This window comes from Myxococcus qinghaiensis, assembly GCF_024198215.1.
GTDB classification, from domain to species: Bacteria; Myxococcota; Myxococcia; order Myxococcales; family Myxococcaceae; genus Myxococcus; species Myxococcus qinghaiensis.
In genome coordinates this window covers 230,219-287,889 of record NZ_JAKCFA010000013.1, presented here as the reverse complement: position 1 = coordinate 287,889, position 57,671 = coordinate 230,219, and the positions used below count along the sequence as shown (strand labels likewise).

The 57,671-nt window shown below is 69.2% G+C and carries 42 protein-coding genes (2 of these 42 running past the window's edge); 26 read left to right on the top strand and 16 right to left on the bottom strand.

The annotated features are described in order from the left end of the window. Positions 1–371 carry the 5' portion of a TetR/AcrR family transcriptional regulator gene (locus LZ199_RS25250; protein WP_407667246.1) on the bottom strand. 262 nt of this gene lie to the left of the window's left edge, so the window shows 371 of its 633 coding nt (coding positions 1–371); its start codon is at positions 369–371; its stop codon lies beyond the left edge, outside the window. A 100-nt stretch (positions 372–471) separates the two neighbouring features. Between LZ199_RS25250 and LZ199_RS25245 the strand changes: the two genes are divergently transcribed. Genes LZ199_RS25245 through LZ199_RS25235 form a run of 3 tightly spaced genes read left to right on the top strand, consistent with a single transcriptional unit; the run spans position 472 to position 5,826 of the window. After that, positions 472–2,181 carry an acyclic terpene utilization AtuA family protein gene (locus LZ199_RS25245; RefSeq protein WP_253996301.1) on the top strand — a complete coding sequence of 570 codons (1,710 nt, stop codon included), beginning with the start codon at positions 472–474 and terminating at the stop codon, positions 2,179–2,181. A 4-nt stretch (positions 2,182–2,185) separates the two neighbouring features. After that, the gene (locus tag LZ199_RS25240; RefSeq protein WP_253996300.1) at positions 2,186–3,802 is read left to right on the top strand and encodes an acyl-CoA carboxylase subunit beta; all 1,617 of its coding nucleotides are present in this window, start codon (positions 2,186–2,188) and stop codon (positions 3,800–3,802) included. 14 nt (positions 3,803–3,816) lie between these two features. Next, a complete protein-coding gene (locus LZ199_RS25235) occupies positions 3,817–5,826 on the top strand; it encodes an acetyl-CoA carboxylase biotin carboxylase subunit (RefSeq protein WP_253996299.1) in 2,010 nt (669 codons plus the stop codon). Between the two features lie 40 nt (positions 5,827–5,866). On the opposite strand, the gene LZ199_RS25230 is transcribed toward LZ199_RS25235, so the two are convergent. Next, the gene (locus LZ199_RS25230; protein WP_253996298.1) at positions 5,867–7,027 is read right to left on the bottom strand and encodes an MFS transporter; all 1,161 of its coding nucleotides are present in this window, start codon (positions 7,025–7,027) and stop codon (positions 5,867–5,869) included. A 278-nt stretch (positions 7,028–7,305) separates the two neighbouring features. On the opposite strand from LZ199_RS25230, the gene LZ199_RS25225 reads away from it, so the two are divergent. Continuing rightward, entirely contained in the window at positions 7,306–8,328 is a 1,023-nt protein-coding gene (locus LZ199_RS25225; RefSeq protein ID WP_253996297.1) for an isopenicillin N synthase family dioxygenase, read from the top strand. 79 nt (positions 8,329–8,407) lie between these two features. Here the strand turns inward: LZ199_RS25225 and LZ199_RS25220 are convergent, their stop codons facing one another. The 6 genes from LZ199_RS25220 to LZ199_RS25195 all read right to left on the bottom strand — a co-directional run bounded on the left by LZ199_RS25220 (position 8,408) and on the right by LZ199_RS25195 (position 15,838). Next, positions 8,408–8,785: a metal-sulfur cluster assembly factor gene (locus tag LZ199_RS25220; RefSeq protein WP_253996296.1), complete on the bottom strand. Its 378-nt coding sequence runs from the start codon at positions 8,783–8,785 to the stop codon at positions 8,408–8,410. Then, on the bottom strand, positions 8,782–9,897 hold the full coding sequence (locus LZ199_RS25215; protein WP_253996295.1) for an amidohydrolase family protein: 1,116 nt from the start codon (positions 9,895–9,897) through the stop codon (positions 8,782–8,784). Before LZ199_RS25215 ends, LZ199_RS25220 begins: the two co-directional genes overlap by 4 nt. Positions 9,898–9,934: 37 nt before the next feature. After that, positions 9,935–12,256 (bottom strand): PAS domain S-box protein, encoded by a 2,322-nt coding sequence (locus LZ199_RS25210; protein ID WP_253996294.1) that lies wholly within the window; start codon positions 12,254–12,256, stop codon positions 9,935–9,937. 450 nt (positions 12,257–12,706) lie between these two features. Then, the gene (locus LZ199_RS25205) at positions 12,707–13,942 is read right to left on the bottom strand and encodes a type II toxin-antitoxin system HipA family toxin (RefSeq protein ID WP_253996293.1); all 1,236 of its coding nucleotides are present in this window, start codon (positions 13,940–13,942) and stop codon (positions 12,707–12,709) included. 1 nt (position 13,943) lies between these two features. Beyond that, positions 13,944–15,632, bottom strand: a complete 1,689-nt coding sequence (locus LZ199_RS25200; RefSeq protein ID WP_253996292.1) for a DUF262 domain-containing protein — start codon at positions 15,630–15,632, stop codon at positions 13,944–13,946. A 65-nt stretch (positions 15,633–15,697) separates the two neighbouring features. After that, on the bottom strand, positions 15,698–15,838 hold the full coding sequence (locus tag LZ199_RS25195; RefSeq protein ID WP_253996291.1) for a hypothetical protein: 141 nt from the start codon (positions 15,836–15,838) through the stop codon (positions 15,698–15,700). A gap of 269 nt (positions 15,839–16,107) precedes the next feature. Here LZ199_RS25195 and LZ199_RS25190 point away from each other — a divergent pair, with 269 nt between their 5' ends. The 4 genes from LZ199_RS25190 to LZ199_RS25175 all read left to right on the top strand — a co-directional run bounded on the left by LZ199_RS25190 (position 16,108) and on the right by LZ199_RS25175 (position 21,046). Next, positions 16,108–17,598 carry a M20/M25/M40 family metallo-hydrolase gene (locus LZ199_RS25190; protein ID WP_253996290.1) on the top strand — a complete coding sequence of 497 codons (1,491 nt, stop codon included), beginning with the start codon at positions 16,108–16,110 and terminating at the stop codon, positions 17,596–17,598. 174 nt (positions 17,599–17,772) lie between these two features. Next, positions 17,773–18,885, top strand: a complete 1,113-nt coding sequence (locus LZ199_RS25185; RefSeq protein WP_253996289.1) for a hypothetical protein — start codon at positions 17,773–17,775, stop codon at positions 18,883–18,885. A 9-nt stretch (positions 18,886–18,894) separates the two neighbouring features. Continuing rightward, positions 18,895–19,680 carry a hypothetical protein gene (locus tag LZ199_RS25180; RefSeq protein ID WP_253996288.1) on the top strand — a complete coding sequence of 262 codons (786 nt, stop codon included), beginning with the start codon at positions 18,895–18,897 and terminating at the stop codon, positions 19,678–19,680. Between the two features lie 196 nt (positions 19,681–19,876). Then, on the top strand, positions 19,877–21,046 hold the full coding sequence (locus LZ199_RS25175; RefSeq protein WP_253996287.1) for an adenylate/guanylate cyclase domain-containing protein: 1,170 nt from the start codon (positions 19,877–19,879) through the stop codon (positions 21,044–21,046). Positions 21,047–21,056: 10 nt separating this feature from the next. Here LZ199_RS25175 and LZ199_RS25170 read toward each other — a convergent pair whose 3' ends face one another. Further along, positions 21,057–22,802: an MDR family MFS transporter gene (locus tag LZ199_RS25170; protein ID WP_253996286.1), complete on the bottom strand. Its 1,746-nt coding sequence runs from the start codon at positions 22,800–22,802 to the stop codon at positions 21,057–21,059. A 333-nt stretch (positions 22,803–23,135) separates the two neighbouring features. Between LZ199_RS25170 and LZ199_RS25165 the strand changes: the two genes are divergently transcribed. The 5 genes from LZ199_RS25165 (at position 23,136) to LZ199_RS25145 (ending at position 30,966) form a co-directional block, all read left to right on the top strand. After that, a complete protein-coding gene (locus LZ199_RS25165; RefSeq protein WP_267145162.1) occupies positions 23,136–25,187 on the top strand; it encodes a lysyl oxidase family protein in 2,052 nt (683 codons plus the stop codon). Between the two features lie 102 nt (positions 25,188–25,289). Next, on the top strand, positions 25,290–27,242 hold the full coding sequence (locus LZ199_RS25160) for an FG-GAP-like repeat-containing protein (protein ID WP_253996285.1): 1,953 nt from the start codon (positions 25,290–25,292) through the stop codon (positions 27,240–27,242). A gap of 12 nt (positions 27,243–27,254) precedes the next feature. Next, complete coding sequence (locus LZ199_RS25155; protein ID WP_253996284.1) at positions 27,255–28,406, top strand: cysteine desulfurase family protein; 1,152 nt, start codon at positions 27,255–27,257, stop codon at positions 28,404–28,406. A 97-nt stretch (positions 28,407–28,503) separates the two neighbouring features. Further along, positions 28,504–29,730: an ABC transporter permease gene (locus tag LZ199_RS25150; RefSeq protein WP_253996283.1), complete on the top strand. Its 1,227-nt coding sequence runs from the start codon at positions 28,504–28,506 to the stop codon at positions 29,728–29,730. Positions 29,731–29,742: 12 nt separating this feature from the next. Then, positions 29,743–30,966: an ABC transporter permease gene (locus LZ199_RS25145; RefSeq protein WP_253996282.1), complete on the top strand. Its 1,224-nt coding sequence runs from the start codon at positions 29,743–29,745 to the stop codon at positions 30,964–30,966. Between the two features lie 430 nt (positions 30,967–31,396). Here LZ199_RS25145 and LZ199_RS25140 read toward each other — a convergent pair whose 3' ends face one another. Continuing rightward, on the bottom strand, positions 31,397–32,269 hold the full coding sequence (locus LZ199_RS25140; RefSeq protein WP_253996281.1) for a hypothetical protein: 873 nt from the start codon (positions 32,267–32,269) through the stop codon (positions 31,397–31,399). A 326-nt stretch (positions 32,270–32,595) separates the two neighbouring features. Here LZ199_RS25140 and LZ199_RS25135 point away from each other — a divergent pair, with 326 nt between their 5' ends. The 4 genes from LZ199_RS25135 (at position 32,596) to LZ199_RS25120 (ending at position 37,501) form a co-directional block, all read left to right on the top strand. Next, positions 32,596–33,843: a phospholipase D-like domain-containing protein gene (locus tag LZ199_RS25135; protein ID WP_253996280.1), complete on the top strand. Its 1,248-nt coding sequence runs from the start codon at positions 32,596–32,598 to the stop codon at positions 33,841–33,843. Between the two features lie 298 nt (positions 33,844–34,141). Beyond that, complete coding sequence (locus tag LZ199_RS25130) at positions 34,142–34,678, top strand: GNAT family N-acetyltransferase (RefSeq protein ID WP_253996279.1); 537 nt, start codon at positions 34,142–34,144, stop codon at positions 34,676–34,678. 349 nt (positions 34,679–35,027) lie between these two features. Next, positions 35,028–36,230 carry a glycoside hydrolase 64/thaumatin family protein gene (locus LZ199_RS25125; protein WP_253996278.1) on the top strand — a complete coding sequence of 401 codons (1,203 nt, stop codon included), beginning with the start codon at positions 35,028–35,030 and terminating at the stop codon, positions 36,228–36,230. A gap of 38 nt (positions 36,231–36,268) precedes the next feature. After that, complete coding sequence (locus LZ199_RS25120) at positions 36,269–37,501, top strand: hypothetical protein (RefSeq protein ID WP_253996277.1); 1,233 nt, start codon at positions 36,269–36,271, stop codon at positions 37,499–37,501. A gap of 24 nt (positions 37,502–37,525) precedes the next feature. On the opposite strand, the gene LZ199_RS25115 is transcribed toward LZ199_RS25120, so the two are convergent. The 5 genes from LZ199_RS25115 to LZ199_RS25095 all read right to left on the bottom strand — a co-directional run bounded on the left by LZ199_RS25115 (position 37,526) and on the right by LZ199_RS25095 (position 47,205). After that, positions 37,526–38,449, bottom strand: coding sequence for a hypothetical protein (locus LZ199_RS25115; protein WP_253996276.1), 924 nt, complete (start codon positions 38,447–38,449; stop codon positions 37,526–37,528). A gap of 62 nt (positions 38,450–38,511) precedes the next feature. Next, positions 38,512–39,822 (bottom strand): sigma 54-interacting transcriptional regulator, encoded by a 1,311-nt coding sequence (locus LZ199_RS25110; protein WP_253996337.1) that lies wholly within the window; start codon positions 39,820–39,822, stop codon positions 38,512–38,514. A gap of 79 nt (positions 39,823–39,901) precedes the next feature. After that, positions 39,902–42,697, bottom strand: a complete 2,796-nt coding sequence (locus LZ199_RS25105; protein ID WP_253996275.1) for a protein kinase domain-containing protein — start codon at positions 42,695–42,697, stop codon at positions 39,902–39,904. Positions 42,698–42,897: 200 nt separating this feature from the next. After that, positions 42,898–45,291, bottom strand: coding sequence for a tandem-95 repeat protein (locus LZ199_RS25100; protein WP_253996274.1), 2,394 nt, complete (start codon positions 45,289–45,291; stop codon positions 42,898–42,900). Between the two features lie 264 nt (positions 45,292–45,555). Then, positions 45,556–47,205, bottom strand: coding sequence for a type VI secretion system contractile sheath domain-containing protein (locus LZ199_RS25095; protein WP_253996273.1), 1,650 nt, complete (start codon positions 47,203–47,205; stop codon positions 45,556–45,558). A 186-nt stretch (positions 47,206–47,391) separates the two neighbouring features. Here LZ199_RS25095 and LZ199_RS25090 point away from each other — a divergent pair, with 186 nt between their 5' ends. From LZ199_RS25090 to LZ199_RS25045, 9 genes are all read left to right on the top strand, one after another. Next, positions 47,392–47,802 (top strand): hypothetical protein, encoded by a 411-nt coding sequence (locus LZ199_RS25090; RefSeq protein WP_253996272.1) that lies wholly within the window; start codon positions 47,392–47,394, stop codon positions 47,800–47,802. 250 nt (positions 47,803–48,052) lie between these two features. Then, entirely contained in the window at positions 48,053–49,537 is a 1,485-nt protein-coding gene (gene mmsA, locus LZ199_RS25085) for a CoA-acylating methylmalonate-semialdehyde dehydrogenase (protein ID WP_253996271.1), read from the top strand. A gap of 63 nt (positions 49,538–49,600) precedes the next feature. Continuing rightward, positions 49,601–50,848 (top strand): GTP cyclohydrolase II, encoded by a 1,248-nt coding sequence (locus LZ199_RS25080; protein WP_253996270.1) that lies wholly within the window; start codon positions 49,601–49,603, stop codon positions 50,846–50,848. After that, positions 50,841–52,052 carry a URC4/urg3 family protein gene (locus LZ199_RS25075; RefSeq protein WP_253996336.1) on the top strand — a complete coding sequence of 404 codons (1,212 nt, stop codon included), beginning with the start codon at positions 50,841–50,843 and terminating at the stop codon, positions 52,050–52,052. Before LZ199_RS25080 ends, LZ199_RS25075 begins: the two co-directional genes overlap by 8 nt. Before the next feature lie 28 nt (positions 52,053–52,080). Next, positions 52,081–52,716 (top strand): uracil phosphoribosyltransferase, encoded by a 636-nt coding sequence (gene upp, locus LZ199_RS25070; protein ID WP_253996269.1) that lies wholly within the window; start codon positions 52,081–52,083, stop codon positions 52,714–52,716. A gap of 108 nt (positions 52,717–52,824) precedes the next feature. Then, positions 52,825–53,361, top strand: coding sequence for an MXAN_0125 family MYXO-CTERM protein (locus LZ199_RS25065; RefSeq protein ID WP_253996268.1), 537 nt, complete (start codon positions 52,825–52,827; stop codon positions 53,359–53,361). Between the two features lie 141 nt (positions 53,362–53,502). Then, on the top strand, positions 53,503–53,808 hold the full coding sequence (locus tag LZ199_RS46750; protein WP_323389814.1) for a hypothetical protein: 306 nt from the start codon (positions 53,503–53,505) through the stop codon (positions 53,806–53,808). 483 nt (positions 53,809–54,291) lie between these two features. Next, positions 54,292–55,587 carry a DUF4215 domain-containing protein gene (locus tag LZ199_RS46995; protein ID WP_407667245.1) on the top strand — a complete coding sequence of 432 codons (1,296 nt, stop codon included), beginning with the start codon at positions 54,292–54,294 and terminating at the stop codon, positions 55,585–55,587. A 389-nt stretch (positions 55,588–55,976) separates the two neighbouring features. Then, a complete protein-coding gene (locus LZ199_RS25045; RefSeq protein WP_253996267.1) occupies positions 55,977–57,425 on the top strand; it encodes an EGF domain-containing protein in 1,449 nt (482 codons plus the stop codon). Positions 57,426–57,481: 56 nt separating this feature from the next. Here the strand turns inward: LZ199_RS25045 and LZ199_RS25040 are convergent, their stop codons facing one another. Continuing rightward, positions 57,482–57,671 carry the 3' end of a type II toxin-antitoxin system HipA family toxin gene (locus LZ199_RS25040; RefSeq protein ID WP_253996266.1) on the bottom strand. It continues 368 nt past the right edge of the window, so 190 of the gene's 558 nt are visible here — the last part of the coding sequence; its start codon lies off the right edge, out of view — the gene reads right to left on this strand; its stop codon occupies positions 57,482–57,484.

The window sequence follows — 57,671 nt, the reverse complement described above, 5'->3', positions numbered from 1 at the left end:
GCGTCCGCGCTCGCCGCCACCCAGAGCTGCGCCACCGCCGCGAAGAGGGGCTGGGTGTAGAAGCCCGCCAGCATGTGCAGGATGCTCTCCGTCCGCCGTGCCTCCGCTGGCTGCCGGGCCGCTCTCCGACTGAGCTCCTCCACCTGCTGGTGCCCCACGTACTCCACCGCCGCCGCGACCAGGTCGCCTCGCGTGGGGAAGTGGTGCTGACAGGCGCCGCGAGACACGCCCGCTCGCTCGGCGATGACCGTCATGGTGGAGCCCGCCCAGCCCAGCTCCGACAGGGCGCCGATGGCGGCCTCCATCAAGCGCTGCCGGGTCACCCGGCTGCGCTCCTGTTCCTGTCTGCCCGGGGGCGGTGATTCGCTCACGAAGCCAGCTTGAAAGGCACCCTCGAAAAAAGCAAGCGCGCTTGCTTTTTTAAGGACGCCCTCCCACACTGCCCGCATTCAGGCTGGACGTGGAGAGCGCATGAGCGAGTCCCCCCTCCGTATCGGCAATGCCTCGGGCTTCTATGGAGACCGGTTCTCGGCCGTCCGGGAGATGCTCGAAGGCGGCCAGTTGGACGTCCTCACGGGCGACTACCTGGCCGAGCTGACGATGTTGATTCTCGGCCGCGACAGGATGAAGGACCCGTCCACCGGCTACGCCAAGACGTTCCTCCGGCAGATGGAGCAGTGCCTGGGGCTCGCGCTGGACAAGAAGGTGAAGGTCGTCGTGAACGCGGGCGGGTTGAATCCGTCCGGCCTCGCGGTGGCGCTGCGCGAGCTGAACGACAAGCTGGGCCTCAAGGCGCGCATCGCGCACGTGGAGGGAGATGACCTCTCCGGCAGCGCGGACGAGCTGGGCCTCGGCTCGCCCATCACCGCGAACGCGTACCTGGGTGGCTGGGGAATCGCGGAGAGCCTGCGCGCGGGAGCGGACGTCGTCGTCACCGGTCGCGTGACGGACGCCTCGCTGGTGGTGGGCCCGGCTGCCGCGCACTTCGGCTGGAAGCGGGACGACTGGGACAAGCTCGCCGGAGCCATGGTGGCCGGCCACGTCCTGGAATGCGGCACGCAGGCGACGGGTGGCAACTACTCCTTCTTCAAGGAGCTGGATGTCCGCCGGCCCGGCTTCCCCTTGGCGGAGCTGCACGCAGATGGCTCGTCCGTCATCTCCAAGCACGAGGGCACGGGCGGCGCGGTGACGGTGGACACGGTGCTCGCGCAGTTGCTCTACGAAATCACCGGAGCCCGTTACGCGGGACCTGATGCGACGGCGCGGTTCGACTCCATCACCCTTGCGGATGACGGCAAGGACCGCGTGCGCATCTCTGGAGTGAAGGGCGAGCCGCCTCCGCCCACCGTGAAGGTGTGTCTCAACCACCTGGGTGGCTACAAGAACGAGGCGACGTTCATCCTGGTGGGGCTCGACATCGAGGAGAAGGCGGCGCTCATCCGCGGGCAGATGGAGGCGGCGCTCACTCGCAAGCCGAAGGAGACGCACTGGACGCTGGTGCGCACGGACCGCGAGGACGCCGCCACGGAGGAACAGGCCGCGGCCTTCCTGCGGGTCGTGGTGAAGGACGCCGACCAGAAACTCGTGGGTCGCTCCTTCAGTGGCGCCGCCGTCGAACTGGCGCTGGGCACCTATCCCGGCTTCACCATGACGGCGCCGCCGTCGGATGGCGCGCCGTACGGTGTCTATACGCCGGCCTATGTCGACGCGAAGCGCGTGGAGCACGTCGCCGTGCTGCCGGATGGCGCGCGCACCCTCATCCCGCCCACGGAGCAGTCCCTGAAGCTGGCGCCTGTCGAGCCGCCCGCGTTGCCGGAGGCGCTGCCCTCGGGCCCCACGCGGCGGGCACCCTTGGGGCGCATCGTCGCGGCGCGCAGCGGTGACAAGGGCGGCACGGCGAACATCGGCGTGTGGGCGCGGACGGACGCGGCCTGGCGCTGGCTGGCGCACTTCCTCACGGCGGAGAAGCTGCGCGAGCTGCTTCCGGAGACGGCGGCCTATCCGATTGAACGGCACGACTTCCCCCAGCTCCGAGGGGTGAACTTCGTGGTCGACGGGATTCTGGGCGAGGGCGTGTCGTCATCGACGCGCTTCGACCCGCAGGGCAAGGCGCTGGGGGAGTGGCTCCGCTCGCGCCACGTGGACATCCCCGAGTCGCTGCTTCGTGAAGGAGAGGGTTGAGCCGATGCCAAGAATCACATCGCGGGTGAACACGGGCTCGGAGTCGTTCCAGGCACAGCGCGCGGACATGCTGGCGCGCCTCGCGGAGCTGCGGGGCGTGGAGGCGAAGGTCCGCGCCACCGAGAACAAGGCGACCGAGAAATTCCACAAGCGTGGCCAGTTGCTGCCTCGAGAGCGGCTGATGATGCTGTTGGACCGGGGCTCGCCCTTCCTGGAGCTGTCCACGCTGTGCGGATACGGCTACCACGACGACAGTGATGGCTCGCTGGCGGGTGGCAACAGCATCGCGGGCATCGGCTACGTGTCCGGCGTGCGTTGCTTCGTCTTCGTCAACAACTCCGCCATCAAGGGCGGCACCGCGTCGCCCTGGGGCGTGCAGAAGGCGCTGCGCGGGCAGGCCATCGCGCTGCAGAACAAGCTGCCCATGGTGTCGCTCGTGGAGAGCGGCGGCGCCAATCTCATGTACCAGCAAGAGATTTTCATCCCGGGCGGGGAGACCTTCTACAACCAGGCGCGGATGTCCGCGGCGGGCATCCCGCAAATCACCGTGGTCCACGGCTCCAGCACGGCGGGTGGCGCGTACCTGCCCGGCCTGTCCGACTACGTGGTGATGGTGAAGAAGAAGGCGAAGGTGTTCCTCGCCGGTCCGCCGCTGCTCAAGGCCGCGACGGGCGAAGTCGCCACCGACGAGGACCTGGGCGGCGCGGAGATGCACGCCACCGTCGCGGGCACCGCGGACTACCTGGCCGAGGACGACGCCGACGCCATCCGCATGGCGCGCGAAATCGTGTCCAAGCTCGGCTGGAACGAGCGACTGGCGGCGGCCGCGCCCACGCTCTACGAGGAGCCGCGCTACTCGCCGGATGAGCTGTGCGGCGCCATCCCCGCGGACTACCGCAAGCCCTACGACTGCCGCGAAATCATCGCGCGCTTCGTGGACGGCTCCGACTTCACGGGCTTCAAGGACGCCTATGACACGCACACCGTCTGCGGGTGGGCGAACCTCTTCGGTGCGCCCATCGGCATCATCGGCAACAACGGCCCCATCAGCCCGAAGGGGGCGACGAAGGCGGCGCAGTTCATCCAGCTCTGCTGCCAGTCGGGCACGCCCATCGTCTACCTCCAGAACACCACGGGGTACCTGGTGGGGACTCAGCCGGAGCAGGGCGGCATCGTCAAGCACGGCTCGAAGATGATTCAGGCGGTGGCGAACGCCACGGTGCCGCAGGTGACGCTGCTGGTGGGTGGCTCGTTCGGCGCGGGCAACTATGGAATGTGCGGCAGGCCGTTCCATCCGCGCTTCATCTTCGCGTGGCCCAACGCGCGCACGGCCGTCATGGGCGGCGAGCAGGCGGCGAAGGTGATGTCGATTGTCTTCGGCGAGAAGCTCGCGCGTGACGGTGGGGTGGTGGACGAGGAGGCCATTCGCGCCTTCACCCAGCCCATCGTCGACCAGTTCGACAAGGAGTCGCACCCCTTCAACGCGTCGGCGCGGTTGTTCGACGACGGCATCATCGACCCGCGCGACACGCGGCGGGTGCTCGGCTTCGTCCTGTCCATCTGCCGCGAGGCGGGTCGACGCGAGGTCAATCCCAACAGCTTCGGAGTCGCACGCCTGTGAGAGGAGCGAACGGGATGGAGCGTTTCAGCAAGGTCCTCATCGCGAACCGGGGTGAGATTGCCGTGCGGGTGATTCGCACGTGCAAGCGGCTGGGCTACCGGACGGTGGCGGTATTCTCCGAGGCGGACCAGGGCGCGCCGCACGTGCTCGCGGCGGACGAGGCGGTGCCGATTGGCGCGTCGCCCGCGAGGGAGTCCTACCTCGTCATCGACAAGCTCATCGGCGCGGCGAAGGCGTCGGGGGCCCAGGCGATTCATCCGGGCTACGGCTTCCTCTCGGAGAACGCGGCCTTCTCGCGCGCGTGCAAGGAGGCGGGGCTCGTCTTCATCGGCCCGGACGCCGAGGCCATCACCCTGATGGGCAACAAGCGTCAGGCGAAGCTGCGGATGATTGCGGCCGGTGTCCCGTGCATTCCCGGCTACGAGGCGTCCGACGCGGACGACGAGGCGCTGGCGGTGGAGGGCGAGCGCATCGGCTTCCCGCTGATGGTGAAGGCGGCGGCCGGCGGCGGTGGGCGCGGCATGCGACTGGTGCACGAGGCGTCGCAGCTCCGCGCCGCGCTGCGAGGCGCGCGCTCGGAGTCCACCAATGCCTTCGGCAGCGGCGAGCTCATCCTGGAGCGGGCCGTCGTCAACGCGCGGCACGTGGAGATCCAGGTCTTCGCGGACGAGCACGGCAACGTGGTGCACCTGGGTGAGCGCGACTGCTCGGTGCAGCGGCGTCACCAGAAGATTGTCGAGGAGAGTCCGTCCCCGGCCGTCAGCGCGGAGCTGCGCGAGCGGATGGGACAGGTGGCCGTCACGGCGGCGAAGGCGATTGCCTACAAGGGCGCGGGCACCATCGAGTTCCTCCTCGCGCCGAGCGGCGAGTTCTACTTCATGGAGATGAACACCCGTCTCCAGGTGGAGCACCCCGTCACGGAGGAGATTACCGGCCTGGACCTGGTGGAGTGGCAGCTGCGTGTGGCCTCGGGCGAGGTGCTGCCGCGCGCGCAGAAAGACATCACCTGGACGGGGCACGCCATCGAGGTGCGCCTGTGCGCGGAGGACCCGGCGAAGCAGTATGCGCCGCAAGCGGGGCGACTGCTGACGTGGCGGCTGCCTTCGCGCGAGGGCGTGCGAATCGACCATGGCGTGCGCGAGGGGCAGGACATCCCGCCCTTCTACGACTCCATGCAGGCGAAGGTGATTGCGTACGGCTCGGACCGGGAGCAGGCGCGGCGGCGGCTGGTGGAGGCGCTGCACGAGCTCACCGTGTTCGGTGTCACCACGAACAAGGCCCTGCTGCTCCACGTGCTGGAGGACGGCACGTTCCGCTCCGGCGTCTACGACACGGGCTTCATCGGCAAGCACGCGGACAGCGCGACGCTGGCGCGGCTGTACGAGACGACTCCGCGTGAGCGCGCGCTGGCGGCGACGGCGCTCTTCCACGACGAGGCGCAGGCGCTCGCGAAGCGGAGCGGGCTGGACGGCTCGCTGGTGAACTGGAACACGGCGTACACGCATCCCGTGGCGATGAAGCTGGAGGACCGGAACGGTGAGTCGAAGGTCTCCGTGCGGCCGGTGTCTCCGACGCGGTACGAGGTGAGCGCGGGCGGCGAGCCGCTGGAGGTCGGCGTGCTGGGCCTGTCGGACAGCGTGTTCGACTACTCCATCGCCGGGACGCGAGGCCGTGCGCGCTATCTGCGCAGCGGGGACTCGCTCTGGCTGGACCTGGGCGTCGGGGCACGCCGCCTCACGGACGTGACGTTCCGTCAGCCGAAGTCGACGGAGGGGGCGGGCACGGGCCGACTGCTCGCGCCGATGGACGGGCGCATCCTGCGCGTGGATGCGAAGCCGGGTGACGTGGTGAAGCCGGGTGACGTCCTCCTCGTGCTGGAGGCGATGAAGATGGAGTTCCAGCTCGCGGCGGACATCCCGGGCGTCGTCGAGGCGGTGAATACCTCGGTGGGCGGTCAGGTGTCAGCGAAGCAGCTGCTGGTGGTGCTCACGCCGGAGGCGAAGCCGAAGGAGCCGCCGGCCTGAGAAGCTCGGGCTCCGGATGCCCGTTGCCCGTCCCCTCGATTCAGGGGTGGTGGAGCTGTTTGTCGTCGCCGGGCTGAGCGCGCTGTCGGCTCAGCCCGAGCACGGCGAGCCCGATGAGGCACAGGGCGGCTCCAGAGGCGCAGACGCCCGCCCAGCCGAAGTGGGTCCACATGGTGGTTCCCAGCCAGGAGCCACCCGCGCCGCCCGCGAAGTACGTCACCATGTAGAGGGTGTTGAGGCGGCTGCGAGCCTCCGGTCGCAGGGCGTAGACGCGCGTCTGGTTGGAGATGTGGTTGCCCTGGGCGCCCAGGTCGAGCAGCACCACGCCCAGGGCGATTCCCCACAGCCAGCGGCCCAGTGGCCACATCAACACGAAGGACAGGAGCAGCACGCCGATGGCCAGCATGTTGATGCGCCGGCCTCCGTGCGAGTCCGCGTAGCGGCCCACGAGGGGCGCAATCAGCGCGCCCACGACGCCGACGACACCGAAGAGGCCGGCGACCTGGGGGCCGTAGTGCTGGGGGAGGCTCTGGAGGTACAGGGCCAGCGTGGACCAGAAGACGCTGAAGGCGCCGAAGGTGAGCGCTCCGAGTACGGAGTGCAGGCGGAGGATGGGCTCGGTGCGCGCCAGGTGGATGAGTGAGCGCATCAGCTCCGGGTAGGGCATGGCGGCCACGGCCGGCTGCGAGGGGAGGGTGAAGCGCAGCACCAGCGCGAGCAGGAGCATCAGCCCGGCGGCAATCCAGAACATGGAGCGCCAGCCCAGGTGCGTGCCCACGAAGCCAGCGGCGGTGCGCGACAGGAGGATGCCGATGAGCAGGCCGCTCATGACGGTTCCAACGACGCGTCCACGCTGGGCGGCGGGGGCCAGGTGCGCGGCGAAGGGAACGAGGAGTTGGGGGACGATGGTGGTGGCGCCCACGATGAAGCTGGCGAGGACGAGCCACGGGAGGGAAGGCGCGAGCGCGACGCCGACGAGGGCGACGCTCACCAGCGCGGACATGGTGACGATGACGCGCCGTCGCTCCAGGCTGTCGCCGAGCGGGACGATGAGCAGCATGCCCGCCGCGTAGCCGACCTGGGTCAGCGTGGGCACGAGGCCAAGCGAGCTTCCCGAGGCGTTCAGCTCCCGGCCGATGTCTCCGAGCAGGGGCTGGTTGTAATAGAGGTTCGCGGCGGTGGCGCCGGAGGCGGCGGCCATGAGGCCCACCAGGCCGGTGCTGAGCGTGGCGTGAGCCGGTTCCGAAGGGGCGGGTGTCGACATGGAAGGCGCCGCGCACTCTCTGCCCGGAGCGCGCCCGGGTCCAGTGACACGTGAGTCGCGTCACGCCTGCTTGCTGGTGAGCACACGGTGAGAGGGAACACCGTGTGGGGTGGGCGGGTGCGAGAGGCTTAACGCCGAGCCCATGAGTGCGCAGTGCCTCTCGTGCAGGGGGCGGGAGGGGCGCCCCGTGTTCGGCTCGGTGTAGGCTTCCAGGCATGGCTGGAGTCACCATCGCGCCGGAGCGCCTGCCCGTCATCGACATGTCCCCGCTGTTCGACGCGTCCCCTTCCGAGGCACGGAAGCAGGTGGCGCGAGACATCGAGCAGGCGTGTCGCGACACGGGCTTCTTCTATCTCTCCGGACATGGCGTCTCGGACGTGGTGCTCGCGCGGCTGGAGGAGGAGAGCCACCGCTTCTTCGCGTTGCCACGTGAGGCGAAGGAGGCCATCGCCATGGCGCACGGCGGGCCCGCGTGGCGTGGCTGGTTCCCGTTGGGGGGCGAGCTGACGTCAGGGAAGCCGGACCGCAAGGAAGGGCTCTACCTGGGTACGGAGCTGGGGCCCGAGCATCCTCGCGTGAAAGCCGGCTGGCCGCTGCACGGGGCGAACCTGTGGCCGCCGGAGGTGCCGGGGCTGCGCGCGGTGGTGCTCGACTACATGGCCGGTGTCACTCGCGCGGCGCATGCGCTGATGGAGGGCGTGGCGGAGAGCCTAGGGCTGGAGCGGGACTACTTCCACCGGACGTACACGGCGGACCCCACGGTGTTGTTCCGTGTCTTCCACTACCCCGCGGAGCCGGAGCCCACGGATGGCGAGGAGCGCTGGGGTGTGGGGGAGCACACGGACTATGGGCTGCTGACGCTGCTCGCGCAGGACTCGAATGGTGGGCTGCAGGTGAAGTCGCGGCGCGGGTGGGTGGAGGCGCCGCCGCTGCAGGGGACGCTGGTGTGCAACATCGGCGACATGCTCGACCGGCTGACGGGCGGTTGGTATCGCTCCACGCCGCATCGGGTGAAGAACGTGAGTGGGAGGGACCGGCTCTCGTTCCCGCTCTTCTTCGACCCGGACTTCGCGGCGGAGGTCCAGCCTCTGCCGAACGTGGCTTCGGCGGATGTGGATGAGGACCGTGCCCGGCGTTGGGACGGAGCGAGTGTCCACGCGTTCGAGGGCACCTACGGGGACTATCTGCTGGGGAAGGTGTCGAAGGTGTTCCCGCAGCTCGTGCGACGGGTGCTGTAGCTCACGCGAGTGGGCTCCATGAGGCCGGCCTTCATCTCCGCGACAGCGGGCCCTCGGGCCCGCCGTGCGGCCGTATTGCTCAGCTCCCGCTCGTCGCCGGTGCCTCCGTGCGCGGCAACAGGCGCCCACCCAGCATGGTGATGCGTCGCGCGGCCAGGCGCTCACGCGCCTCGGGCTGGATGTCCTGCGGCGTCCACTTCAGGTCGTGGTCGAACTCCACGTGCACCGACTCGACGCCCTCCTGGCCGGTGAGCCGCTGCTCGATTTCCCGCATGAAGTACGCCGCCATCATGCACATGGGAGACGTGATGTGCAGTCGCACCGTCACCTTCCCATCCTTGTGCTCCACGCTCTGGATGAGCCCCATCTCTCCAATCCCCAGCGGCACGCCCGTCGCCAGGCTGCACGGGTCTGGAATCGACTGGATGCGCTCTCGCAGCGCCGCTTCCGTCGTCACGGCCGCGCCTCCTGCTTGTAGCTGTAGGGCCTGATGTCGCCCTTGGCGCGCTTGCGCGAGAACTCGTCGTTCTCGATGCGCTTCTTCACCGCCTCCACGTCCACTCCGGCGTAGCGCGCGTAGTTGTCGCAGAGAATCATCCGCTTCACCTCCGGCGTCACCTGCATGCCCGCCATCTGCACCAGCTCCTCGGGCAGCTGGAAGTCGTGCCAGAACTTGTGCAGCGCCGGCTGCGGGTGGCTGAACACCGTGCCCGAGCCCCACATGATTTTCGCCGGGCCCGCCCACTTGAGCAGCGCCGCCAGCGACTCCGCGAACCAGCGCTCCCGTTTCACCAGCAACGCCCCCGTCACCTCCAGGTTGACGTACACGTTGGGGAACAGCGACAGCTGCATGCCCGTCTCGTCCAGGAACGCCATGCCGCCGTGGACGATTTCGAAGTTCAGGTCCGGGAACGCATCCGCCGCGCCGCCGATGTCGTCGACCTTGTACGGCTCTAGCGGCACCGCCCCCATCGGCAGGCCCTTGTGCACCGCGATGTTCTTGATGCCCAGCTTGCGCGCCCGCTCGAACAATGGGAACGCGATGCTCGGGTCATCCATCCGCCAGCCGGTGTGCTTGAATGAGTCCCCCAGCCACGCCGCCGGATAGAGCTTCAGGCCCGTGGGCTTGAGCTCCTCCACCTGGCGCTCCAGGTCCTCCAGCGCCGCCGTGCCCCGCAGAGGGTCCACGCCCGCGTAGACGAGGAAGCGGTCCGGGAACCGCCGCTTGATATCCACCGTCTTCTCGTACGAGCACAGCCCATCCGTGTAGAGCGTCTGCAGCGGCAGCACATGGTGCACCGCCAGGTCGATGTCGCTCTCCACGAAGAGGATGTGCGCCAGCTCGTCCACGGACCAGTCCTTCATGAACTGGTCGGCCTGCGGGACGCGGTGCGTGTCGTTGGACAGCCCGCTGTGCAGTCCGAAGATGAGCTGTGCCAGGGACTCGGCGTACTTCCCCGCGCGCCAGTTGGATGGGTGCAGGTTGTACGCATGCGTAACCGCATCGATGACGAAGCCGCCGCCAATCACCAGGAACTCCCTTCGGGTGCGCGCCGGGAAATCCGGCACGGTGAAGTCTCACTCATTCGTGGCAGGCACGGCGACGTCAGGTGCCGACCGCCAGCACTTCTCCGACGATTTGTTGAATCATCTGCGCATCGAAGGGCTTCTCGATGCGTGGATTCGGAATGCGCTCCAGGAACTGGCGCGCGCGGGTGGTGTACGAGCCACCGGTGATGAAGATGAAGCGCAGGCTCAGCCCAGGCTCCCGCTCCCTCACCCGCTCGTACACGTCCATGCCGGTGATGCCCGGCATCATCAAGTCACAGAAGATGGCATCGAACGGGCCGCCGGAGGACAGCTTCGACAGCGCCTCCTCGCCACTGGCCACCACCGTCACCTGGTGCCGCTTGCCGATGATGCGCGCCAGCGAACGGCCCACCGCGGGCTCGTCGTCAATCACCAGCAGCCGACCGCTGCGCTCCGACGACGGCGCGGGCAACGCGGGCGCCTCGCGCGGCGTCGCGTCCGCGGGCGCGGGCGGCAGCTGCACCGTGAAGGTGGTGCCCCGGCCCGGCTCGCTGCGCACGGTGATTTCCCCGCCCAGCCCCCGGATGATGCCGTGGCAGATGGACAGCCCCAGCCCCGTGCCCGAGCCCACCGCCTTCGTCGTGAAGAACGGGTCGAAGATGCGCGCGAGCACGCTGGGCGGCATGCCGGAGCCGGTGTCGCTCACGTCCACCGCCACGCCGCCCTGCACGCCGGGACGCACCCAGATGGTCACCTGATGGTTCGCCGGGTCTCCCTCCGGAATGGCTTGCGCCGCGTTCACGACCAGGTTGAGGAACACCTGCCCCAGCCGGGACGCGTCCGCGTGCACGGGCGGCACGTCCTCGTAGCGCTTGACGACCTGCGCACGGGGCCGCAGCTCGCTGGAGGCCAGCTTGAGGGAGAACTCGAGCGACTCGCGCACGTCGAGCAGCTCCCGGCGCTCCTCCTCCTGGCGGGAGATGTACTTCAAGTCCCGGACGATGTTGCGCACGCGGGTGGCGCCCTCGAGCGCCTCCTTGAGCAGCTCCCCGGTGTCCTTCAGCGAGCCGGACCAGTTGGGCGCGAGCGCGCCATCCGGCAGCAGTCGTCCCAGCTCCCCGCCCAGCCGCTGCATGGACTCCATGGCCGATTCCAGATTCGCCATGACGTAGGTGAGCGGGTTGTTGATTTCGTGGCCCACGCCCGCCGCGAGCGTGCCGGCGAGCACCATCCGGTCCGACTGGAGGAGCTGGGCCTGCATGCGCTTGCGCTCGGTGACGTCGCGCGCCATGACGACCACCGCGCCCACGCCGTCGAAGTCGACGGGCAGGCCCGCGCTCTCCGCATCGAACCAGGTGCCGTCGCGGCGCATGTACCGAATCTCGCGCAGCGGGGCCAGCTCGCCCCGGGCCACCACGGAGTGCACGCGCTGGCGCACCACGTCCAGGTCGTCCGGGTGGACGATGGTCCAGATGGGACGGCCGAGCAGCTCGCTGGCGTGGTCGTACCCCAGCGCGCGCAGCAGCGTCGGGTTGACGTAGACGAAGCGCTGGTCCCGGTGGACGAAGATGACCTCGGGCGCCGTCTCGATGAGCTTGCGGAAGCTCTGCTCGGAGCGGTGCAGCGCTTCCTCCGTGCGCTTGCGCTCGGTGACGTCCTCGAAGGCGAACAGCCGGTAGCGCGACTCGTCACCGCTGGCGCCCATGGGCGTGGAGAGCCGGCGCAGCGTCCGCCCGTTGGAGAGCACCGCTTCGTCCCCGTGCAGCGGCGGCGGTGCGTCCGTCTCCGTGGTGGTCGGATTAAGGCGCAGGAAGGACGCCGCCTCGCCCGCGCGCAGGCAGTGGCCCAGCACGTCCTCGTGCGAGACCTGGCCCTTGCGCATGGCGGGCTCGAGCGACTCGATGCCCCAGAGCTGGCAGAAGCGGCGGTTGGCGTAGAGGACGGTGCCGGAGCGCACCTCCACCACGTACAGGCCCAGGGGCAGGCTGTCGCTCATCGCCCACGGCGGTACCGGTCCATTCGAGTCGGCGACGGGGCTCCGGTTCTTGTCGAGCGCGGGAGGTGACTCCAGCCTCCGCACGGTGCAGTACAGCGGCCCACCCGCCGCGGAGCATGCCGCGCTCCACACGAGCCAGGCCCACGTCCCGTCACGACACCGCCACCGACAGGAGAAGCGCATGGTGCCCGTCGTGCGCGCCAGCGACTCCAGCCGCGCATCCACCGCGGCGACATCCTCCGGGTGGAGGAAGCCCCGGTAGCCCTCCAGCCGCAGCTCCGTGGGAGACCAACCCACCGTCACGGTCCAGGCTGGATTGGCTTCCAGAATCCTGCCCTGGGAACCCAGCACCACGAACAGCTCGGTGGAGAGCTCGAAGAAGCGGTGAGCCCACTGCTCCATCAACATTGCGTTCCTTCAACGCCCAGGGGCGCGAGACGCCACGGCCCTGGGGGGAGGGAACCGCACGTCGCTTGGTGCATGACGGGGAGAAACGAGTCTTCGAGGACATAGACACCATTTCAGGAAAAAATGCATGTCCGTAATTCTTGGGGGCAGGCGCGCGAGTGTGTGCCCGGGTGCAGGGCAACCACGGGGGCGAGCGTCGACGAGGCCAGCCAATTCCTGTCGCATTCCGAGGAACCGTGTCGAGGTGGGTTGGAATCCACCGCGATGGGTGCTCGCACGGAAGTCGGCCGCACTCCACGTCTGTCTTCCTGGACGGCGGCTCGAATCCACTGCGTAGGAAACGTTGAAGCTTGGGCAGACGCCAGGGGTTCCAGGTGTGCTTGTGCCGGGGCCTGCTCCCATGCTCGGCAGGCTTCTCGCGAGGGGGCGTTCAGTCGTTATGGGTCACTGTCCACCCTGGAGCAGGGGGACTCGCTGCCAGTGCTCCTCGATGCGGCGTTTGTTCTCGCTCGACAGGGGGAGTTGTGGGTGGAGGGAGGACCAGGTGTCGAGTGTGGCACTGACGGCGGCCTTCACGACGCGAAGGACCTCGTCGGAGGTCAGCTCCAGCTTCCGTGCGAGCCGCTCGAAGCTGGCGAGGGTGACGTCCTCGAAGCGCTTGGACTTCGCGAGGTTCAGGGCCAGCAACTCGTTGGGCATGTACTGAATCGTGGAGACGAGGTCGTACGCGGGCGAGAGCGTGGCTTTGACGCCGTCCGGGTAGAGCAGGGACCAGTTCTTGTGGTGGGCGTCGCCGTTGCCGATGGCGGTGATGAAGACGAGTCGGCGCAGGAACTCATGAAGCGAGTCCAGGCCCGCCACCTTGAGGACGATGTTGGCGACGGTCTCGTAGTTGAACTTCTTGTACTTCTCATCCGAGTAGAGGCCGAGCACCTGGGCCATGTCTTCCATGTGGATGCGGTGGCCAGGCTCGGGACGGTCGAAACGGCGGATGGCGTAGGCCAGGTCCTCGCGGAGGGGAATCCCTTCGGGGAGTCCCTCGACGTCGCTGACCTTCACGAGCTTCATCTCCGGCACGGTGATGCCGGCTGCCTGGGCCCAGGTCATCATGGAGAACTCGTTCTCCGGAACGCGGTCGTAGCGGTTGTCCGGGAGCTTGAGAATCCAGTCGCCCCCTTGTCCGTTCGTGGGGAGCGTCATCCCCCGGTCCTTGCGCAGCATGGAGAACTTGAGCTGCACGCCCGCGAGCGAGAAGCGGAGGGGCTCCTGTTCGGTCGAGGCGTTCGTGGGAGGCGGCTCTTCGATGGGAGGAGGTGTGTCCCAGCGGAGGGTGGTCGCGGGCCGGACGATGAGCGCGCCTGGGAGGTCTTCTCCGAGTCGGGCGATGAGGAAGAACTCGCGTTGTCTGGCGACCTGCTCCCGCTCGGCGATGAGCTCGCGGAGGGGGCCTTCGGGGAGGAGGTTGGAGAAAAAATGCGGCAGCCGCATCCGGCTGGTGTACCGACGGGAGAGGTCGTCCTCGAAGGACTGCCCCAGCACGGGCCGCGGCGTGCGCTGGCGGTACTCCTCCGAGAGGACGAACTCGATGCGCTCGTCGGCGAGCAGCGTCAGTGTTCCGACGTGGATGGCGCCCAGGTGGACGTCGAGGATGCCGGAGGTGAGGGGGGCAGTGGGCTCCATGTCAGTCGTCCTCATCGGAGATGACGAGTGACTGGATGGAGGGGCGGTCGGATTCGTCCCAGCGTGTCTTGGCTCGGATGAACGTGTGGAGATGAGTCGCGATGGATCGGGCTCGGAGTTCGAGGAATGCCTCGTCTCGTCCCTGTTGCAACGCGGAGCGTGCTTCCGGCGTGATGAGGTGGCTCTGGAGTATTCGGGGTTCGAGTTCTTCATTCGAACGAAGAACATCCAGAATGGGTGATTGAGGCAATTGTGGATGGAAAAGCTGATTGACGATGCTCTTGCGCCAGGACTCCTCCCGCTCATTGTCTGAGGCTGTTTCATGAGGTGGGAGAATGGGGGTTAGAGCATTCTCTCCTTGCTCGTTCAGGAGTAGTTCGGCGTCCAAAATGCTTCCCGTAAGGAGGTGTCTAGGATGGAACTCTAGTAGAGAGAAGGCGACCCAGGAATCTATGATGGACCACAAGAATCCGACGAATTCACCCCTCTGAGTTTGCTCATGAATGGCCTTTAGGAGGTTATTGGTTATTGAGGCACGTGAACCGGGGATCGAGCTGAGAAGGTGCTGAATTGAGCTGTCTTCATTGGTGTCAACGGCTTTCGCGAGTTCTTGTCCAGGCCGGGTGGGATCCAGCCAGAACGATCGAGTGATGAGGTCTCGCCAGAACCATCTCGAAAGCAGTTCTCGCGAGCGTGGTGAAGGGGTGGGATGAAGATAGAAGAAGCGGGCTAGCAGGAGGATCGGATTCTCCATGCTCGGAAGGAAGATGCTGTGGGGAATGCCCGCGTCGCGCTTGAGGAAGATGATGGCATCGCGCAATGCCTTGTCTGTCCCAATCAGGCTCGAAGTAAGGTTGTCATCTTCACGCAGTTGCGTCTGAAAGTCCTGGGTGAAGTCGAGTCCCTGCACTGCGAGGACTGCTTTGACCAGGAGAACTTCGTCGAACGTGCCGAATCCCATGTCTTCCAAGTCGCGAGACATTGACTGCAGGTCGAGCTGTCGTGACCCTGACGTGCTGCCATATAGTGCGTTGAACACCTCCTCCTGGGTCAGAGGCTTTCCCGAGGTGTTCAAGCGCTTGAAGATAATACGAAGGGTCTGTTCCTCATCCGCGTCGACGATGTAGGCGGGGAGCTGGAACTCTCGAAGGGCCTTGCCGAACCGGATGGCTGCCTTCGTGTGCTCAGGGTGTTGGGCTCGTCCCGGATAGCGGTTCAGCCAATCCAGCAGGTGCTCGCTGTCCAGCGTGACATTCAGCGGAAGCCAATGCGCTTGAATCGACTGCTCTTCCATGGGGTGGATGAGCTCCGCCGTCTCCAGGTCGAAGAAGATGGAGAAGTCGTCGAGCCCACCCTCGGCCCCGGTTCCCTTGCGGAGCAACACACTCGTCAGAGAAGAGATGCGCTGCTGCCCATCCACGACCCACAGGGCCTGAGAGGATGAAGGCGCGTCGATATGCGCAGGACCATAGTGAAGACTTGCCGCCGGCGCCTCGCGCTTCCAGAACAACAGGGTGCCGATGGGGTAGCCCCGGTACACGCTGTCGAACAGGGCGCGGATGTCCTCCGAGGTCCACTTCAGGGGGCGCTGGAAGGCAGGGATGCGCACCTCGCCGCGTTGGACCTTGTCCATCAGGTCCTCGATGCTGAAGGCTGTCGCTTGGGGGCGCCGCGTCAGGGTGGGTGGCATGGATCTCCCAATGACGGCCTCTAACACGGCGTCGGACAGGTCTTCCGTTGTCTGCGCAATGCGAGTCAGTCATTCAAGGTCGGGTACACTTCCCTACCTTTAATGCCGTCGTAACTGTAAAGTTGAACCACTTCCTGGAAAATAATGCCCGCTTGTACGCTGAGTGAGGCACCGGGCTTGACGTCGTTGCGAATGATCTTCAACATGCCCGGCACGTTTCCTCCCAAAGAGTGAGACGCAGCGGCGGTAATCGCCTCCCCCAAAAGCGATATCGCCGTATGAAGTCCCAGTTGAGCCCCGCGCGCCGCGTTCCCCCTCTCGGCGCGCGGTGGCCCCTGGGATTCCCCACCAAGTCCTGAAGAACCCTTCGGTCCTCACCAGGCAGGCATCCGGCGCTCGCACCTCGCGTGGAGAGCATCTCGCTTGCGAGGCCCCGAGGCCGGGCGGAGAGTGGGCGCCTCTTCCGGAGGTCCTCTTGGCCGTCTCCACGTTCATCCTATCGTCATCCCTCGCGCTCCAACTCGTCTCGGGTGCCGCGCCGGCCGCCACGAAGCCCGCGCCCGCGAAGTCCGCGCCCTCGGCGAAGGCCTACGCGCCGCCCCTGGCTGTCGCGGAGAAGCTGGTGGGGCCCGCGCTGACGGAGGGCCATTCGTATGCGCGGCTCGCGGAGCTGACGGATGGGATTGGACCGCGCCTGTCGGGCTCGGAGGGCGCCGCCGCGGCGGTGCAGTGGGCGCTGCGGAGCTTCAAGGCGGACGGGGTGAAGGCGTGGACGGAGCCCGTGAAGGTGCCGCGCTGGGTGCGTGGCGAGGAGCGCGGCGAGGTGCTCGCGTCCGAGCGCACGCGCGGCCATCCGCTGTTCCTGCTCGCGCTGGGTGGCAGTCCTCCCACGGCGCCGGAGGGGCTCACGGCGGAGGTGGTGGAGGTGACGTCGCTGGAGGGGCTCACCGCGCTGGGTGACTCGGTGAAGGGGAAGATTGTCTTCTTCAACCACACCATGACAGTGGCCGCGGACTACGGGCGCTTCGCCGGACTGCGCGGCCGAGGCCCCGCGCTGGCGGCGAAGGCGGGCGCGGTGGGAGCGCTGGTGCGCTCGCTGGCGACGGCGTCCCTGCGCACGCCGCACACCGGCTCCACGCGCTTCGACGACGAGGGCCCGCGCATCCCCGCGGCGTCCGTCGCGACGGAGGACGCGGACCTCTTGCACCGTCAGCTCGCGCTGGGGCCGGTGAAGGTGAAGCTGGTGCTGGGGTGCTCGGAGCTGCCGGACGCGGACTCGCACAACGTCGTCGCGGAGATTCGGGGCCGGGAGAAGCCGCAGGAAATCGTGCTCATCAGCGCGCACCTGGACTCGTGGGACGTGGGCACGGGCGCGCATGACGACGGCGCGGGCGTGGTCATGGTGATGGAGGCCGCGCGGCTCATCGCGAAGCTTCCGCAGGCGCCTCGGCGCACGGTGCGCGTGGTGCTCTACATGAATGAGGAGAACGGGCTGCGCGGTGGCCGTGCGTACGCGGAGACGCATGCGGCGGAGCTGTCCCGGCACGTGGCGGCCATGGAGATGGACGCGGGCGGTGGACGTCCGGTGTCCGTGAGCTTGCGCTCGGGCGCGGGTGGGCAGGAGCTCATCAAGCCCTGGCTGCCGCCGCTGGTGGCGCTGGGCGCGGCCAACTTCTCCGCGCGCGAGGCGGGGGGCGCGGACATCAGCCCGTTGGTGCCGGCGCGGGTTCCGTTCTTCGGCGTGGAGGTGGACTCCAGCCGCTACTTCGACGTGCACCACACCCACGCGGACACGCTGGACAAGGTGGACCCGCAGGACCTGGCGCGCAGCACCGCCGCCACCGCGTGGGTGACGTACGCCTTCGCCGAGTCCCCGGACACGCTCGTCCGTCCGGAGGCGCCCACCTCGCCGCAGCCCGGCTCAGCGCCCGTGGCGACTCCCCCGAAGGCCAGCGCGGGGCACTGAGCAGGGGCCCCGCAGTTGATTGCAGGGCGGCTCCCCCGAAGGCCAGCTCGGGGCACTGAGCTGGGACCCGGCGGTCAGCTGCGGGTGGAAGCACTCAATTTTGTCGATATCAGGCGGTTTGCTGTCAATCTGCTGTCAGCATGCTGTCAAACCCGCCAATATCGACAAAATTGAATGAGGCCTGAGCGACCCCATTTCAGGGAAGAGTTCTGGGAGAATCCGCCCGCCTTTCCGCAAGGCGTGGAGCTGGTGCGCCAGGAGGCGTTGGTCGTTCCGCGAACGGGGCCGGGTGGCGAGTCCACCTATGACCTCGCGGAGGTCCGGCTGCCGGAGGCCCGGGTGCCCGTGCTGTTGAGCTACCGGGCACCCCTGTTCCCCGTGGATGTGCTGGCGCAGAAAGAGCGGCTGGGTGAGCTGCGTGAGCAGCTCCGGCGAAGAGAGTCGGAGGGCCGTGGGCTGCCCGCCTTCCGCTTGCCGATGCTCGTCACGGACTCGGCGTCTCCCCGTGTGCTGGATGCTTGCGCGGAGGCGGAGGTCGCGCTGGTCGACTCGCGAGGAACCTTCTTCCTGCGCACCGGGAGCACGTTCGTCCGGGTTCAAGGGCGAGGGGTCTCGAGTCGCGCTCCCCGGGAGCCAGTGTTCCACGGCAAGGGAAGCCGCATCGTGCGCGTCCTGCTCCAGTCGCCGGAGGAGACGTGGACGGTGCGCGCGCTCTCGGAGCGGACGCAGACGAGCTACTCCTACGCCCACGGCGTCATCAAGAAGCTCATCCAGTCCGGATATGTAGAGGGCGGTCGAGGTGTCGGCTTCAGGCTGAGAGAGCCGGCGGGATTGCTGAAGGAGTGGAAGAACAGCGGTCGGCCGACGGCTATCTCGAAGGAGGGGTTCAACGCGCCGTCCACGACGCCGGACCGACTCCATGATGGGTACTTCCAGCTGGTGTCCCAGGGCATCCGCGCCGTCTTCACGCTGGCCAGCGCCCTGGCGCCCGACGAGCGGTTCGTCTCGGGAGTGCCGCATGGGCTCTATCTCTCCGGCGCACTGGACGCCGCCATCAGTGCCTTCGGCCTGCGCAGGATGACGCCGCACAACTTCTGGATTCATCGCGCGGACCCCGCCGCGGAGACGGAAGAAGGGGGCATCTACTTCGCCCAGCGGCTCTGGCGGCACGGCCCTGGCGTTGCATTGCCCCAACTGACGGTGGACTTCCATCACAGTGGTGGAAGGGGACCCGAGCAGGCGGAGGAGCTCCTCAAGCGCTATGCACGAGCGCTGCCTGTCTCGTGAGGAGGGACCGTGACGGACGAAGAGCGCTTCGATGAAATCCTGGCGGAGTTGAGAGAGTTCCTGATTGACCTGGGCGACCTCTCCTTCAGCGTGATGCTCATCGGGGGACAGGTGCTCGCGCTGGAGTCTCGTCGGCAAGGTGGCACTGGAGTCATCTTCGTCGAGACGGACACCGGCACCGTGGTCGAGCGCGGTTTCTCCTTCGAGCCAGACCTGCTGTTCGACATCAATGGAACGGAGTTCATGGCGGAGCGGCTTCTGGAGGTCCTCCGAGAGAGAGATTTCAAGCGGGAGGCCCGAGATTTCCGCTGGTCGAAGACCCTGCCGAGCGGACAAACCATGGACCTGGACCTCTTCGCTCCTGAAGGCAGCGAGGTCTCCGAGCGCCTCACGCGGATGACGCCGCTGCCAGACTCACGCATCGCGCTTCGTCGGAGTCAGCGCGTATCGCTCAAGGTGAGCGGCAAGTCCTTGTCGATTCTGCTGCCCGACGCCGCTGGCTTCCTCACGATGAAGGAGCGCGCCAAGCGCGAGCATCGCCCCGAGCTGTCCAAGGACTGCTTCGACATGTTCGTGTACGTCAAGCTGGTGGGGACCCAGGTCGTCCGTGCCTCGCTCCAAGCCGCAGGCGCCGATGGACAGGCCCTCGAGTCCAGGCTGCGGCTCCTCTTCTGGGACAAGGACTCGAAGGGCGTCCAGGACGTCCTGACGTATGTCTCCAGCCATGACGCGGATGAGCGAGCCCTGCTCGCCCAGGCCGTGGTCGACCTGTTCCAGGACATCTTTGGCAGGTAGGCCCCCGTGTCCTCACGCTGGAGCGGCACGACGAGCACCTGCCTCCTCGCCACCCGGCTCATGGCGTTGACGCCCCCGCGACTCCATGGTTGCGTGACGCTCCTCCGGCACGGCCCGCCGGGGAAGTGGTGAGCGCCTCGTGACTGTAAATGCTGGAGACTCGCGGCCTCGCCGCGATACCCCCGCCTCGGAATTGATGAGCTGGCTCACTTCGGAAGCGAAGCTGCTGGCCACGCCCGCTCCGCTGCTCGAAGGACTCTGCGAACGCCTGTCCTCCATGGGCGTGCCCCTGGCCCGGGTGTCCATCGTCCACTTCACGCTGCACCCGCTTCTCCACGGGAGGAGCTTCCGCTGGCGCCCCGGTCAGCGCGGCACCACGGAGGTCCACCCCCACGGCCTCCAGCACCTGCCTCCCTTCTCGCGCAGCCCCTTCAAGGCCCTGCAAGAAGGCCTGTCCATCATCGACCGCCGCCTGGAGTCGCCGCTCGCTGACGACGACTACCCCATGTTCGCCGAGCTGCGCGCGGAGGGCCTCACCGAGTACCTCGCCCTGCCCGTGTGCTTCAGCGACGGCCAGCGCCACGCCGTCTCCTGGGCCACCTCCGCCCCTGGCGGCTTCACCGACGCGCACCGCGCCATGCTCCAGGACCTGCACCCGCTGCTCGAGCTGGTGCTGGAAATCATGGCGCGCAGGGACATGACCGGAGTGCTGCTCGACACGTACCTGGGCCGCGACACCGGCCGGCGCATCCTCCAGGGACAGATTCGCCGAGGCGACGGTGAGACGACCTCCGCCGTCATCTGTCTGAGCGACTTGCGCAGCTTCACCGCCCTGTCGGACGCGCTGCCTCGCGACGCGCTGCTGGAGCTGCTCAACGCCTACTTCGAGACCATGGTCACCGCCTTCCACGCGAATGGCGCGGAGGTGCTCAAGTTCATGGGCGACGCGGTGCTTGCCATCTATCGCATCGACGCGAGCGCTCCTGTCGAAGCCCGGTGCCAGGCCGCCGCGCGCACCATCCACGAGGCCGTGGCCGCCTGCGCCCGCGACAACACCCGCCGTCTCCGCGAGGGCCTGACGCCCTACGAGTTCGGCGCGTCGCTCCACGTGGGCGACGTGATGTACGGGAACATCGGCGCCTCGGACCGGCTCGACTTCACCGTCATCGGTCCGGCGGTGAACCTGGCCAGCCGCATCGCCGGCCTGTGCGCGGGCCTCAACGTGCCCGTGCTGCTCTCCGAGTCCTTCGTCTCCCACTACCGTGGCGGCGTGAAGGACCTGGGCCACCACCCCGTCAAGGGCGTGTCCCAGCCCGTGCACATCTACACGCTCGAAGCCCAGTCCACCGCGCGCACCTTCGCGTGAGCCTGAGTCACTACTCCGAGGGCGCGGGCTTGCGTCCGCGCTGCAGCGGCTGCTCCGGCAGGCGCAGCGTCACCAGGAACGCGAGCAGCGCGACGAAGAGGGCGCAGTGGTACACCGCCGACACCGCGCGCGTGAAGGACTCCTTCAGCGCCCGGCTCGTCCGGTCCACGGCCTCCAGCGCGCTCCGCTCCTGTGCATCCACGCGCGCCACCGCGTCGTCGGACGCCTTCACCCGCTGCCGCTCGGCCTCCAGCTCTCCGCGCACGCGCTGCTTCACCTCCTCCGCCTGGAAGACGGTGCGCGCGGAGCCGCCTTCACCTCCCGCTCCGGGCGTGGCGGACGCCAGCTCGGCGCGCAGGTGCGGAGGGAGTCCCTCGGTGGCCTGGGCCACGCGCGTCCCCATCTCATGGGACAGCGTCGTCGCGAACACCGCCCCCATCAGCGCCACCCCGAGCGTCATCCCGAGCTGCCGGAAGAACGTCGCCGCCGACGTGGCCACGCCAATCTGCTGCGGTGACACCGCGTTCTGGATGGCCAGCGTGTAGAGCGGAATGGAGGGCCCCAGGCCCACGCCGACGAGGACCATCTTCACGGTGACTTCCGCCTGCGTGGAGTCCGGCGTCAACGTGAAGCCCATCACCGAGAAGCCCACCATCAGCAGCACGAGCGAGCCGAGCATCAGCACCTTGTAGTGGCCCAGCCGTGAGACGAGCTGACCGCTGAGCACGTTGCCCGCCACCACACCCAGCGTCAGCGGCGTCAGCGTCAGCCCCGAGTGCGTCGCCGACAGCCCCACCACGTTCACCATGAACAGCGGCAGGAACACGACGCCCGACAGGAACACCGCGCCGATGATGAACACCGCCACGTTGCCCAGGGCGAAGGTCTTCTGCCGGAACAGCTTCAGGTCCAGGAGGGGCTCGTGCGCGCGTCGCTCCTCGCGGATGAAGAGCGCCGTGCCCACCGCCGCCAGCGCGAACATCCCCAGCACCTGCCAGGAACTCCACGCCCAGCCGCCCCCGTGCGCCACCTGCTCCGCGCCGCGTCCCAGGCTGAGCGCCAGCAGCAGCGGCACCACCGCCAGCGCCAGCAGCACCGCGCCCACCAGGTCGAGCTTCCCCCGAGGAATGCCTTCAGGCCGCAGCCGGGGCATGCGCAGCAGCACCAGCGAGAGCGCCACCGCGCCCACGGGCAGGTTGATGAAGAACACCCAGTGCCAGCCGAGCCTGTCGGTGATGAAGCCGCCGGCGAGCGGGCCCACCACGCTCGACAGGCCGAACACCGCGCCGAACAGGCCCTGGTACTTGCCGCGCTCGCGAGGCGGGAAGAGGTCCGCGACGACCGACAGTGCGCCGGTGAACAGCGCCGCGCTGCCCAGCCCCTGCACCGCGCGGAACAAGATGAGCGACACCGTGGAGCGCGACACGCCGCACAGGAAGCTGCCGAGCAGGAAGACGATGATGCCCGCGGCCAGCACCGCGCGGCGGCCGAGCAGGTCCGACAGCTTCCCCCACACGGGCACCATCATCGTCGACGCGACGAGGTACGCCGTGGTGAGCCACGGGTAGAGCGCGGGGGAGATTCCCAGGTCCGCCTGGATGGACGGGCCCGCCGTGGCGACAATCGTCTGGTCCAGCGCCGCGAGCAGCAGCCCGAGCAGCGCGCCCAGCATCGTGAAGACCTTCTGTGCGCGGGTGAACGCGGGGAACGCGGCGGGCGCTGCCTCGAATGACGTGGGCGCGGCGGACGGAGCCATGTTCGCGAGAAGGACCTTCGGCGCGGATGCCTTCGCGCGAAGGTGGGCCCTGCCCGGTGGATGCGCCAGCGCCCCCGCACGACAGGTTGCTCGGCGGACATCCGACGCGCCGCCACGGGAGTCCGCCACGTCGCGCACGCGTGTCGCGCGGGCATGCGGCGGGCCCTGCCCGCTCCCCAGGGTGCGAAGACAGACACTCTGGACGACGCGGGGTAGATGCTTGTCACGTGACAAGCATTTGTCCGGGGGAGCAGGCCTTGGGAATAGCCTCCGGTCCCCTTCATCCCGGGCCGGGGGTTCGTGCGCTTCGGCGCACGACAAGGAGTTGCAACGATGCGTCTGTCCGCTGTCCTGTCCCTCTCCGCGCTGATGGTGTTCCTGTGTGGCTGCCCCGACGACCCGGACCCCACCCCCGACTCGGGGACTCCCGATGCCGGTGCTCCCGACTCGGGGCCTCCCGACGCCGGTGCGCCTGATGCGGGCGAGCCCGATGCCGGTGCTCCCGATGCGGGCGAGCCGGACGCGGGGACGCCCGATGCGGGCAACGAACTCTCCGAGGTGCCCCTGTGGCGGGTGGACCATGACGCCACCTATGCGGCGGGTTGCTTCGGCCGCACCCTCGCGCTCGGAGACCTGGATGGCGACGGCCAGAAGGACCTCGTCGTCGGCGCCCCGCCCTGCATGGGCCAGACGCGTGAGCCCGGCCGCGTGTACCTCTTCCCCGGACAGGCCCCGTACTTCGCGAAGCAGGGGCCCTCGTGGACCATGGACTGGCGCAACAGCAACTCGCGCACCACCGGCAATGGCATGACGGTCTCCGTGGGCAACATCGACGGGGACGCCTACGCGGACCTGCTCATCTCCGGTCTGTATGGCGCGCTCGTCTTCAAGGGGCGCCCCGTCCTGTCGGAGCTGCTCTCCGAGGTCGCCTTCCAGGTGCCCGGCGGTGGCTTGTACGGCAACACGCTGCTGCTGGATGTCACCGGCGACGGCCTGGATGACCTGGTCAGCTCGAAGGGAGGCATCGTGTCCGTCTATCGCGCGCAAGCAGGGCAGGTGCCCTTCGTCCTGGTGTCCCGGACGGCCTCTCTCTTCGGCACGTCGCTGCGTCGCGCGGGAGACATCAACGGCGACGGCGTGCAGGACGTGGTGACCTACAGCGCGGAGACGTTCCGCCTCTACCTGGGTTGCAAGCAGGACAGCGCGCTTGCGTGTGACGGCGCGCTGACGGCAGAGCCCGTGTGGTCCCTGCAGGCCTGGGCCATGGGCTTGTTCCCCGACCTCAACGGAGACGGACAGCCCGAGCGCTTCACGGGGCTCGGCGGTGGCACCTGGCAGCTCTACCTGTCGGACGCGCAGTCGACGGGCGGTTATGGGCCGATGCCCACGTGGCAGTTGGTGGAGGACCCGCTGTTCTCGCTGCTCGGCTCACCGGTGCCGGTGGGGGACCTGGACGGAGACGGACAGGCGCACGACTTCATCGCGAGCTCGATGGGCCGGCTGTACTTCTTCTCGCCCGGCGCGGCCATCTCCTCGGACTTGAAGCCCTCCTTCGCGTGGCCTCGCGCGGACGCGCTGCCCTCTCCCTTCGAGGGCTTCATGAGCCACGCGGTGCTGGCGCCCGGAGACCTGGACGGCAATGGCTTCCCTGACCTCGTGGTGGGCATCGCGCCGCCGACGGGGCTCGTGGACGGGCCCGCGGGCCGCGTCGTCATCCTCGGGGGCGGGCACGTCCCCGCGCCGCCCGCGCCGCGTCCGCACCTGCCGGAGCCGAAGAGCTGCGGACTGGTGATGGACCCGGTGAATGGCAAGCCGGACCTCACCGTGGACGGAGACGTGCTCGCGCGCTCGCTGTACGTGGAGCGGAAGACCTTCAAGGCGGATGCCTGCGAGGTGCTGGAGGGCTGCGTGCCGGCCGCGGGGCAGCGCCGCCTGCTGCGCTTCAGCACCTCCATCCTCAACCTGGGCAACGCCGTGGCGGACGTGCCCACGTCCGAGGAGCGGCCAGACCTCTATGTCTTCGACGAGTGCCACGGGCACGAGCACCTGACGGACTTCGCCGGCTATGCGCTGCGCGACGCCGAAGGCAAGGACGTCGTCACCGGCCGCAAGCAGGGCTTCTACCTGGTGGACTACCACCGGCAATGCTCGGACGCCGCGCCGATTACCTTCGGCGAGCGCATGAGCATCTCCGCCGGCTGGTCGGACATCTACGTCGCGGACATCCCCTGCCAGTGGATTGACATCACCGACCTCACCGACGGCACGTACACCCTGCGCGTCGGCGTGGACGAGAAGGACATCATCGAAGAGGCGAACGCGATTCCCAACGAAGTGAAGCTGGATGTCCGCATCGACGGAGACACCGTGACGGTGGTGCGCTGACCCCGTCCGCCGAGGCAGCAGGGGCGGGCGCGCGGAGTCCCTGCGCGCCCGACCCGTGACACGAGGTGTTTTCCCCGCGGTACCCCACAAGAGGAGTCGCTCATGCGTGTGCCCTCGAGGTCGCTGGTCGTCGTGTGCCTGCTGTCCGCGCTGGTTGGCTGCAAGGACGAGGAGCCACCTCCCGCGCCGAAGCCCACGCTCTCTGAGACGCCGCTGTGGCAGGTGAAGGCGGACCCGAGCTTCCCCGAAGAGTGCTTCGGCAGCTCCGTGGCGCTCGCGGACTTCAATGGCGACGGGCGCAAGGACCTGATGGTGGCCTCGCAGGCCTGTCAGCGACTGCTCGTCAGCACTCGCAGCCCGGGGCGCCTGTCCATCTTCGTGGGCCAGGAGCAGTACTTCTCCACCCAGGCCGTGTCCGCGGCGCTGACCTGGCAGAACACGCACCCGAACGCCTCCGCACAACAGCTCCGCGTGGTGGCGGGTGAAGTGAATGGAGACACCTACGCGGACCTGCTCGTGCATGGCCGCTACGGTGTCTCCGTCTTCCTGGGGCAGGCGGACCTGGCGGCGATGCTGGCCACGCCGGCCTTCCGAGTGCCGGGCAATGGCACCTTCGTGGGGGGCGTGCTGGTGGACCTGAATGGCGACGGGCTCGACGACCTCGTCGCCAATCACAGCGGCTCGCAGCGCTTCTACCTGTCCACGCCGGGAGGAGGAGAGGGCGGCCCGTTCACCCTCGCGCGCACGCGCACGGGGTACTTCTCCGCCTCGTTCGCGGGAGACCTGAACAAGGACGGAGCGGAGGACCTCTCGCTGTCGATGGGCGATGGCAACCTGGGCTACTTCCTGGGCTGCAAGCCTGGGAGCACCTTCGCATGCGAGGGCCCCATCTCCGCGGAGCCGTGGCGAGTGGAGACGCTCATCGGACGCAGCGGCCTCCACCCGGACCTGAACGGTGACGGACATCCGGAGACCTTCGCGGTCTCGGAAGCGGGCCCGTTCCAGTTCCACTTCTCCCAGCCGGATGGCACCTTCAACCCCACGCCCGCCTGGTCCACCCAGGGCGACCCCGCGTTCCCCTACGTCAGCAGCTTCGGCGCCACGTCCTCCGTGGGGGACATGGATGGGGACGGCGTGCGAAACGACTTCGTGCTGAGCGCCTCGGGACGGCTGTACCTCTTCTCTCCGAAGGACGGCATCTCCCAGGCGATGCGGCCCGTCTGGGCCTGGCCGCGCGCGGACTCGGTCCCCAACGGCTATGGGACCTACCGGCGCTACTCCATCGCGGTGCCCGGAGACCTGAACGGCGACGGCTTCGATGACCTGGTGGTGGCCACCACGGAGTACGGGGATGTCCTCGACGTGCCCATGGGAGAGGTGTCCATCCATGCCGGAGGTCAGGTGCCCGCGACGCCCGAGACGCCGCCGCACCTGCCGTCGCCCCAGGCCTGTGGCCTCCAGGTGGACGAAGTGAACGGCAAGCCGGACCTCACCGTGGACCAGGACGTGCTGGAGCGCACGGTGCACGTGGTGTGGAGGAACTTCGGGGCGGAGGACTGCGAGGTGAAGGAGCAGTGCGTGCTCGCGCCGGGGCGCCGCAAGCTCCTGCGCTTCAGCACCTCCATCCAGAACCTGGGCAACAAGGCCGCCATCCTCCCGCCCATCGAGGAGAACCCGGACCTGTATGTCTTCGACGAGTGCCACGGCCATGACCACCTCACCCACTTCGCCTCGTACGAGCTGCGCGACTCGAGAGGCAACGCGGTGATGACGGGGCGCAAGCAGGGCTACTACCTGGTGGACATCCAGAGCTACTGCTCGGACGCGGCGCCCTGGAACTTCTACGAGCCCATGGGTATCTCCCCGGGCTGGTCGGACATCTACACGCTCGACACGCCGTGCCAGTGGGTGGACATCACCGACGTGGCGGACGGCACCTACACGTTCCAGGTCAGCGTGGACACTCGCGACATCGTCGAGGAGGGAACGGTCCACCCCAACACCGTGGGATTCCCGGTGCGCTTGGAGGGAGACACCGTCACGGTGCTGCCGTAATCCTGCGGGGCCATGAGCCCCGAGCGCCCGCTGTACCTGGACCACAACGCCACCACCCCCATGGACCCGGAGGTGGTGGACGCCATGCTGCCGTACCTCCGCGAGCACTTCGGCAACCCGTCCAGCGGCCACCCCTACGGCCGCCGCGCGCACCAGGCGCTGGAGGCGGCCCGCGCCCAGGTCGCCGCGCTCATCGGCGCGAAGCCCTCCGAAATCCTCTTCACCTCCGGCGGCACGGAGGCCAACAACCTGGCCATCCGCGGCACCGCCGAGGCCCGCGCGGAGCGGCGCCACCTGCTCACCTCCGCGATTGAGCACCCCGCCACGAAGCTGCCCTGCGACGCGCTGGAGTGGCGCGGCTGGCGCGTGACGTGGCTGCCCGTGGACGCCGAGGGCCGCGTGCGCGTGGAGGACGCCGAGCGCGCGCTCGCCGCGGAGGGCGCTGAAACCGCACTCGTGTCACTGATGCACTCGAATAACGAGACGGGCGTGGTGCAGCCGGTGGCGGATATCGCGGCGCTTGCCCACCGTCACGGCGCCACGGTGCACACGGACGCGGCGCAGTCGGTGGGCAAGGTGCCGGTGGAGGTGAAGGCGCTCGGCGTGGACCTGCTCACCCTGGTGGGCCACAAGCTGCGGGCCCCCAAGGGCGTGGGCGCGCTGTATGTGCGCGAGGGCACGCCGCTGCGCGCGGTGACGTTGGGCGGAGGCCAGGAGCGCGGGCTGCGGCCGGGGACGGAGAACGTGCCCTACGCGGTGGGGCTGGGCGTCGCGTGTGAGCTGGCGGGCCGGCGGCTCGCGCGGGGTGGGAGCCAGGCGCTGGTGGCCCTGCGGGAGCGACTGTGGGCTCGGCTCTCCGAGGCGGTGCCGGGGGTGGCCTTGAGCGGGCAGGGGGCCCAGCGGCTGCCCAACACGCTCAATGTCCGCTTCCCGGGCGTCCGGGGCGGCGCGGTGCTGGCGGCGACGCCGGAGGTGGCCGCGTCCACGGGGGCCGCCTGTCACGACGGGGGCGAGTCCGCCTCCCTGGTGCTGCGGGCCATGGGAATCCCGGAAGCGGACGCCCTGGGGGCGGTGCGCCTGTCCCTGGGGCCGGACACCACCCAGGAAGAAGTGGACCGGGCGGTGGTTGTGCTGGCGCGCGGGTGGCGGCAGGTGGCGGGCTGAAAACTCCGTGCAATCATCGCCCCGCTTCCGGCGTAGGGCGTGGTACCGGAGCCTGCCGCCGGTGCGGCGCCACCGCCGACGCGAGAGGGTGTTTCACGTGAGCATCAGGGTCGACGTGTGGGAGGGCGGGCGCATCGCGCTGTTTTCGCTGCGAGCCAACCGCCTGCGGACGGTGCTGACGACGGTGGGCATTGGCGTGGGCGTCTGCACGCTGCTGGCCATCGTCGGCATCATCCAGGGCATCAACCAGTCCTTCGCGGACCAGCTCGCGCAAATCGGCGCCAACACCATCCAGGTGTCCAAGTTCCCCTGGGCCATGGGCGGCGACTGGTGGGAGTACCGCAACCGGAAGAACCTGTCCGTGGACCTGCTGCCCGCCATCCTCCAGTCCTCGGAGCACGTGGTGGCGGCGGCGCCCGTCTTCTTCGACCGGGCGGAGGTGCGCTTCCTGGACCGGCGCATGGCGGGCGTGACGGCGATAGGGACGACGGCGGACTACTCCCTCATCTCCTCCTACACCGTGGACAAGGGCCGCTTCCTCACTGACGCGGACGTGAACACGCGCTCGCCGGTGGTCGTCATCGGCGCGGAGCTGACGCGCACGTTGTTCCCCGGGCTGGACCCCGTGGGCCACCGCATCCTGCTCGCGGGCAGGCCGTACCGCGTGGTGGGCACGCTGGAGCCCAAGGGCACCGTGCTCGGGGAGAATCAGGACACGACGGTGCTGATTCCCTACCGCACCTTCCAGGAGCACTTCGGCAAGCGCAACTCGCCCAACCTCATGGTGTCGGTGGACTCGCCAGAGCACACGCTCGACGTGGTGGACCAGCTGACCTCCGCGCTGCGCCGCGCGCGCGGAACGCCGCCCGGGGTGAAGGACGACTTCGCCATCAACCGGCCCGAGCAGCTCGCCAACATCTACGCCAAGCTCACCGGCGCGCTGTACGGCGCGGCGACGGGCGTGGGGCTCATCACCCTGCTGGTGGGTGGCATCGGCATCATGAACATCATGCTGGTGTCGGTGCGCGAGCGGACGCGGGAGATTGGCGTGCGGCGCGCGCTGGGGGCGAAGAAGCGCACCATCATCATCCAGTTCCTCCTGGAGGCCTCCAGCGTGTCCGCCGTGGGCGGCGCCCTGGGGACGGTGGTGGGGCTGGGGCTGGCGAAGACGGTGTCGTTCATCACGCCCTTGGCGGCGGCGGTGGAGCCGTTGACGGTGGTGGCGGGTGTGGGCTTCGCCGCCACGGTGGGCCTGCTGTTCGGCATCTGGCCCGCGGCGCGCGCGGCGAACCTGGACCCCGTGGAAGCGCTCCGCCATGACTGAGGAGACGCCGCGATGATGGCCTTGCTGGACACCTTGCGGCTGGCGTTCGGGACGTTCGTCTCCAACCCGCTGCGCTCCTTCCTGACGCTGCTGGGCATCGTCATCGGCGCCACCACGGTGGTGGCGATGATGGGGCTCATCGAGGGCCTGCGGAACCAGGTGAACGAGAACCTGTCCGAGCTGGGCGCCAACTGCTTCCAGGTGCAGCGGCTGCCCTTCGGCGCGGGCAACCTGTCCCTGGCGGAGCTGTCGCGCCGGCCGCGCTTCACCTTCGAGGACCTGGACGCCATCCGGGAGATGCCCTCGGTGCTGACGGCCGCGGGCGAGGACTCCAAGGGGGGGCAGAAGCTGTCCACCCAGCACCGCGAGACGCGCGCCAACATCGGCGTGTGGTCCGGGACGCCGGAGTACTTCCAGACGAACTCCGTGGTGGTGGCCACGGGCCGCGCCTTCACGGACACCGAGTACCTGGATGGCCGGCGCGTCGCGGTGATTGGGCCCGATTTGGCGGACACGCTGTGGCCGGGGATGGAGCCGCTGGGGCAGACGTTCCGCCTGCTGGGCCGCAACTTCGTGGTGGTGGGGACGACGAAGCGCAAGGGCAGCTTCCTGGGCGGTGGCGGCCAGGACAACACGGTGATGATGCCGCTGACGGCGTTCCGTCCGCTGTTCGGCCTGAGCAACTTCCGGGTGAGCGTGCAGGCGCACTCGGCGGAGGTGCTGAAGCGGGCGCAGGACGAGGTGACGGTGCTGATGCGGCGGCGTCACGGGCTGAAGCCGATGGAGGCGGACGACTTCTTCGTGTTCTCCAACGAGAGCTCCACGGAGATGTTCAACAACATCTCCCAGGTGATTTCCGTGGCCAGCTTCGGCGTGTGCCTGCTGTCGCTCCTGGTGGGCGGCATCGGCATCCTGAACATCATGCTGGTGGCGGTGACGGAGCGGACCCGGGAGATTGGAATCCGCAAGGCGCTGGGCGCGAAGAAGCGGCGCATCCTCGCGCAGTTCGCCACGGAGGCGGTGGTGCTGTCCTTGACGGGCGGGGTGCTGGGCGTGGCCCTGGGGATAGGGTTGGCGCACCTGGCGCGCTGGGTGCTCGGCCTGCCCACCGAGGTGCCGGCCTGGGCGGTGGGGCTGTCCCTGGCGATGAGCTGCGGCGTGGGGCTGGGGTTCGGAATCTATCCGGCCGCTCGCGCCGCGAAGCTGGACCCCGTGGAGGCGATGCGCACGGAATAAATGCGCCACCTGTCAGCGCTGTGTGTCCCATGAAAAGGGGCCCCGCCCGCATATCGCGGACCGGGCCCCTTTCTCGCGTTCAGGCCGCGAGGACTACGGGCAGGGCCCGGTGCAGATGAGCTGGCCGGTGATGGGGTGCTTGTAACAGAACGGGGCGCACTCGGACGTGGTGGGGGCCTCGGTCGTGAAACCAGTGGTCACACCAAAGACAGCGGCGAGGGCAACGGCAATGCGGAGAGTCTTGAAGGCCGACATGGGGTGTGTCTCCAGACTGCGTGTCTGTGCTGCCCGGCAAGAATGGTATTGAATGTAATTAATCACAACTAAGAAATCATGAGCAGCGCTGTGCGTGTGGTTTTGATGGAAAGACTCGCACGGAGCGCGGCAGTGAAACATTCCGGCTCGCCGGAGTGATTTGGCGCGCCTGTAACTATCGAGTGTGTTGGTTGGCGCGAGGGCCACCGCCGGCCCATTGGTAGCCGAGGGTGGCGCCGGTGCCGATGAGGGCGAGGCCGATGAGGGAGCGGGCGCTCTTGAGGCGGGTGCTGGGCTCGGCCACCTCGGTGAGCAGGGCATCGACGGCGACGGCGAGCAGGGTGCCGGTGGCCGCGCCGCCGAGGGCTCCGAGGTACGCGTCGCTCTGGTCCTGGCTGCGTCCGAAGGCGACCTCACCCATGCCCCAGGTTCCGAGCGCGGCGAGCGGCGGGGTGAAGAGGAGGCCTCCGGTGAACGCGGCGACCTCCAGGTCCATCCAGCGCGCGGCGCCCGGTGTGACAGGTCGCATGAAGAGCAGGCGCGAGGGCAGGTAGCCCGCGAGCATTCCGGCGGCGGACTCAGCGGCGGTGGCGCCCAGGCGTGTGTCACCGCCGACGCGCGTGGCGCCCCACACGCCGCCGAGCGGGAGCAGGGTCAGTCCTCCGTGCGCCACCCAGGCGCCCGTGGACAGCGGGAGGTCTTCCCGTGTGGGGAGGACGGGGACACCGCTCATCCCGGGCAGACGTGTGCCATCGGGGCTCGCCGCTGGGGTGGCGGTGTCGTCGCGGAGGGTGAGGCTCGCGCTGTCGGAGCGTCGTGCCGAGGTGGTGTCGTCGCGGAGGGTGAGGCTCGCGCTGTCGGAGCGTCGTGCCGAGGTGGTGTCGTCGCGGAGGGTGAGGCTCGCGCTGTCGGAGCGTCGTGCCGAAGTGGTGTCGTCGCGGAGGGTGAGGCTCGTGCGGCCGGGAGGTCGCGCCGAAGTGGCGGTGTCGCTTGGGGTGACGGCTTGTCGCAGGCCGACTTTGTGGAGTGCTCGCGGAGGCGCGTCCATGCGCAGGGCTTCGGCGCTCCTCGACGGGAGTGTCCGCCGGAGCGGTGCGTCAGCGGCGAGGCGACGTGGTGGTTCCGCGTGCGCGGAGGTGGTCCCCAGCAGGAGCGCGAGGGGCCAGAGACTCAAGAGGATGCGTGCGCTCGGAGGAGGTCGTGGCATGGGGCTCGCGGGGGGAGGGTGCTCACTCATGGGCCCTGGCTCCACCGGGCACCCGGCCCGAGTGCCCTGCGTCGCACACTGTGCCCGTCCCCAGGTGTTGGCGGATGGACGCCCTGGAATGTCCTATGGGAGGTGCCGACCCGCGGGAGAGCCACTAGCTTCGTGCGGTGAAGCTGGCCTGCTCCGTGCTCGTCGCGTTGCTCGTCGCCGGGTGCCCTGCTCCGAATCATCGGCATGACCTCCGGCTGCGCACGCTGCCCACCAGCGCGGGTGAGACGCGCTCGCTCGCGTTCTTCCAGTCGCTCGGGGTGCCGTTGTCTCCCGGGCACGGCGTGGAGCTGGTGGAGAACGGCCGCGTCTTCGACGTGCTCGAAGCGGAGATTCGCGCCGCGCGCTCCAGCATCCACATCGCCAGCTACATCTGGCGTCCGGGAGAGCCCTCCGAGCAGCTGGTGCGCGCGATTCGCGAGCGTCACCCCGGGGTGGCGTGTCGCGTGCTCGTGGACCCGCTGGGCAGCATCAACTTCGAGACGGTGGGGTTGGCGCTGGCGAACGCGGGCTGCGACGTGCGCATCTTCCGGCCGATACAGGGCGCGTTCGCGTCACTCGACGCGGCGCGCATCAAGACGCGCATGCACCGCAAGCTGGTGGTGCGTGACGGCTCGGTGGGAATCACCGGAGGCTTCGGCATCTGGAAGAGCTGGCTTGGCGACGCGGAGGGGGAGGAGTACTGGCGCGACATGAGCGTGCGCGTCGAGGGGCCCGTCGTGCGGGACATGCAGGTGGCCTTCGCGCAGAACTGGCAGGAGGCGGGCGGGGACTTCCTGCCGGTGGATGCGTTTCCGGAGCTGTCCGTCCAGGGTGGAGCGCGCGCGGGCTTCGTCGCGAGCACGCAGAACCGGTTCCTCTCCGACGCGCGGCGGATGACGCTGCTCACCATCGCGGCGGCGCGGCGGCGGCTGTGGATCGCCAACTCGTACTTCATTCCCTCCGAGGCCATCAGCGACATGCTGCTGGAGAAGGTGAAGCAGGGCGTGGACGTGCGGGTGGTGGTGCCCGGCCGTCATCACGACATCGCGCCCGTGCACTCGGCGCAGCGGGCGACGTATGCGCGGCTGCTGGAGGGCGGCGTGCGCATCTGGGAGTACGAGCTGTCGATGATGCACTCGAAGACGATGCTCGTGGACGAGGACCTGTCCGTGGTGGGCTCGACGAACCTGGACCCGCTGGCGCTGAGCACGTCGGACGAGTGCTCGCTGGTGGTGGAGGACGAGGCGCTGGCGGCCCAGCTCGCCGCCGCGTTCGAGAAGGACCTGCGTCACTCGCGGGAGATTCACTGGGATGGCTGGCGCAAGCGCGGCCTGTTGCAGCGCCTGGGCGAGCAGCTCCCCGGGTTCATCGGCGACTATCTCTGACGGTGCTGTCAGGTCAGAAGCGGAAGGTGGCCGCCATCTGGACGAGGGGCTCCACAGGTGACGACCCCTGGCGCGTACGGATTGTGAAGCGCTCTGTCCACGTGCGAAGGCCGCCTCGCCTCGCCGCGACGGCCCGGTGGCGGGCTCTGCGCCATCCGAGCCTTCGCCTCCGCGTGAAACACAGCGCCGTCAGTCTCACTCCACCCGCTCGGGTGCGTCCCACCCCTCCTCGAGGGGAGGCCCGGAGCGGAGGCGAGACAGAAGCGCGTCACGGGTTCACGTGTTATTGGCTGCCCGCATGAGCATCCGTGACTTGGTGGGTAAGGCCGTCATCCGCGAGGTGCGGCCCGAGGATGACGCGGCGGTGGGGGAGCTGCTGGTCGAGGCCTTCACCACGCAATACGCGAAGAAGCTCCCCGACGTCGTCTACACCGACGAGCGCAAGCGGGAGCTGCGGGACGTGGCTTCTCGCCGCAAAATCGCTTCGTTGCTGGTGGCGGAGCTGGATGGCGAAGTCGTGGGCACCGTGGCCCTCTTTCCCCCGGGGGCCCCTGGCTCCGAGGCCTGGCTGCCTCGCGCCGCGGACCTGCGCGGCCTGGCCACCGCCGTGAAGCTCCATGGCGCCGGGCTGGCGCAGCCCCTGCTCGACGCCGCGGAGGCGCTGGCTCGGCGCTGGGACGTCGACGCCGTGTGTCTGCATGTCCGTCGCGGGGCGACCGGAGTCGCGCGCATGTACATGGCCCGTGGCTATGAGCGCGAGCCCGGGGGCGACCTGGACCTGCCCTCCGTGTACCTGGAGGCGTACGTCCTGCGCCTGAAGCACACCACGCACTAGCGAGCGCGCCGCGGGGCTCCCGAGCTCGGTGCCTCGCGCGTTCGCTGCTCCGCGCCCGACGTGGTTCCACTTCCTTGCTGCCTCGGCGCCTCGGCTCCGGGGACTCCGGGCCTCGTGCTCCCGCGGCCCGTCGAGTCCTCCGCGCCCTGATGACGGCGGTCATCAGCCCCCCGAGGTCTGTCATCAGGCCCGCCCCCATTTCGGGCTGGGCCGCGCATGTTTCCTCCGTGGTTCCAGGGACTTGGCTCACGGCCTCCCGCGTGGAGACCCTGGCACACCATGTGCTCAAGGGTCCTGCATCGGCCGACCCCATCGGTCCCTTCGACACCCAGCCCCGAGGAACATCGTCATGGCGCTCTCCCCCCTCTCCCGCCCCGTTGGTTCCTTCTCCGCTCCCTCGGTCTCCCCCCGCTCGGAGCTGTCGTCGCAGGCGCTTCCCCCTCGCGCGAAGGAGTCCTCGGCCCAGTCCCTCTTCCAGAAGGATGGCTTCGAGTCCGCCGGGGGCCTCAAGAGCGCCGAGGGACTCCAGCAGCTCGTGAAGATGCTCGCCTCGCAGGTGCAGGTCCTGGGCGAGCTGGCGCAGGCGCTCGGAGCCGACAAGGCCGGCGGCCCGGGCAAGTTCGGTGACGCGGGTATCCAGCCTCGCGTGGGCGGAGTGCGCAGCCCCGGCATCCAGGGTGAGGGGGCGCCGAGCCTGGGCGGCCTCGACGGTGCTCAGCAGGCGGGGCTCTCCTCGTTCGAGGGCGGAGTGCCGGACCTGGGCGCGGAGGGCTCGGAGTTCGGCGGAGTCCCTGACCTGGGCTCGTCGTTCGACCCCGGACTCTCGGACCTGGGCCCAGAGGCGATTGGCGTTCCCGACCTGGGCGCCGAGTCGAGCATCCCGGACAGCATGCTCCCCCCGATGCCGGGCGCGCCCGTGGCCTCTCAGAAGGCCCTCGCCGGCACGCCCACCGAGCAGTCCGCCACGCCTGTCGACGCGAGCCAGAAGGCCGCGCAGCCCAACGGCGTGAAGAAGGACGGCAACACCCTCACGCTCAACAACGACGGCAACAAGCCGATGACGGTGAACTTCACCCCCAACGCGGGCGAGAAGGCCGTCGACTCCATCACCCTCCAGCCCGGTGAGAACCGCACCGTGAAGTTCCCCGAGGGCTGGTCCGGCAACTTCCGCACCGACACCGGCGACGGCAAGAACGCCACCCTCGGTGAGGTGAAGTTCAACGGCGGGCACGGCCAGACGTACTACGACGTCAGCTACATCGAGGGGCACAACACCGCCATGACGATGGCGCCGGAGAGCGGGGGCCGGAAGTCCGGCACGCTCGACAACCTGCTTGCTTCCGCCCCCGACGCCGTGAAGGCCAAGGGCCCGGACGGCTCCGCGTACGGCATCAAGAAGACCACCACCTCGGATGTGCAGGACCCGTCGGTGGTAGACTTCTTCCGCAAGCACGTCGGCGCGGACCAGGGCTACGTCATCCCCAAGGACGACGCGAGCACGCTGGGAAGCGGTGACAGCAACATCGTGGTCCACTTGAAGAACCTCACCTGAGCCGCCTCGACGCCCCCGCGTCGACCCCGCGTCCCCCCATGAGCGTCCGCTGGCCCCAGAATGGTCCCCGTCCCGGGGTCCCCCCCCGACAGGCCAGGGAGGAAGCCGCTCGCGAGCAGGCGAAGCCCGCTGACTCCAAGTCCTCGAGCAAGCCCACCGCGAAGGGCCCCGCCACGGGGAAGCCGGCCACCGGAGGACGCGCCGGCGCTCGCCCCACCGAGGGCGACAAGGACAGCGCCCAGGGTGGAGTCCATCGCGATGGGATGGAGTCCGGCACCCAGCGCGGCTCCACGGAGGGACTGGCCGGCGGCGCTGCGCGCGGTACTCCGGAAGGGCTGGCGCCCGGCACCACCCGGGAGACTCCCCCCTCCGCGCTCAACACGCAGGCCCTCCCGAATCCCGGCCAGGCACAGCAGCTCCAGGACCCGAGGCTCGCGCGTCAGGCCCCCACCGTCTCCACCGAGTCCCCGCGGGAGCGAGACGTCGCGGAGGAGGGGGCCAGCGAGGATGCCCGGGCCGCGCTCGAAGGCCGCGCCAAGCTGCGCGCCGCAGTGGTGGAGCGGCTCGTGCGAGGGCTCACCGAAGTCGAACAGAAGCTGGCCACGTTTTTGGAGAACCCTGGTCGCCAGGGGGTCGTCACCCTCCCGGTGGTCCTCAGCGAGAGCTCCGTCACGTACGAGTTCTGGAAGCTCGTCAGCGTCGAGGCCGATGACCGGAGCTTCCTGTGCAATGCGCTCGGCCTGCCCGTCAGCATGGACGACGCGCCGCTGCTCATGACGCTCCGTGAGGAGGTCCACGCGGCCTTCGACGAGTTCCAGCGTTCACCTGAAGGCAAGCAGGCCCGCGCGGGCTACGAGGCGGTGCTGGCCCGCTACGAGACGGCGCGAATCCAGCCCGTCATCTCCGGCCATGACATCGGCCCGCTCGTGGCCGAGTGCGCCCGTCTCCGGCTTCCCTGTGAGCTGGAGTTCACCCGCTCGCTGCTGCTGTCCCCGCTGCAGCTCGCCGTCGCGCTGTCTCCCGAGGAGGGCACGGTGAAGCAGGTGATGGTCGCCGGCCTGACGCTGCAGCAGCTCGGCGCGCTGGTGGGCCACCTGCGCCGCCTCAACCCGATGCTCAACAACGCGCAGGTGCGGCAGTTCCTGCTGCGCGCCGCCACGGACCTCAAGAACGCGCTTCGCAAGCCGCTGGGTGACGCGGAAGTGGAGCGCGTGCAGGAGCTGGCCAAGCAGCTCCTGCGACTGCAGGCCATGGCGATGCTCCACGTCTGAAGTCGACGCGGCGTCCTCCTCAGCTCAAGAGGACTCGCGGGCGAAGTTCGCCTTGGCGCGGGAGCCGCCACCCTCGGTGTTGCCGAGCGCCGCGGCCTTCTGGCCACCCTGCTCCGCGCGCTGCGCCTCGGTGGTGCCCTCGGCCTTCTCGACGACGAGCATTCCGCCGCTCTGGTGCTCGCGCCAGCTGGTGCCCACCGCGTCCTCCAGCTCGCCCGCCTCCAGGGAGACCGTCTTGCCGGTGCCAGGGTCCTTCACCTTGTACTTGCCCTGGTCGTCCTTGCCATCGACGGTGACCCAGTGCGCGCGGCCCTTGCCTGCGTCCTTCGCCGTCGGGTCCACCTTGTTGGAGTCCACCAGCACGGCGGCCTTGCCGTCGCGCTTCAGGGCCTCGTCCATCATGCCCCGGTCGAACCAGGTGGCGCTCTGGGTCACCTGCGCGCCCTCGTGCGCAATCATGTTGGACAGCTCGTGCGCCGTCGTCCCGCCGCCGTCCGTGAAGCGCGACTCCAGCGCGTCCATCGCCGCTTCCTTCGTGGTGGCGCCTTGCGTCTCGGTGCCGTGCGACTTGCCCAGCATCATCGCCACCGCGGACCCGCAGTTGGAGTCCTTGGTCTGCTCGACCACGGACGCGTCCTTGTCCCAGCCGCCAATCTCCGGCGCGGCCTGCGTCTTGGACAAGTCACTCACGCAGCCGACGGGGTTGGCCGTGGCGGGAGCGGACTCGCCCGAGGCAGCGGTGGCGGCGGAGAAGAGGTTCGTCAACGCGCGCTGGATGGCCTCCTGCGCGGCGAACGTGTCCGAGGGCGCCTCCACCGGCGTCGCGGCGGAGGGGGTCTGCTCCTGGAGCTCTTCGGCCTGCCCCGCGACGGGCACGCGCGGGACACCGGAGCGCGACTGCTCGACGACGGTGGTCCGCACCAGATTCGGGGGGAGGCTGACACTCACGGGGGGCTCCTGGGCACAAGGGGGAGTGTGGACCCCCATCCTACCTCGAAACCGGCCCGGCGTTAAGAGTCCCGCCCCGCATCCAGCTCGTGTTTGCGCAGGAGTTTCTTCAAGTAGACACGGTCGATGTCCGCCTCTCGGGAGGCCCGGGAGATGTTGCCCTCGCAGCGCTCCAGGAGGTTCTTGAGGTAGTCGCGCTCGAAGCCCTCGATGAGCCGCTCCTTGGCCTCCTTGAAGGGGAGGTCCAGCTCGACCTTGGTGCCCCCTTCTCCGGAGGACTCCAGGTCCGGCAGGGCCTCTTCGCCCAGGCTCATCACCTGCTCCACCACGTTGCGCAGCTCGCGCACGTTGCCGGGCCAGGGGTACTGGGCGAGCAGCGCGCGCGTCTGGTCCGACAGCGCGCTGGGCGGACGGCCCGACGCCTGGAGCATGTGGTCGATGAGCACCGGGATGTCCTCCGGGCGCTCGCGCAGGGCCGGCAGGCTCACGCGCAGCACGGCGAGCCGGTGGAACAAGTCCCGGCGGAACTTCCCCTGCGTCACCGCCTGCTCCAGATTCACGTGCGTGGCGGCGACCACGCGCATGTTCACCGTCTGGTAGTCGTTGCCGCCCACGCGCTTCACCTGCCTGCGCTCCAGCACGCGCAGGAGGCGGGGCTGGAGCTCCAGGGGCAGCTCGCCCACCTCGTCCAGGAAGACGGTGCCGTTCTGGGCGCGCTCGAAGGCGCCCGCGCGGTCTCCCTGCGCGCTGGTGAAGGCGCCCTTCACGTGGCCGAACAGCTCGCTCTCGATGAGCGTGGGGGGCACGCCCGCCAGGTCCACGATGACGAAGGGGCCCTTCTTGCGCGGGCTCTGCTGATGGATGGCCTCTGCGCACAGGTCCTTGCCGGTGCCCGTCTCGCCCTGGATGAGCACGTCCGCGCCGCCGGGGGCCAGGCGCTCCAGCAGGGTGAAGGCCTCGCGCATCTTCCGGCTGTTGCCCACCAGCGCGCCGAAGCGGTCCTTGGAGGACAGGAGCACCGAGCGCTCGCGGGTGTCCTCCGCCATCAGCTTCAGCTCGGTGGTGCCCAGCGTAATCACGATGCCGGGGCGCAGCTCCAGGGACGTGAAGCGCAGTCGCTCGCAGAAGGAGCCGTTGTGCGAGTCCAGGTCCGTGGCCAGCACGTGCTCGTCATGCACCTCCAGGCGGAGGTGCTGGCGCGACACGGCCTTGTCATCCAGGACGATGTCGCACGTGGGCGCTTTGCCCATCGTGTAGACGCCCTGCTTGAGCGGGTGCACCTTGCCGGAGTCAGGGCCCGAGAGGACCTTGAGCACCATCTTCACCTGACCGGCACGGCCCCGCGTCAACGTGGCCGTGGCATCCAGGTTCATCTCGTCGTCATCCGGCGGCACTGACACGGCGTGGACGGTAGCACGGCCCGGGGAGGCCGCCACCCGTCAGTCGCGTGCCTCATTTCCTGCGAGAGCGAGCAGGCACACGGGCGGGCTTCGCGGGTGCGGGCGCGGGCAGGGACGCGAGGAAGGTGTCCACCTCCCCCACGCTCTCGTCCATGCCCGCTTCGGTGAACCAACCCCGGGCGCGAGTGGCCTCGTCCCGTGCCGCTGGCGACTGACCCGACTGGACGAGCGCCTTCGCCAGCGCGAAGCCGGACTCCGCCAGCGCATCCGGCGACGCGGAGGCGAACGTCACCGCCAGGCGCAAGGGCTCCAACGAGTCGCCCACGCGGCCCAGGCCCAGCAGCGCCTGCCCCACGCCGTCGTAGGACGGCTGGAGCTTCTCGTCGTCCGCGGGCAGCGCCTTGCGCTTGAGCGCGAGCGCCCGCTCGTAGGTCTTCAGCGCGTCCTCGAAGCGGCCCATGCCGAGCTGGCACATGCCCACCTCGTCCAGCATCTCCGCGAACTTGGGGCTGTCCGCGCCGTAGATGGCCTGGACGATGTCCGCCGCGGCCTGGGCATGCGGCAGCGCCTTGTCGGCCTGCTTCTGCTCGCGCAGCCTCCAGGACAACATGCCATGGCGCCGGGCCACGTCCGGGTGCCGCGGCCCCAGGGCGGCGCGGGTCTTCTGGAGCGCGTCCTCCAACAGCGCCAGCGCGCGGGGGGCGTCGCCGAGCGTCTCCACCACGTGCGCGAGCAGGAACGTCGTCCGCGTGCGCTTGGGGTGCTGCGCGGGCAGGGCCTTCTCGTAGCGGGCGCTGGCCTCCTCCAGGCGCGCCTTCGCCTCTGGGTACTGGTTCTGCGAGATGGCGAGGTTGGCCTGGTTGACGCGCACGTCGCCCAGCAGCACCGAATCTCCGCCCAGTCGCTCCAGCGTGGCCTCCGCGAGCGCACCCCAGCGGGCCGCGGGCTCGTAGTGCTTCAGCCCGTCCTCCACGAAGAGCAGCTTGTTGAGGGCCGTGACTTTCAACCGGTCCGCGTGGCCGGCCTCCGCGTCGAACACCGCGCTCGACAAGAGCTTCGCGGCCTCGGGTGACTCGCCCACCTGCTCCAGCAGCCAGCCGTGCAGGAAGCGCGTCTCCGCGCGCAGCGGCAGATAGCCCGTGGCCTCCACCGGCGCGACGAGCGCCTTCACCGCCTCCAGCGCCTGCGGGTGCTTGCCGGCATCCATCCGCGCGCGGACGTGGGAGAGCTTCTCCTCCAGCGTCTCGATTTCCGCGCGACGCTGAGGGTCCGAGGGCAGCCGCTGCCGCTCCGCCAGGGCCTCCGTGTCCTCGCATTCCGACAGCGAGGGCAGGGCGAGCGCGGCGTCCAGGGACTTCTCCACCAGGGCCGCGTCCGCGCTCGACAGCAGCTCCACCGTGGCGTGGAAGTCCTTGCGGCGGCGCTCCAGACACACGAGCTGCCGGTCCAGCTGCTCCTCGGGTTTGACGCCCTGCACCCGCGTGGCCTCACAGGCCTGCACGCGCTGGAGCTTCCACGTGTCGGCGTAGTCACCGAGCGCCGTGGACACGCTCTGGGCCATGCCCTCGGCGAAGGGTCTGCCCGTGGCCTGGAACGCGGCGGTCAGCTTCGCGCGCGCGGTGGGAGACCACTCCGCGTCCATCTGCGCGCCGGCGTCCACGCATACGCGAGACTGCTGCCACGCGGCGCCGCCCGTCAGCGCGAGCGTCGCCGTCAAGGCACTGGCGGCCGTCACCCACCTGCGGCGCTGCGTGCGGCGATGCTCCTGCGACAGGGCCTCCAGCAGCGCGGCCATGGACGGGTAGCGCGCGTTCGCTTCCAACGCCAGACCGCGCAGCACGGCGTCTCGTACCCAGCCGGGCACCTTGGTGTCGCGCGGCGGCTCGCGCACGGCGGGCCCCTGCATCGTCGCGGCCTTGGGTGCCGCGGTGGGCCGCTGCGCGCCCAGCGACTCGGTGTGCTCGGAGTCCGCGTTGACGGTGATGCTGGAGGCGGCATACGCCCGCAGGCTGCCGGGCTCGAACGGCCGCGCGCCGAAGAGGGCGCCATAGAGCGCGGCGCAGAAGCTGAACTGGTCCGTGCGCCCGTCCAGCGTCGCGCCCCGGAACTGCTCCGGGGACATGTAGTTGGGTGTGCCCACCATCAACCCGTGCTCGGTGAGCGTCGTCTCCAGCATGCGTCGCCCGGACGAGGAGACCAGGGCCTCTTCCGGCAGGGGCTCCGCGTCCTCGGGGGGCGACTCGCCCACGGTGCGCGCGAGGCCGAAGTCCGTCACGTAGACGCGGCCGGCGCGGCTCACCAGCACGTTGGCGGGCTTGAAGTCGCGGTGCACCAGACCCGCCGCGTGCGCGGCCTCCAGGCCCCGGCCCGCTTCCACATAACGCGTGACGATTTCGCGCCAGGAGCGCGGCGACGCCTTCAGCCACGAGGCCAGCGTGCCGCCGTCCACCAGCTCCATGGCGACGAAGACCTGGTCGCCCCACATGCCCACGTCGAAGACGGGGATGACGTTGGGGTGGGAGACGCGCGCCATGGCCTGCGCCTCGCGCAAGAGCCGGGCCCGGGCCTCCTCCGAGTGGTCATGCCGACCATCCGGATGCAGCAGCTTGAGCGCCACCTTACGGTCCAGGTCCGGGTCATAGGCGGCGTACACCACGCCCATGCCGCCCTGGCCCAGCCGACGCAGCAGGAGATAGCGGCCAATCTGGGAGAAGGGCGGCACGGCGCGGCGCGCCTCGTCGGGGCCCGTCCCGGAGAGGTCCTCCCTGGGGCCGGTGCCCAGGTCTTGCGTGCCGGTGTCCTCCGGACCCGTGCCCGCGTCCCGCCCGCCTGTGTCTTTCCTCGTCATGTCTGGCGCACCTCGGGGCGGAGTGTAGCCAAGCTCTCGCCAGAGCCCGAGTTCTCCGCCACCGTGCGTCAGCGCCTGCTTGCCTGAGGACCAGAAGTCGACAGGCTCCTCGGAGTCAGGAGCCCGACCGGGGCGTGGCCCCTCCCACGGCGAACGGGATGCGCGCCTCCCTCACGAAACGGGAGGCGCGCATCAGGGATTCAGTACACCACCACCGAGGCGTAGATGCTGGTGCCGTTCGTGTAGGCCACCAGGGCTCCGCCGTTCGACGGGAGCGCGGCGACTCCTGGCGAGGCGCCTGGCCCCACGGTCCTGGCATCCGTCGCCAGAATCGCGGTGGCCCCCACGAGCATCCGGTCCAACTGGACGTTGCCCGTCCCCCGCTGGGAGGCGATGTAGCCGTTGCCGAGCGCATCCGCGTCAATCGACCGGAAGGGACCGGGACCGACGTCCGTGGGGAGGCCCGGCACCTGGGTGCTCGTCCCCGGCGCGGACATGGGGATGACGTCCACGTTGTCGTCCCCGAAGGAGCCCGTGGTGTAGATGAAGCCGTTGGAGCCCGTCCAGTCCGAGAAGAAGGCCTGCCCCGGCGGGGAGCTCAGCGGGCCGAAGGTGGTCCCCTGGTCGCTGCTGCGGCGGATGCGGAAGGAGGGGTCGTCGCTCACCGAGAAGACATCTCCGCTGATCTTGTCCACGAGGACGTCGAAGTAGGCATTGTTCTGGTCCACGTCCGTCACGATGAAGTCGTTCGCGCCTCGCGCGAAGTTCCGGAGGACGCGCACCCCGACGCTGCCTCGTGAGACGGAGATGTAGAGGGCGTCGCCTCTGGAATCCAGACTGAGGGTCGGGTTGGCCGCCGTGCTGAGGGTTCGCGGCGCTTCCCAGCTGGCTCCCGAGTCGACGGTCCGGGTGAAAATCAGCACGCCCGGGCTCGCCGTGGCCGCGACGTAGGCGACTCCCGTGGGGCCGCCTTCAATCGCGACCTCCGCCGCGTTGGTGATTCCCAGGGGCGTGGGCCCCACCCAGGTGAGGCCACGGTCCACGCTCACGCTGACATGGACCGCGCCACCACACGTCATGACGACGTAGAAGCGCCCCAGTGCATCCACCGCCGCCTTGCGCCCCGTGTTCGAGTTGGCCGTGGTGCAGTTCAGCGTTCCGCTGATGAGCGTGGGGGGCACATTCGAGAAGGCATCCAACTGGCACGTGGCGTCGCAGCCATCCCCGGGCGTCGTACCGCCATCGTCGCACTGCTCTCCCGTCACGCTGTCGACCAGGCCGTCGCCGCACACCTCCACGCCCTGGCAGTCCGCTCGGCAGCCGTCGCCCGCGACGCGGTTGCCGTCGTCACACACCTCACCCGAATCCATGAAGCCGTCGCCACAGACAGGCGGCCCCCTGACGGTGATGCTGACCGTGGCGGTATTGGAGGTCAGCGCGCCGTCGCTGGCCGTGAAGGTGAACGAGTCCGCCCCCTGGAAGTCCGCGTTCGGCGTGTAGAGCAACAGGGCGCCCGTCCCGGACAGGGTTCCGTTGGCGGGAGGAGTCGTCACGGTGTACGTGAGCGCGTCCCCGTCCACGTCCGTGGCCACCAACGTGATGGGCGTCGACGTGTTGTGGTTCACCGTCACCGAGGCGGAGGCGGCCACGGGCGCGTCATTGACCGGAGTCACCGTGACGAAGAGGGTGGCCGTTGTCTGCTCGCTTCCGTCGGAGACCGTGACCTGGAAGCTGTCCGCTCCGTTGAAGTTCGCGTTCGGGGTGTACGTCACCGTGGCCCCCGAGCCCGTGAGCGTGCCATTGCCAGGCGTGGTGTAGGAGAAGGTCAGCGCGTCGCCATCCGGGTCCGTCGCGGGGACGGTGATGTTCACCGAGGTGTCCTCGGAGGTGGTCGCGTGGACGTCGTCGACGGTGGGCGGTGAGTTGTTGTCGCAGACGCTCGGCTGTCCCGTGCAGGTGTAGCCCGGCTCCACCTCGCAGACACTGCTACAGCCGTCTCCGGAGAGCTGGTTGTCGTCGTCACAGATTTCGGCCCCGGCAATCACCCCGTCACCACAGAAGGGCCGGATGGACGTCTCCACCGCGTCCACCTGGTAGGGCCCGAACAACGCGCCCCGCAGGCGCACGTAGCGATAGGGGTAGTTCCCGGGGTAGCTCACCACCGCGACATGGGTCCCCAGGCCCATGTGCAGCGGGCTGGAGGCGACGACCGTCCTATCCGCCTTCAGGAAGTCCACGTGGGCCACCAGAAGCACCGACAGGCCCCGGTAATAGACGCGCAGGTCTCCGGTGCCCTCCTCGCCCTGCCCCAGGTCCAGCACCAGCGTCGAGAGCAGACCCGGTATCGTCGCCCGCTGCCCGTCCGGTGCGCCCAGCGCCCTGTTGGGGTTGAGCACCGCCAGCGTGGTGCCCGGCGCCACCGCGTCCGCATACAAGTCCCACGGCGGCGCGAGCTCCTGGCTCACCTGCGTCAATGCCTCATCACTTCCAGGCTCTGCCCCTTCGTCGAGGGGCTCCACCCCGCAAGCGCCCAGCAGCAACACCAGCGTTGCGCCCAGCCCCCACGACAGCGAGGCACGTTTACAGCTTCTCATTGGATGGCTCCCCCCAGGAGCAGGATGAAACCCGGAATGGGTACGTCCCCCTCATGGAATGAATCACATCCCTTGTTACGGCTTGTTATTGCGCGCGCAACGCGCGAATGGCCAACGTCGTCAGGCCACCATCCACAGGCCCTCGGGTGCCAGGGAGACGAGAGCCCCTGACATGCATCCGCCCGCCTCCGCGTGCTCCTGAAGCCAGACGCCATACCCGCAACGTCTGGCTTTGTTGTCTCCGTGCGGGACGTCTTGGATTCGTCAGGCGCGCAGCGGCAGGGTGAAGGCGAGCTGGAAGCGGGTGCCGGCGTGCTCGGGCCGGACGGTGGCGGTGACGTGGACGCCGTGGCCGCTGCCGGTAGGGACGACCTCGCCCTTGAGCTGGCCGTCCTCGGTGGCGCCCCGGAAGAGGAACACCTCCGCGGCCTGCGAGAAGATGGAGGCCACCTCCGCGCTGCCCGAGCCGGGCGGCAGCTGGTCCCTCACCCACGTCGCGAAGCGGACGATGCGGCCGGTGAGCACCTGGGCCGGAAGCGGCACCGCGTAGCCGCCGCCGTACACCGTGGGCGCCCCCGCCAGCAGCACCGCGTCCGCGTTGCGCCCGCTGCCCAGGCCCAGCACGCCGTGCTCCTCCAGCTTCGCCTGCGCGCGGATGGGCAGGAAGACCTCGGTGGGGATGGACAGGCCCTTCTCCCGGCCCGAGGGAATCTCCCACGTCGTCGGGGCGCGCACGCCTCCGGCCTGGCCGAAGATGCGCGCGAAGGCGCTGGTGTCGCGGAAGCTGGACGCGAGCATCGCCGCCACCGCGAGCGCGGGACTGGTGAAGGCCGCGCGCTTCGCCCGGGCCTCGCTGGCCACGACGACACGGTTGACGACGGCGCACAGCCACCGCGAGGACTCGTCCTGGCGCAGCTCCGTCCACGACTCCGACACCTGCTCCCGGCCCTCCTCCAGGCCCAGGGCCAGCTCGTCCGGGGACAGGCCCAAGAGCGACGGGGCCACGGCGGCGATGATGGGGAGCTGCGCGCGCTCGCCCATCGCGGCCAGGCGCGCCAGCACCGCGACGTCATCGTTCGTGTCCACCACGAAGACGGCGTCGGGCCTGTCGAACGGCTCGCCGGAGAGCGCATCCTCGAGCGTGCCGAGCAAGTCTCCCCGGCTCACGTCGAGCACCTCCACCGCCATGCCCGCGGACGCGGGGCACTGGTCCACCAGCCACTTGAGGCCGCGCCACGCGGACTCCAGCCGGGCCACGGGCTCCGCGATGAGCACGTCGTTCGCGCAGCGCAGCACCGTCTCGTCCAGCAAGTCCCTCACGGACTTGCGCGCGGCCGTGGCGGGCGCGGACGTCGATGAGCCCGAGGCTGGCGCGCGCGGGTTGAGCGCCTTCACGAACGCATCCACTGCGCGGGCCGCGGTGGCGGGCGAGGGGGGCTCGGCCTGGTTGAGCAGCGCCTCCACCAGGGCCGCGTCATCGGCGGGCACGGCGGGCGGGGGCGCCGGTGCGGGCGACGGCGGAGGCGCCGCGTCACGCAGGACCGCGGCCACGGCCTCGGGCAGGCGCCCCGGGCCGGTGATGGCCTCCACTCGCTTCGCCGCCTCCTCGGGCGACAGGGCGGGGGTGAGCTGGTCTCTCAGCGCGTGCAAGTCCCTCAGCGCGGGGATGCGGGTGAGCACGTCGGCGACGCCGAAGTCGCGCAGCCGCTCGAAGGACAGCTCCAGGGCGCGGGTGTCCTCGGCGCCCAGCCGGTCCGGCACGATGAAGCGCACGTGGCTGGCGGCCTTGGCGAGCTCGCTGGCGAAGGTGTCGGAGCTCACATGAAAGCGACGGCCCGAGGGTGTGGAGGAGAACGCTCCCGCCACCAACCACCGCACACGAGCACCCTCGGCACTGCTTCCGCTCTGACTCATGCACCGCCCCATCCGTGAGTAAGGCGCGGCACGTTAGCCCGAGGGAGGTGTTCTCCGCGAAGGCATGTCGGTGCATGGCATTTCGCCAGGCCCCCCAGTCCCCGACTTGGAGCCCTGTCGCGGGGTTTCCACAACATGCCCGTACCTCTTGCATCGCTCCCACCCAGGCCTCAGCCTCCACCCGCCATGTCCATCCGCAAGGACTACATCGAGCGCCTCGTCGAGCAGTTCGCCGCCGCCCTGGCCCGCCTCCTCAAGGCTCGCCAGGAGAAGCGCTTCGCCGAGGCGGCGGGACTCATCCGCTCCACCGCGTTGGACACGCTGGGCATGGAGTACGACGCCCTGCTGATGGTGGACGCCGCCTCCACCTCGCGGATGCTGGGAGACCCCATGCGGGTGAAAATCCTGGCGCGGCTGGTGGCCGAGGACGGAGAGCTGCACCAGGACCAGGGCGACCCGCGGACCGCCACCGCGCGCTTCCACTACGCGCTCGCGCTGTATGCGGAATCCCGCGCCCTGGGCCGCCCCCACGACGACGAGGACGCCGCCGTCCTCACCCGGCTGCGCGCCTTTCTCGGCCCCGCCGCCCGCGCTTGAGCCCTGGCGCTCCCACCTGAGTCCACTCGCACCCCTGGCAATCCATGACGCATCGCGGCCTTCATGACGCCATGCATTGAAGCGCGGTGAAGCCTCGCGAGAGCGGGTCCTCTTTCCGACAGGGAAGTGCTCGGGTGCCGGACACTCGGCTGCAGGACTGACAGGCTTTCTGGGGGGTGGGTTGCCGATCTGTCTGCATTCCCGGATACGATGAGGTGCACGTCCTCACCCGAATTTTATGGGGGTGCGCTTGTCGTTCGTTGAGCTTCCCGAGAGCGTCGTTCCGTGTCGAAACCTGGTGGGCGGCGAGTGGCTGGTGCCGCACGGCGCGCAACTGCTGGACGTACGCAGTCCGTACACCGGCACCGTCATTGGCCGAGTTCCACTCACCTCCGCCGCGGGTGTAGCCCAGGTGGTGGAGGCCGCGCGGGCCGCGGCGCCTCAGTGGGCCGCCACGTCGCTGCGTGAGCGCACCCAGCTGCTCTTCCGCTTCCGGTATCTCTTGGAGCAGCACCTGCCGCGACTGGCCAACCTGGCCGCGAGCGAGGCGGGCAAGACGGTGGCGGAGGCGCGCGCCGGACTGCTCAAGGGCATCGAGGTGTGCGAGTTCGCGCTGTCCCTGCAGAACCTGGACAGCGGCGCGCACATGGAGGTCAGCCGGGGCGTCACGTGTGAGCTGCGCCGCGAGCCGCTGGGCGTCGTCGCGGGAATCACGCCCTTCAACTTCCCGGCGATGGTGCCCATGTGGATGTTCCCCATCGCGGTGACGCTGGGCAACGTCTTCGTCCTCAAGCCGTCGGAGAAGGTGCCCCTCACCGCGTGCGCGCTCGGCGAGCTGATGCTGGAGGCGGGCTATCCGCCCGGCGTCTTCTCCCTCGTCCACGGTGGCAAGGAGGCGGTGGACGCGCTGGTGGCGCACGAGGACGTGAAGGCGCTGGCCTTCGTCGGCTCGTCCGCGGTGGCGCGGCACCTCTATGTGGAGGGCAGCAAGCGCGGCAAGCGGGTGCTGGCGCTGGGGGGCGCGAAGAACCACCTCATCGTCGCCCCGGACGCGGACCCTGAGTTGACGGCGCAGGCCGTGGTGGACTCGTTCACCGGCTGCGCGGGGCAGCGCTGCATGGCCGGCAGCGTGGTGCTGGCGGTGGGCAACGTGGAGTCGCTGCTGGCGGATATCGTCCGCCGCGCGGGCAACATCGAAGTGGGCCCGGGCATGGGCGCCCTCATCGACCGGGGCGCGGTGGACAGGCTGGAGACGGCCATCGACAAGGCCACGTCGGAGGGCGCCAGGCTGGTGCTCGACGGGCGCGGTCGCCGTCCCAAGGGCGAGGCGTGGGCGGGCGGCCACTGGCTGGGTCCGTCCATCCTGGACCACGTGAAGCCGGACATGGAGGCCGCGCGGCGCGAGCTGTTCGGCCCGGTGCTGTCCATCATCCGGGTGCCCACGCTGTCCGCGGCGCTCGCGGTGGAGAACGCTTCGTCCTACGGCAACGCGGCGTCCATCTTCACCACCAGCGGCGCGGTGGCGCAGACGGTGGTGGAGGGCGTGCGCGCGGGCATGGTGGGCGTCAACGTGGGCGTCCCCGTCCCGCGTGAGCCCTTTTCTTTTGGCGGCACCGGCGAGTCTCGCTTCGGCCACGGAGATATCACCGGGCCGTCCGGCCTCGACTTCTGGACGCAGCTCAAGAAGGTCACCCGCAAGTGGTCGGCGCGCACCGACGGCTCCTGGATGAGCTGAGCGCGCGCCCTCAAGTCCGCTTCGCCCGAGCTCCAAAAACGCGCCCGCAAGGAGGGCGCTCCCATGGCAGACAAGAAGCCCGTCAATCACATCCGCCTCACCTCGCATCCAGATGGGGACGCCGTCTCCATCCGTTGGGGAGAGGCGGACCCGACGCGCCGAGGCCCCGTGGTGGCCACGCTCACCGAGCCCGCGCACCGCAACGTCATCGGCACGCACGCCGGCTCCTACGCCGTCTATCGCGCGCTCGCCGTGGCCGCCGGCATGCTGCCGCAGGACCACCGCGCCGACTTGAAGAACACCTCGCCGGCCGCGCAGATTGGCCCGCACCCGTCCTGGAGCAACCCGGACCGGATTGTGTCGCTGGACCCGTGGGGCGCCATCGCGCCGCAGGCGTTCAGCGCGCAGGCGGAGCAGGGCATCGACTTCCGTCCCACCATCGCCGTCACCCGCGCGCACATCAACCTGCCGGAGCTGCGCGACGCGGTGATGGCCGGCCGCCTCAAGCCGGACGGGGATTTGCTCACCGCCAACGGCGACATCAAGGTGGTGAAGGCCGCGGTGGACCCGGTGTGGCACCTGCCGGGCATCGCCAAGCGCTTCGGCATGACGGAGAACGCGCTGCGCCGGGGCCTCTTCGAGCAGACCGGCGGCATGTTCCCGGAGCTGATTACGCGCCCGGACCTGCACGTGTTCCTGCCGCCCATCGGCGGGCTCACGCTGTACGCCTTCGGAGACATCAACTCGGTGTCCAACAAGGACATCCCGCTGGCGGTGCGCGTGCACGACGAGTGCAACGGCTCCGACGTGTTCGGCAGCGACATCTGCACCTGTCGTCCCTACCTGGCCCACGGAATCGAGGAGTGTGTCCGCACGGCGCAGGCGGGCGGCGCGGGCGTCATCGTCTATCTGCGCAAGGAGGGCCGCGCGCTGGGCGAGGTGACGAAGTTCCTGGTCTACAACGCGCGCAAGCGGCAGGAGGGCGGCGACTCCGCGGCCACCTACTTCCAGCGCACCGAGTGCGTGGCCGGCGTGCAGGACATGCGCTTCCAGGAGCTGATGCCGGACGTGCTGCACTGGCTGGGCATCACCCGCATCCACCGCTTCGTGTCGATGAGCGACATGAAGCACGACGCGATTGTGCGCTCGGGCATCGAAATCCTGGAGCGCGTGCCGATTCCGGAGGAGCTGGTCCCCGCCGACGCGAAGGTGGAGATGGAGGCGAAGAAGGCGGCGGGCTACTTCACGAAGGGGCCCGTGGCGGACGCGACGGCGCTGACCCAGGTGAAGGGGCGTGGCCTCGATGTCTGAGCAGCCGCTGGCCAGGGCGGATGTGTCTCCGGCGGTGGCGTGGCTGCGCACGCCGGCCGCCATCCGCGAGCGCTGCCACCAGCTCCTGGATTTGGGACTGGCCGGCAAGCTGGCGCACTTCCGGGTGGAGCCCTCGCGGCTGCCGGTGGTCGTCGACACCGTGCTGAGCGTGACGCGCGAGGCGTACCCCACGCTGGACATCCCCGTGCACAGCCGCTGGCGCCACTTCGACGCGGGCGGCGTCCAGCGCGTGGCGGAGCTGGAGGCGCGGCTGAAGGACGCCACGCCGCAGGAGCGCGCGCGGGCGAAGCTGGACCTGGCGGTGGTGAGCGTGCTCCTGGACGCGGGCAGCGGCCCCAAGTGGAGCTACCGCGAGCAGGGCGGCGCGACGTGGGCGCGCTCGGAGGGGCTGGCGGTGGCCAGCTTCCGCATGTTCATGGACGGCGTCTTCTCCTCGGACCCGGACCGGCCGCTGCGCGCGGACTCCGAGGCGCTGGGGCGCCTGTCGCGCGAGGCGCTGGCGCAAGGTCTCCAGGTCTCCGATGAGAATCCGCTGGATGGGTTGGACGGACGGCTGCACCTGATGCACGGCCTGTCGCGCGTGCTGCCTCGGCCCGGCACGCTGCACGACATCGTCGCCGCGCAGGGGCGGAGCGTGAGGGGCTCGGAGCTGCTCGGCGTGGTGCTGGAGACGCTGGGCCCCATCTGGCCCGGCCGCGTGATGGTGGACGCGGTGAACCTGGGCGACGTGTGGCCGCACTCCGCGCTGGGCCCGGTGGAGAGCGTGGACGCGCTGGTGCCCTTCCACAAGCTGTCGCAGTGGCTGACGTACTCGCTGGTGGAGCCCTTGGCGGAGGCGGGTGTGCGGGTGGTGGAGCTGGACGGCCTCACCGGCCTGCCCGAGTACCGCAACGGCGGCCTCTTCGTGGACCTGGGCGTGCTGGTGCCCAGGGACGCGCGGCTCACCCAGGAGGCACTGCACCCGAGCGAGGAGCCCATCGTCGAGTGGCGCGCGCTGACGGTGGCGCTGCTGGACCGCGTGGGAGCGCTGGTGCGAGGCCGGCTGGGGATGACCGCGGAGGAGCTGCCGCTGGCGAAGGTGCTGCAAGGCGGGACGTGGACGGCGGGCCGCAAGGTCGCCGCCGAGCGACGTCCCGGAGGCGTGCCACCGATTCGCGTGGAGAGCGATGGAACGGTGTTCTGACAACCGCTGACCAAAGAGGGAGGACGCAATGGAGTTCCCCAACTGCACCGTGGTGGACCATCCGCTGGTGAAGCACAAGCTGACGTTGATGCGCCGCGCGGAGACGAGCACCGCCTCCTTCCGGGCGCTGCTCCAGGAAATCTCCCTGCTGCTGGCGTACGAAGCGCTGCGCGACTTGAAGGTCCGCGACGAGGAGATTCAAACGCCCATGGCGCCCATGAAGGCGCCGGTGCTGGAGGGCAAGAAGCTGGTGCTGGTGGCCATCATGCGCGCCGGCCAGGGCATCCTCGACGGCATGCTCCAACTGGTGCCCTCCGCGCGCGTGGGCCACATCGGCCTGTACCGGGACCCGGAGACGCTGACGCCGGTGGAGTACTACTACCGGGTGCCGGGGCAGCTCGCGGACCGCGACGTGGTGGTGTGTGACCCGATGCTCGCCACGGGCAACTCCGCGGTGGCGGCGCTCCAGCGGCTGAAGAAGAGCAAGCCCGGCTCGCTGCGCTTCGTCTGTCTCCTGGCGTGTCCGGAGGGCCTGCGCAACCTGAGGGAGCACCACCCGGACGTGCACGTGTACACCGCCGCGGTGGACGAGCGCCTCGACGAGCACGGCTACATCCTCCCGGGCCTGGGTGACGCGGGAGACCGGCTCTTCGGCACCAAGTAGCCGCGCCCGGGTAGTTGCCTCCGTCAATGATGGTTTGGTCTTCCACCGCGTCGCACGCCAGGATGCGTGCCTCGCGGGGGCCAGCACGTCGTGACGGAGGTACGCGGGATGCGAGCGAAGACTTTCTGGCCCCTGAACGGGACCGCATGGCTGGGGTGGCTGCTGCTGATGGGGTTGGGTGGGGCGCTGGCGGCCCACGCGGAGAGCGACCCGTGTGACTGCGTCACCGACCGTCAGAGCGTGGTGTCCGAGATGCCATGTCTCATCATCGCCGCCTATTCGAGCTGTGGCGCGAGCACGGTCCGCAATGCCTGCGACACGCCCGTGACGTTGGTGGACTGGCCACTCGTCGATTGCGCGGACGGGCTGTGTGACCAGGTGCTCCAGCCGAACGAGGAGGCCTCCTTTCACTTCGCGGGTGGACGCGGACAGTCCGTGTCCATGATGTGGGGCGTGGAAGAGCGCTACGAGGAGGAGACCTTCACCGTCTCCGTCGATGGCCAGGAGCGCGACCTCGTCGTCTCCGCGAGCGTGTCGTGCGTGACGGAGAAGGAGTCCTCGGAGGGCTGCTCCTCCTCGCCGGGAGGGATTGCGCTCGCGGGGGTGCTGGCGCTCCTGGGCGGCTGGCGTCGTCGCGCCCGCTGACTGTCTTTGTCGGAGGGAGCCCGCATCGGAGCGTGGATGCGGGCCGGGCGCCAGTGCGGGCAATGACAGGCATGGGGGGCGGATGTTTGTCCATGGTGCCCTCGCACAGGCCCGCTGCTCGCCGTCTACCTGGTGGACGCGATGGAGACATCCATCCATCCCTTCCGCGGTGACGGCGTGCGGGGCGGAGCCGAGGTCTGTGACGACGGCAACCCGCTCTTGGGGGACGGCTGCAGCAGCGTCTGTCAGGTGGAGACTGGCTACACCTGCGCGGGACAGCCGAGCGTCTGCACGGACACGTGTACGTGGGGAGAGGTTTGCGTCAACACGCCCGGAGGCTTCGAGTGCGAAGAGCCTGTTTGCGAGCCGCCGCGTCTCGTCTGCGGCGAAACCTGCGTCGACCCGCGCACGGACAGCAACCACTTTCGGCCAACTGGACGTGGATGACACACGTCGGGGGGACGGGCCGGAGAACATCTTCTGGGCCAGCCGGATGTCAATTTCTCCGGAACGTCCACTGCGCGCCCGGACATCCAGAGCTGCATTCCCGGCGACCCTGCCTACGTCGGCTCCGTGACCCATCCTTGAGACACGCGTAATGGCAGGCACCGGCCCGCGAGGGGAGGTCGCCCCGCGCGGGCCTGTGGTCGATGGACGGGGCAGCCCCTGCCCCCCGGGACTGGCGGACGTCCGCTCGAAAAGGCTCGCATGTATCGAGCCTGACGGTGGCACTCGCGCGGATGTCGACTGGCGCGCGCCTCCGCGACACATGACGCATGCGCTGTCGGCTGGGACACGGGCGGGTCCGTGGAGAAGGGGGCCCTGCTCGCCGGAATGAATTCTTCATGCGTTCCATGTCTCGACGGAGGGCCCTGGGAGAGGTCTTCACCCCAGGGCCACGTCCGGTCCGTCGAGCGAAGGGAGCGAACCATGAAAGCCCGTCGTGATGTCTCGGTGTCGCGCGGATTGCGCGCGGCCCTGGTGTTCGTCGTTGTCGGTGCGTTCGGTGCGTGCGGCGTCGGTCCCAAGGATGAAGCGCTCCTGGAGGCCGAGCCTTCGAGCGAGGTGTCCGCGTTGGCGTGGGATTCGTATGCGGACGCGGTGGCGTCGGGCACCACGGCCGCGGTGCTCCACCCGAGCAGAGCGCTGGGAGCACCGGACGGGCAGGTGGCGACGGTGCTGGGCCTGCTCAATTCGGCGCTGGTGCTGGACCTGGGGCAGGGCGAGGAGGGCACCGGCGACCTGCGCGTCCATTACCAGAGTCTGAACGTGGCGCGGGCGGCCCAGGTGGACTTCGTGAAGGCGGATGGGAGGACCCCCATCAGCTCCAGCCCGTTGCGCATGGTGGAGCCAGGCCCGGGGACCCATGTGGCGGTGGTGAGGTACTCGGGCAACGAGCCCTACCGCTACGTGCGCCTGCGAGGCGTGCCGAGCGCGCTCTACCTGGTGGATGCGGTGGAGACGTCCCTCCGGCCCTTCTGCGGTGACGGCGTGTTGGGCGGGGACGAGGCCTGTGACGACGACAACCCGCTCTCTGGAGACGGCTGCGACAGCGTCTGCCAGGTGGAGCCCGGCTACACCTGCGCGGGAGCGCCGAGCGTCTGCGTGGACCTCGACGAGTGTGCCCTGGGCACGGACACGTGCGCGCCGGGAGAGGTCTGTGTCAACACGCAGGGAGGCTTCGAGTGCGAGGATGCCGCCTGCATGCCGCCGCGCATCGTCTGCGGCGAGGCCTGTGTCGACCCGAACACCGACAACAGCCACTGCGGCGCCTGCGGCAATGTCTGCGGCGCGGGGAAGACCTGCTCCTCCGGCGTGTGCCTGGGCGCGGGCCACCTCCAGTTCACCGCGACCTGGAGCCGCGAGGGTGACGCGGACCTCTTCGTGATTACGCCCACGAGCAAGCGCATCTTCTACAACAACAAGGGCCCCAACGAGGACACCGACTTCGGCCAGTTCGACGTGGATGACAGGACGGGTGACGGGCCGGAGAACATCTTCTGGGCGTCGGACCGGTCGCCTCCCAGAGGCACCTACAACATCTGCCTCCGGGTGGGCGCCTTCAACCCGTCTCCGAGCCCCGCGGCTCCCGTGAACTACAACGTCCGAGTGAGGCGCCCCGGCCAGCCGGACCTCGACTTCGCCGGCGTCGTCACCCAGAGCAGGTCCGTCCAGCTGTGCCTGCCCACCGAGCCCGCATACGTCGGGTCCATTTCCTATCCTTGAGACACGAGAAATGACAGACACCGGTCCGCGAGGGGATGTTGCCCCATGCGGGCCGGTGGTGGGTCCACTGGGAACCCTGTCTCGGAGTGCCGGGTGGAGGCCGACGCATGGCTTGTCCAGACCCCGAGGGGCCAAGGACACCCATGGAAAGCGTGTCATGCTTTTGGCGGGATGGGTGTTTACTGGCTCGCCCAATGCCGACCTTTCTCGACGGGCGTGTCGGCTGGAACACGGGTAAAGCAGGCAAGTTGAGGGCGGAACTCAGGGAAAAACCTTTCATGCGTTTCATACGCAAGGCGGGTGCTCCAGGTGGATGGTTTCGCCGGAGCGCTGCGTCTCGTCAGCTGAATGGAATGGAGCGGAACATGAAAGTCAGTCGCGGTGTGTCTATGACGCGCTGGTTGAGCGCGGCCCTGGCGTTCGTCGTTGTCGGTGCGTTCGGTGCATGTGGCGCCAGCCCTGATGAAGAAGTGTTCTTCGATGCTGAGACTTCGAACGAGGTGTCCGCGTTCGCGGGCGACCCGTATGCCAATGCAGCGCTCCAGGACGGTCTGCTCGGTGTGAACAACCCCCAGAACGCGGTGGGTGCTCCGAACGGGACCGTGGCCACCTTCCTGGGTCTGCTGGGGGCCTCGCTCACGCTGGACATGGGCGTGGGGGAAGAGGGGACCGGGCCGCTGCGCATCTATTACCAGGGGCTGAACGTGGCAGTGGTGGCGCAGGTGGAGTTCCTGCGCGCGGACCGGAGCATCATCTCCACGGGACAGGCGCAGTTGTTGGATTTGGGGTTGGGGTCACACTCGACGATTGTGGCCTTCAGCAACGCCACGCCCTACCGCTACGTGAGGCTGCGCGCCGGGGTGCTCGTGCTCCTCCAGATTGACGCGGTGGAGGCGACGAGCATGGTGGGCACGGCGGTCTGTGGCGACGGCATGGTGGGTACGGGCGAGGGCTGTGATGACGGCAACCGCATGGCGGGCGACGGCTGTAGCGCCCAGTGCGCGGTGGAGCCGGGGTACACCTGTCAGGGCCAGCCCAGCGTCTGCCAGGACGTGAACGAGTGCACCAACGGCACGGCGCAGTGCTCGCCGAACGCCTACTGCACGAACACGCCGGGCAGCTACACCTGCACGTGCAAGCCGGGCTACATGGGGGACGGCTGGACGTGTACGGACATCGACGAGTGCGCCAATGGGACGGCCCACTGCCCGCCGGGCGAGACGTGTGTGAATACGCCGGGGAGCTACACCTGCCAGCCGGCGACCTGCGCGCCGCCGCGAGTCCAGTGCGGCTCGCAGTGCGTGGACACGTCGTCCGACGAGCACAACTGCGGCGGTTGCGGCAACGTCTGCGCGGCGGGGAAGACCTGCACGGCGGGGGTGTGCACGGGCGGCGGCGGAGGCATCGCGCTGCAGGTGACCGCGACGTGGGGCCGTGATGGGGATGCGGACCTGGTGGTCCGGACGCCCACGGGTAAAATCATCTACTACGACAACAGCGGGCCGGGGCCGAGCACGGATGGGGGCGAGCTGGAGCAGGACGTGACGAATCGGCGGGGGCCGGAGAACGTCGTCTGGAACCCGGGTTACACGCCGCCGAACGGCACGTATGACATCTGCCTCAAGGCCGCGGGCTTCTCTCCGACGGCGTCGTCGGAGAACCCCGTGCCCTACTCGGTGACGGTGAAGCGCGCGGGGCAGGCGGACCAGGTCTTCACGGGGGCTGTCACCACTCCCGACGTGGGGGCCGCGTGCTACCCGTGCCACCCGTCGTACATCGGGTCCATCACGTATCCGACGGGTCTCAGCAGCGGCGGCGGGACGAACTGCCCGCTGTGAGGTGACGGTGGTTTCACGGTGGGCGCGCGAGCCGGGTGCCGCGCGCCCACCGGGGGTCAGTCGTACTCAAAACCTTCGTAGTCGAACGCGCGCTCGATGGCTTTCAGGTCAGCCTCCGTGCCTCCGCACTCCTTCACGACGTCGCGCCAGCGGGCGGACACGGTGACCTTCATCTTGTCGATGAGGCGGGAGGCGTCCTCGCGGGACATGCGGAAGCGGCCGCATTCGCTCAAGAGGTTGTTGCGA

Excerpts from the sequence above, each read along its gene's own strand:
- LZ199_RS25245 (WP_253996301.1), top strand. The coding sequence starts at position 472 with ATGAGCGAGTCCCCCCTCCGTATCGGCAATGCCTCGGGCTTCTATGGA.
- LZ199_RS25240 (WP_253996300.1), top strand. The coding sequence starts at position 2,186 with ATGCCAAGAATCACATCGCGGGTGAACACGGGCTCGGAGTCGTTCCAG.
- LZ199_RS25235 (WP_253996299.1), top strand. The coding sequence starts at position 3,817 with ATGGAGCGTTTCAGCAAGGTCCTCATCGCGAACCGGGGTGAGATTGCC.
- LZ199_RS25230 (WP_253996298.1), bottom strand. The coding sequence starts at position 7,027 with ATGGCCGCCGCCTCCGGCGCCACCGCCGCGAACCTCTATTACAACCAG.
- LZ199_RS25225 (WP_253996297.1), top strand. The coding sequence starts at position 7,306 with ATGGCTGGAGTCACCATCGCGCCGGAGCGCCTGCCCGTCATCGACATG.
- LZ199_RS25210 (WP_253996294.1), bottom strand. The coding sequence starts at position 12,256 with ATGGAGCAGTGGGCTCACCGCTTCTTCGAGCTCTCCACCGAGCTGTTC.
- LZ199_RS25205 (WP_253996293.1), bottom strand. The coding sequence starts at position 13,942 with ATGGAGCCCACTGCCCCCCTCACCTCCGGCATCCTCGACGTCCACCTG.
- LZ199_RS25200 (WP_253996292.1), bottom strand. The coding sequence starts at position 15,632 with ATGCCACCCACCCTGACGCGGCGCCCCCAAGCGACAGCCTTCAGCATC.
- LZ199_RS25195 (WP_253996291.1), bottom strand. The coding sequence starts at position 15,838 with ATGTTGAAGATCATTCGCAACGACGTCAAGCCCGGTGCCTCACTCAGC.
- LZ199_RS25185 (WP_253996289.1), top strand. The coding sequence starts at position 17,773 with ATGAGGCCTGAGCGACCCCATTTCAGGGAAGAGTTCTGGGAGAATCCG.
- LZ199_RS25175 (WP_253996287.1), top strand. The coding sequence starts at position 19,877 with ATGAGCTGGCTCACTTCGGAAGCGAAGCTGCTGGCCACGCCCGCTCCG.
- LZ199_RS25170 (WP_253996286.1), bottom strand. The coding sequence starts at position 22,802 with ATGGCTCCGTCCGCCGCGCCCACGTCATTCGAGGCAGCGCCCGCCGCG.
- LZ199_RS25165 (WP_267145162.1), top strand. The coding sequence starts at position 23,136 with ATGCGTCTGTCCGCTGTCCTGTCCCTCTCCGCGCTGATGGTGTTCCTG.
- LZ199_RS25160 (WP_253996285.1), top strand. The coding sequence starts at position 25,290 with ATGCGTGTGCCCTCGAGGTCGCTGGTCGTCGTGTGCCTGCTGTCCGCG.
- LZ199_RS25155 (WP_253996284.1), top strand. The coding sequence starts at position 27,255 with ATGAGCCCCGAGCGCCCGCTGTACCTGGACCACAACGCCACCACCCCC.
- LZ199_RS25145 (WP_253996282.1), top strand. The coding sequence starts at position 29,743 with ATGATGGCCTTGCTGGACACCTTGCGGCTGGCGTTCGGGACGTTCGTC.
- LZ199_RS25140 (WP_253996281.1), bottom strand. The coding sequence starts at position 32,269 with ATGGACGCGCCTCCGCGAGCACTCCACAAAGTCGGCCTGCGACAAGCC.
- LZ199_RS25130 (WP_253996279.1), top strand. The coding sequence starts at position 34,142 with ATGAGCATCCGTGACTTGGTGGGTAAGGCCGTCATCCGCGAGGTGCGG.
- LZ199_RS25125 (WP_253996278.1), top strand. The coding sequence starts at position 35,028 with ATGGCGCTCTCCCCCCTCTCCCGCCCCGTTGGTTCCTTCTCCGCTCCC.
- LZ199_RS25120 (WP_253996277.1), top strand. The coding sequence starts at position 36,269 with ATGAGCGTCCGCTGGCCCCAGAATGGTCCCCGTCCCGGGGTCCCCCCC.
- LZ199_RS25110 (WP_253996337.1), bottom strand. The coding sequence starts at position 39,822 with ATGAACCTGGATGCCACGGCCACGTTGACGCGGGGCCGTGCCGGTCAG.
- LZ199_RS25105 (WP_253996275.1), bottom strand. The coding sequence starts at position 42,697 with ATGACGAGGAAAGACACAGGCGGGCGGGACGCGGGCACGGGTCCGGAG.
- LZ199_RS25100 (WP_253996274.1), bottom strand. The coding sequence starts at position 45,291 with ATGAGAAGCTGTAAACGTGCCTCGCTGTCGTGGGGGCTGGGCGCAACG.
- LZ199_RS25095 (WP_253996273.1), bottom strand. The coding sequence starts at position 47,205 with ATGAGTCAGAGCGGAAGCAGTGCCGAGGGTGCTCGTGTGCGGTGGTTG.
- LZ199_RS25090 (WP_253996272.1), top strand. The coding sequence starts at position 47,392 with ATGTCCATCCGCAAGGACTACATCGAGCGCCTCGTCGAGCAGTTCGCC.
- LZ199_RS25080 (WP_253996270.1), top strand. The coding sequence starts at position 49,601 with ATGGCAGACAAGAAGCCCGTCAATCACATCCGCCTCACCTCGCATCCA.
- LZ199_RS25075 (WP_253996336.1), top strand. The coding sequence starts at position 50,841 with ATGTCTGAGCAGCCGCTGGCCAGGGCGGATGTGTCTCCGGCGGTGGCG.
- upp (WP_253996269.1), top strand. The coding sequence starts at position 52,081 with ATGGAGTTCCCCAACTGCACCGTGGTGGACCATCCGCTGGTGAAGCAC.
- LZ199_RS25065 (WP_253996268.1), top strand. The coding sequence starts at position 52,825 with ATGCGAGCGAAGACTTTCTGGCCCCTGAACGGGACCGCATGGCTGGGG.
- LZ199_RS46750 (WP_323389814.1), top strand. The coding sequence starts at position 53,503 with ATGGAGACATCCATCCATCCCTTCCGCGGTGACGGCGTGCGGGGCGGA.
- LZ199_RS46995 (WP_407667245.1), top strand. The coding sequence starts at position 54,292 with ATGAAAGCCCGTCGTGATGTCTCGGTGTCGCGCGGATTGCGCGCGGCC.
- LZ199_RS25045 (WP_253996267.1), top strand. The coding sequence starts at position 55,977 with ATGACGCGCTGGTTGAGCGCGGCCCTGGCGTTCGTCGTTGTCGGTGCG.